Raw genomic sequence first — 57,671 nt, 5'->3', positions numbered from 1 at the left:
CGTCGTCGACACCAGCACGTCGGCGCGGTGCTCGACGAACTCGAGCATCGTCCGCTCGAGCAACTCCTCCGGCATCTGGCCGTGGGCGACCAGCACGCGCGCGTGCGGCACGAGCTCGCGGACCCGGACGGCGTGCTCCTCGATGCCGAGGATCTTCGGCACCACGTAGAACACCTGCCCGCCGCGGGCGAGCTCGCGGGTGATGCCCTCCTCGATCACCGCGTCGCCGATCCGGACGATGGCTGTCCGAACGGCCAGGCGGTCGACCGGCGGGGTGCGGATCATGCTAATCTCGCGCAGGCCGAGCAGCGACATGTGCAGCGTCCGCGGGATCGGCGTGGCCGACATGGTGAGCACGTCGACCTGGGCCTTGAACTTCTTGAACCGCTCCTTCTGGGCCACGCCGAACCGCTGCTCCTCGTCGATGACGAGCAGGCCGAGGTCCTTGAAGCGGACGTCCTTGCCGAGCAGGCGGTGGGTGCCGATGACGACGTCGACCTCGCCGCTGGCGATGCCCTCGATCACGCGCTTCTGCTGGCGGTCGCTGCTGAAGCGGTTCAGCACCTCGACGCGCAGGTCGAACGGCGTCAGGCGCTCGCGGAAGGTGATGCCGTGCTGCTGCACGAGCACCGTCGTCGGCGCCAGCACGGCGACCTGGCGGCCGTTCTGGGCCACGCGGAAGGCCGCCCGCAGCGCGACCTCGGTCTTGCCGAAGCCGACGTCGCCGCAGATCAGGCGGTCCATCGGGCGGGCGCGGCCGAGGTCGCCCTGGACCGCGTCGATCGCCGCCTCCTGGTCGGGCGTCTCCTGGAACGGGAAGCTGTCGGCGAACGACTGGTCGTACTCGTCGGGGCCGGGGTACGCAGTGCCGGGCGTCGCCTCGCGCTGGGCGTAGATCTGCAGCAGCTCCTCGGCCATCTGCCGCACCTCGGTCTTGACCTTGTTGGCCTTGACCAGGAAGGTGCTGCCGCCCATCTTGTCGAGCTTCGGCGGCTTGCCCTCGGCGGCGACGTAGCGCTCGATCTCCGACAGGCGGTAGACCGGCAGGTACAGCTTGTCGCCGCCCGCGTACTCGAGCTGCACGTAGTCGCCCGGCGCCCCGCCGAGCTGCAGCTGCACGAGCCCCGCGTAGCGGCCGACCCCGTGCTGCAGGTGCACCACGTAGTCGCCGACCCCGAGCTGCGACAGGCTCGACAGCCCCGTGCGGCGGCGCGACTGGGCCCGCCGGGTCGACTTGCCGAACAGGTCGAGCTCCGACAGCACCAAAAGGCGCGCCGCCGGGTAGTCGAAGCCCTCGCTGAGCTCGCCGGTGGCCACGTACAGGCGCGTGCTCGTGGTCGGCGCCCGCAGCTCGATCGGCGCGGTCTCGACCGGCAGCGCCTCGGGCGCGAGCCCGTGGCCGCGCAGGGCCCCGATCAGGCGGTCGACCTGGGCCCGCCCGGGCACCACCAGCAGCACCGTCCACGGCAACAGCTCGCCGAGGTCGCCGGCGACGCTCGGCGTCTCGGCCTGCAGCGCCCGGATCTGCTCGACCAGCGGGCGCATCGCCTCGCCGCTGCGGTCGGCCCGCGACGCCTCGAGCGCGGTCCGCAGCGGCTTGTTCGAGCCGACCTGCAGCCACACCGCCGGCCGCTCGTCGCCTGCCTTCTTGGACATGCCCTTCGGAGCATGCCCCTTCGGACCTGCCTCTTCGGACCTGTCCCTCGACTCAGAGGATTCAGCCGACTCGCCCTCGACCAGCAGGCGGGTCAGCACCACCGGGGCGGCGCGCAGGCGGCGGCCGAGGTCGGCCTCGGGGACGAAGAACTGCTCGGGCGGGGCGACCACGCCGCGCTCGGCGAGGGCGCGGCCGTGCTGCTCGGCGGCCTCCTGGGCCTGGTCCTCGGCGACCTGCAGCAGCGCGTCGGGCTCCTCGATCACCCACCGGGTGCCGCGCGGCAGGTAGTCCCAAAGCGGCGCCATCGCGTCGTGGAAGATCGGGGTCAGCGCCTCGACGCCGAAGAACTCGAGGCCCTGCTCGAGGTTGTCGACGATCTGCCGGCTCTTGCTCGACGGCGCCAGGGCGGCGTCGGCGAGCGCCAGCACGCGCGTGCGCAGCGAGGCCGTGGTGGTCGGCACCGTCTCGCGCACCGGGTGGATCGAGACCGACTGGACCTGCCGCAGGCTGCGCTGCGACTCGGGGTCGAACAGGCGCAGGCGCTCGATGATGTCGTCGTCGAACTCGACCCGCGTGGGGAAGCGGGCGCAGCCGACGAACAGGTCGATCACGCCGCCGCGGACCGCGTAGGTGCCGGGGTCTTCGACCACGTCGACGCGGGTGTAGCCGGCCCGCTGCAGCGCCGCGATCGCGTCCTCGCGCGGCAGCTCGTCGCCCTCGCCCCAGCGCGTGCACAGGTCGAGGAACTGCGGCGGCGGGATCACCCGCCGGCGCAGCGAGCCGACGCTGGCGACGATCAGCTTCGGCGGCTCGCTGTGGCGGTCGACCAGGCGGTACAGCGCCGCCAGCCGCAGCGCCATGGCCCGCGGGTCGGCCGCGGCGTCGGCGTACGGCGAGGTGTCGATCTCGGGGACGATCAGCACCGGGCCGTCGCCCGCGTCGCGCAGCGGGGCGCCGAGGAAGAACGCCGCGTCGCCCGCCAGCGCCCGCGCGCTCGCCTCGTCCGGCGCGACCGCGAACACCGGCGCCTCGGCTCGACTGGCGGCCATCGCCAGCGCGTAGCCGCGGAACCCGCCGACCGCGCCGACGAGCCGCACGTCGCTGCCCTCGCGCACCGTCGTGAGCACGCGCTCCAGCGGGTCGCCGGGGACGACGGTGCCCGCGCGCAGCGGGGCGGTGGAGACGGGACGAGCGGGCACGACGGGGCCGCGGGAGGGTAGCGGCGCCGCCCCGCCCCCGCTACCCTGCTCGTCGTGTTGCGTCGCACTGCCCTGCGAACCCGCCGTGAGTCTGCGCCGCCGTCACGCGCGGAGGATGCGAGCCCGTGCCCGCCGCGTGTCGCCGCGGTCGCGACCGACCTCTGCCGCGCCCGCCGGGCGCCCGGCTCGAGGTCCGCGCTCGGGTCCGCCGCGCTCGCGCTGATCGCCGCGCTGGCCTGCGGTCACGGCGCGCCCAGCGGCCCGGCGGTGGCCGCCGGCCCGGACACGACCAGTCCTTCGGGACATGCCCCTCCGGCCAGCTCTCCCGCCCCCGCCGGCGGCGTGTCGCAGCCGCGGGCCGAGGCGATCACCAAGAAGATCATGGAGGCCGTGTCCGCCGCCCGCAATCTGCCGATCACCGGCGGCGTGGCGGTCGAGGTGCTGACCCGCGGCGACGTGCGCAGCTTCGCCGAGAAGTCGATGTACGAGCACCACAGCCGCGACGAGATCCGGCTGTTCACCCGCATCGAGGCCAGCCTCGGGGTCCTGCCGCCCGGGGCCGACGGCGAGCAGATCTTGCTCGACATGCTCGAGCTCGGGGTGATGGGCATCTACGAGCCCAAGAAGAAGGCGATGCTGATCGGCACCCACGTCAGCGAGGCGCAGCTCGACATGGTGGTGGGCCACGAGATCGCCCATGGCCTCCAGGACATGCACTTCGACCTGCTGCGGCTGCAGAAGCCGATCCCGGGCGACAGCGACGCCGAGACCGCCCGCACCTTCCTGGTCGAGGGCGACGCGCAGGCGGCCTACCTCGCCTGGGTGTCCGGCCCGAGCGGCCTGGCCGCGATCCCGCCCGAGGTCCTCGCCACCGTCGGCGACCAGGCGCTGAGCCTGTCGTCGATGCTCGACCACCCGATCCTCAACCGCTCGCTGCAGCTGCCCTACGCCGACGGCGCGGCGACGGTGGCGGCGCTGGTGCGCGAGAAGGGCTGGGCCGCGGTCGACGCGCTCTACCGCGACCTGCCGACCACCAGCGAGCAGATGCTGCACGTCGACAAGCTGCTCGCCCGCGAGCCCGCGATCGCCGTCAAGGCCGAGCCCAAGGCCCTGGCCGCCGCGCTGCCCGAGCACGCGCTGGTCTGGCAGGACACGCTCGGCGAGGCGACGCTCCTGTGCATGCTGGCCGACTCGGTGCCGACCAGCGACGCCCGCGCCGCCGCGGCCGGCTGGGGCGGCGACCGCCTGCTGGTGTTCGACCGCAAGGCCGGCCCCGACGTCACGCCCCTGGTGATCGGCATGGTCGCCTGGGACTCCGAGGCCGACGCCCGCGAATTCGAGGCGGCGTTCACGAAATACCTGATGGAGAAGATGCCGACGACCTCGCTGGTCCGCCGCCGCGCCGACCGCGTGCTGTTCGCCACCGGCGTCCCCCAGGGCCTCGGCGGGGCGCTCGATCCCGCCGCCTGGAACGCCTTCCCGCCGGCGCTGCGCGCGAAGGGACAGGCTTCCTAGGACAGGACCTTCGGGGCATGTCCTTGCGGGCATGCCCGCGAGAACATGTCCTCTGGCGTCAGCCCTCGCCCTCGTCGCCGTAGCGGAGCCGGTGCTCGCGCTCCCAGGCGACGAACCACTCCTTGCCCAGCGTCCGCCGCGGCTTGCCGTAGGGCCTGTCGGTGAGCGCGAGGTCGGCGATCCGGTCGGTGCGGAAGTGGCGGAACGCGGCGCGGAGGCAGCACCACGCGGCGACGATCTGCTTGCCCTCGTAGTAGGCGATCTGCACCGGCCAGATGTCGCGCTCGCTGGTGCGGCCGGCCTCGTCTTCGTAGCGCAGCGCCAGCGCTCGCTCCTGCCGCATCGCCTGGCGCACGAGCCCGAGCACCGGCACCGGCGCGGCTGCCCCGCGCAGCACCACCGGCCACAGCCCGAGGTCGTCGATGCGCCCGCGCAGGTCGTCGGGCGAGGCCGTGGCGATCTTGGCGAGCGCGTTCCGGGCGGCGCCGGCGAGCCCCTCGTCGGCTTGCGCGCCGACCCACCGCGCGCCGAGCACCAGCGCCTCGAGCTCCTCCGCCGTGAACATCAGCGGCGGCAAGAAGAAGCCGGCGCGCAGCACGTAGCCGACCCCGGCCTCGCCGTCGATCGGCGCGCCGAGCCCGATCAGCGTCTGCACGTCGCGGTAGAGCGTCCGCACCGACACCCCCTGCTCCTCCGCCAGCTGCGCCGCCGTGACCGGGTGACGGTGCCGGCGGAGCGCGTCCATCACCGCGAAGAGCCGCTGCGTCCTGTCCATCGCCGGTGCACCATCGCAGGACGGCCGCCGTCCTGTCGAGGCCGCCGCGGCCGCGAGCGCGGGCACTCCGAGCGCCGCCGTCATCCCGGCCAGGTCACCCGCCTCGATGCGCCGGCGTCTTCCGCCCAGGTCTCCCTCGCGGATGCGCCGAGCGCCGGCGCCTTTTTGGGCGAGTCTCGCCTCGCCGACGCGCCCGGGTCTCGAGGGTATGGCACCGGCCCGGCCGGGGCGCACGCGCCGTGAGCCGCGCGATCACCGACGAACTCACCTGCGGCCTTTCGCGGCCGCTTTTCCGCCATGTGAGCAGAAACCCCGCGACGGCGCGTGCCGACCGGCGACATCCGACTATGCACTCTTCAGGAGAGCGACATGGCCACGCACGTCATCTACAAACTCGGCCCGTTCAGCCTGCCAAAGTTCGCCGGCGAGCGTCACGTCCGCGTGTATCTCCCCACGGAGCGGTCGGGCGCGCCGCTGCCGGTGCTCTACATCTTCGACGGGCAGAACATCTTCCACGACGACCCCTCGATGGCCGGAGGCTGGTACCTCCACCACGCCGCCCACGACCTGCACGCCGTCGGCAAGCCAGCCCCCGTCATTGTCGGCATCGATCACGGCGGGGTCGACCGGATCCACGAATTGTCGCCGTTCCCGTGGGAGGACAGCCGCGGCGAGGCCGATCACCTGATCGACTGGGTGACCGACGAGCTGGCCCCGCGGATCCAGCGCGAGTTCACGGTCCGCAGCGACGTCGCCGGGACCGCGATCGGCGGCTCGTCGATGGGCGGGCTCGCCGCCCTCTACGCCCACTTCCGCCGCTCCGACGTGTTCGGCGCCGCCCTGTGTATGTCGCCCTCGCTCTGGGTCGCCGACCGCAAGATCTACGACAAGCTCCACGAGTTCCCGCGCCCCACGATCTCGCGGATCTACGTCGACGCCGGCGCCCACGAGGGCGACATGCTGGCCGACGCCGAGCGCCTGGTCGCCCAGCTCAGGTCCGCCGGCTACGGCGACGACGAGCTGATGTGGCGCCCCGATCCCTACGGCGCCCACTCCGAGCACCACTGGCGCAAGCGCGCCCCCGAAGCCCTCGAGTGGCTGTTCTCCGAGCGCGCCGACTACGCCACGCGCACCGCCGCGTGACCGGCCGCGGCCCGGGACATGCTCCTCAAGACATGCCCTGGAAGACATGTCCAATCGAACATTTTCATTCGGACATGTCTTCCTGGACATGCTCTTTCCCGCGAATGAGCAGGCTGACTCTCCACCTGCGCTCGTGACCCCGCGGACAACGCGCAGGAGACCCGCGTCCTCCTCGAGGCGAGGCGGCCCACGTCTCAGCGCGCGAGCAGGTCCGCCATTTGCCACCTCTCCGCGCTGAAGCGGCTCGTTCCCCGCGCGGGCAGGTTCGTGGTCAGCCTCCCCTCCCGACCGTGGCGACCGTTCACCGCCCCGAGCAGGTCGTGATGCAGCGCCTCTCCCCGCGCGAAGCGGCTCGTGCAGCGCCCGAGCGTGCTCGCGATTCAGCCTCCCCTCCCCGCGCAGCAGCGACCCGTTCAGCGCGCGAGCAGCTCTCGGGGCGCAGCCTCCGCGCGGACGCGGGCCCGTTCAGCGCCCGGGCGGGTTCGCCGTTCAGCATCCTCTCCCCGCGCGGAAGCGACTCGTTCGCCGCGCGAGCGGGTCCGCGGTCCAGCCGCGAGCGGGCCCCGGCTCTCGGCTGCGCCGGCCGACCGGCCCCGCGACCCTCGCCGCGCATCGATCCGGGGCCCGCTCGCGGCGTGCGATCGCCGTCGCGTCCCTCGAGGCGCGAGCGCCGTGCGAGCGCCGCGGAGCCCCTCGGCTCGCCGGCTCATCCCCTCGTCACCCGCGCCCGCAGGGCCCTGGCACGCCCGCAGGTTCGCTGCTGCCACGGGTTGTCAGGAGGGTTGGAGCACCTTCGCGGGCGAGGCGGGAGTCACCCGCCGCAAGGAGCTCACCATGACCTTCACGCCCTTCACCCTCTCCGTCCCCGAGGCTCAGCTCGTCGATCTGCGCGAGCGTCTGGCCACGACGCGCTTCCCGAGCGAACTGCCGGGCGTCGGTTGGGAGCGCGGCCCCTCGCTCGCCGTCGTGCGCGAGCTCTGCCGTCACTGGCAGCACGGTTTCGACTGGCGCGCCGTCGAGGCCGCGCTCAACCGCCATCCGCAGTGGATCGCGGACATCGACGGCCAGCCGATCCACTTCCTCCACGTCCGCTCGCGCCACGCCGAGGCCCGGCCGTTGCTGCTGATCCACGGCTGGCCCGGCACCGTCCTCGAATACATCGACCTGATCGACGCCCTCACCGATCCCGTCGCCCACGGCGGCCGGCCCGAGGACGCCTTCCACGTCGTCTTGCCGTCGGTGCCTGGCTTCGGCTTCTCCGGGCCGACCCGCGACAAGGGCTGGAGCCCCGAGCGGGTCGCGCGGGCCTTCGTGCGGCTCATGGTCGAGCTCGGCTACGAGCGCTTCGGCGTCCACGGCAACGACTTCGGCTCGATCGCCGGCCGCGAGATCGCCCTGTTCGCGCCGGAGCGGCTCATCGGCGCGCACGTCACCCAGTTCTTCGCCTTCCCCTCCGGCGACCCCGAGGAGTTCGCCGCGCTGACGCCCGACGAGCACGCACGGCTGGCCGAGCTCGCGCTGTTCGGCGAGCGCGACGGCTACAATCAGATCATGGGCAAGCGGCCGCAGGCGCTGGCCTACGCGCTCAACGACTCGCCGGCCGGGCTTCTGGCGTGGAACCTCGACCTTTTGCTCACCTTCGGCGATCGCCCCCACCAGCTCACGCCCGACCAGATCCTCGCCGGCGTCACCATCTTCTGGCTGACCCAGACCGCCGGCTCCGCCGCCGCGATCTACTTCGAGGCCGGGCGGTCCGGCGCGTGGGAGAAGCCCGACAAGACCACGGCGCCGATGGGCATCTCGGTGTTTCGCCACGACTTCCGCTCGGTCCGCCGGTTCGCCGAGCGCTACCACGAGCGGATCGTCTTCTGGTCCGAGCACGATCGCGGCGGGCACTTCGCCTCGCTCGAGGTCCCCGAGCTCTTGCTCGCGGACCTGCGCGCCTTCTTCGCCGCGCTGCCGTGAGGCGCGGACCCGTGCCCGCCGCGAGGTCGCATCGCGCCTCGCCGCGCGGCCTGGCGACGGGGGGCCGTCTTCTGGGCCGGACACGATCGCCGGCACTTCGCCTCGCGCGAGGTCCCGAGCTCTTGCCGACCTGCGCGCCTTCGTCGCCGCGCTGCCGTGAAGCGCCCGCTCGCAGAGGGGCGCGGACCGGCGCGCGTCCGGCGGGCCCGCCGCTGCGGCTCTGGCGGCGTTCTCCGCCCGGGCCTCGCCGCGCTCGGGCGCTGCGGCTAGAATCGGCCGCACGTGTCGCCCGCTCGCCGCGCCTCCGGGACCGCCCTGCTTTGCGCGCGCGCGCGCGCGCCTGGCCTCGGACCGCGCCGTTCGGCGGGCTCGTACGCGCCGGCGCCCTCGCGTCGCCGGTCGTCCGCGTCCGGCAGCGCGCCGCTCGTGACCTGTCCCCGGAGCCAGGTTTTCTACGACATGTCCGCCCGGTCATCCTTACGAAGCCCCCGCGCCACCGCGAACCCGGCCCGCTGCGCGCCCGCCGGGGGAGGTGTCCGATGAGCCAGGTCTCGCGCGACATGTCGCAACGCGCAGCCGAGGGCGCGCCGAAGGTCAGCCGCCTGGTGCGGGCCGCGTGCCGGCGCGAGCGCCTCGCCGACGCCGCGGCCCTGCTGACCCGCGTCGCCTTGCCGCTCGGGTGCGCCCTCGCGGCCGTCGGCGTGGTCGCGACCCGCAGGCTCGACGCGCCCGCCTGGCTGCCCTGGCTCGGCCTCGCGCCCGTGGTGGTCGTGCTCGTCTACGCCGCGGCGCGCCCGGCCCGGCCGCGCCGGGTCGCGCGGCGGATCGACGCCCACTACGGCCTCCACGACCTGATCGGCAACGCGCTCGAGTTCGCGGGCAGCGCAGCGGCGGCCGACCCCGAGGCGGCCGACTTGATGGCGCTGCACGTCGCCGACGCCGAGGCGGCCGCCCCGGCGATCGACCCGCGCCCCGTCGTCCCGCTGCGCCCGCCCGGCCTGCGCGTCCTCGACTTCGCCGCCGTCGTGCTGCTCCTGCTGGCGACGCTGGTCCCGCGCCCGCCGCCGCCCGTCCCCGAGGAGAATGTCCTTCCGGACATTTCCGGGGACCCCCCCGAGTCCGCGGCCAAGAAGCCGCCCGCCGATCGGGTCCTGGCCGAGCCGCTGCGCGAGGACCTGCGCGCGCTCAAGGAGGGCCAGGACCGGGCCGCCGCGCTGGCCGAGCAGATGCTGCAGATCCTCGACGCCTACGGCCGCGGCGAGCTCGACCGCGAGGCCGCGTACGCCCGGCTCGAGGAGCTCGAGAAGTCGCTGGCCGAGGCCGAGGCCGAGCTCGAGGCGCGCATGGAGGAGGACCCGGCCGTGCTGGCCGAGGGCGTGCGCCAGCTGGCCGAGGCGCTCAAGCAGGAGGAGATCACGCAGAACGCCGCCGAGGCGCTGGCGCGCGGCGACGGCGACCAGGCCGAGAAGTCGCTGGCCGACGCGGAGGCCGAGGCCGAGGCCGGCGACGAGGCCGAGCGCGCGCTGCAGCGGGCCATGCAGCAGGCCGAGAAGGCGCTCGGCAAGGCCGCCGGCGAGAACACCGACACCGCGTCGCAGCTGGCCGAGGCCGAGCGCCGGCTCAAGCGCCAGCAGGAGCAGCCCGCCGCCGACCCCGAGGAGCAGGAGCGCCGCCTCAAGAAGCAGCAGCAGAAAGTGGAGGAGCTGCGCCGCCAGCACGAGCGCGAGAAGGCCGCCCAGCGCAAGCTCGACGAGCTGCGGCGCCAGGCGAACGACGCCCAGAAGGGCCAGCAGGGCTCCCCGCAGAAGAAGCGCGCGCTCGAGCAGCTCCGCCGCGGGGCCGGCGACGCCGCTCGCAAGGCCTCCCAGTCGCGCCGCCTCGGCCAGGCCCGCGACGACCTCGAGGAGGCCAAGAGCTTCATGCGCCGCGCCGGCCAGGGCGGCGAGCAGGACGACAAGCGCAAGCAGCAGATGCAGAAGTTCGCCAAGGCGGCCAAGGGCAAGCGCGGCGACAAGAAAGACGGCCCGACCCTGCTGGTCGAGGGCGACCTCGGCGACGGCGAGCCGTCGATGATGATGGAGGGCGACTCGGGCGGCGACCCACAGGACAGCGGCGACGGCGGCGACCCGCAGGACGGCGACTCGGGCGGCGACGGCCAGGACAGCCAGGGCCAGGACTCCGCCGGCGACGGCCAGGCCCAGGGCGACGGCATGGGCCAGGGCTCGGCCGACGCCCTCGGCGACCCCACCGGCCTCAAGGTCAAACCCAAGGACGTCCGCGTCGACCCGAGGCAGGGCAAGGGCACCACCAAGGCCGAGATCATCAAGACCGCCAGCCAGGAAGGCTTCGCCTCCGCGCCCTACCGCGACATGTACCGCGACTACAAGTCGTTCGCCCAGAGCACCCTCGACAACGAGGCCCTGCCCGCCGAGCAGCGCCGCCGCGTCAAGCGCTACTTCCAGCTGATCCAGCCGCGCAAGTGAGGCGCGTGGCCTGAGGGGCATGTCCCTCGAGACCTGTCGATTCGGGCATGTTCCTTCCGGCATGTCCCGAAGATCGGCACGGGCACCGCCGCCGGTCGTGTCGCCCGCGCTGTCGAGGCGGCGGTGCCGGTACCCGCGGGCGAAGGAGCGCGGTACCCTCGCCCGCCATGCGTGCCGCCCTCCCCCTCGCGCTCCTGCTCGCCGCCTGCAGCTCGCCCGCCCCCGAAGCGCCGACCAGGCCCGCCGTCGGCGCGACGACCAGGCCCGCCGCCGCAGCGACGCCGCCCCCCGCCACGGCGCCCGAACGGCTCGCCGAAGACGCGCCGCGCACCACCGTCACCGGCAACACCTTCGTCGCGCCTGCCGGCTGGACGCTGTCGGTACGCGGCCCGTCGACGGTGCTCACGGCCCCGGAGGGCGGCAGTCACGTCGCGCTCGTCGACGTCGCCGCCGCCGACGCCGACACGGCCGTCGCCGCCGCGCTGGCCGCCTACGACCCCGCGATCCGCCTGCCGCTCAAGTCCCGCGCCGCCGCCCCCGACCTCGACGGCTGGACCGAGCGCCACGTGTTCGTCTACCAGACCTCGCCGAACGCCCGCCGCGACCTGACCGCGGAGGCGCGCCGCGGCGGCCAGGGCTGGACCGTGATCGTCCAGGATCTCGCGTGGGAGGTGCTCGAGAAGCGCATGTCGGAGCGCGGCCGGATCTTCGGCCGCCTGTCGCCCCGCGGCCACGAGCGCGAGTCGTTCGCCGGCAAGCCCGCGCGCGCGCTCGACCGCGAGGCCGTCGCCGAGCTCACCGGCTTCGTCCGGCGCGCCCAGGAGATCACGGCCGTCCCCGGCGTGGCGTTCGGCCTGGTCGAGCGCGGCCAGGTCGTGTTCGCCGGCGGCCTCGGCGTGCGCGAGCTCGGCAGACCGGCCGCCGTCGACGCCGACACGCGCTTCATGATCGCCTCCAACACCAAGCAGCTGACCACGCTGATGCTGGCCAAGCTGGTCGACGCCGGCAAGATCGGCTGGGATTCGCCCGCGACGTCGCTGCTGCCGTCGTTCGCGCTCGGCGACCCGGATACGACCCGCCAGGTCCAGATCCGGCACCTGATCTGCGCCTGCACCGGGATGCCCCGCCAGGACCTCGAGTGGCTGTTCGAGACGACGACGCCGGAGCGGGCGATGGCGACGCTGGCGACGATGCAGCCGACCAGCGGCTTCGGCGAGCTTTACCAGTACTCGAACCCGATGGCCGCCGCCGCCGGCTTCCTCGGCGGTCACGTCCAGTACCCCGAGCTCGCGCTCGGCCCGGCCTACGACAAGGCGATGCAGACGCTGGTGTTCGACCCGCTCGGCATGCGGGCGACCACCTTCGACGCCGCCGAGGCCCGCCGAGGCCCGCTGGCCCGCGAACACGTGCGCGACCTCGACGGCCGCCAACAGCCCGGGCTCACGCAGCTCAACGCCACCGTGGTCCCGCTGCGGCCGACCGGCGGCGCGTGGAGCACGGTGAACGACCTGCTGAGGCTCGTGCAGATGGAGCTCGCCGAGGGCGAGCTGCCCGGCGGCGAGACGTACATCGGCAAGAGCGCGCTCCTGGCCCGCCGCGCGCCGCAGGTCCGCTTCGACATCGACGAGGCCTACGGCATGGACCTGATGACCGCCGACGACCACGGCGTCCAGCTCCTGCACCACGGCGGCAGCCTGTTCGGCTTCTACAGCGACGTGCTGTGGCTGCCCGAACACCAGGTGGGCGCGGTGATCCTGACCAACGGCGAACCCGGCTGGCTGATCGTGTCCGCGTTCCGCCGCAAGCTGCTCGAGCTGCTGTTCGCCGGCCGCCCCGAGGCAGAGGCCAGGCTCGCGGTGGAGACGCGGCAGTACCTCGAGGAGCTGGCTTCCGAGCGGAAGTCGATCACCTTGCCCGCCGACCCGGCCGCGGCCGCCGCGCTCGCGCCCCGCTACCACAACGCGGCGCTCGGCGGGCTCGCCGTGACCGCCGGCGCGCAGACGAGGTTCGACTTCGGCGAGTTCGCCGGCGAGGTGGGCTCGCGCGAGCACCCCGACGGCACCCAGTCCTTCGTCCTCGCGCTCCCCGGCCTCATCGGCGCCGAATTCGTGGTCAGCCCGGAGCGCACGCTGATCCTGCGCGACGCCCAGCACGAGTACACGTTCACGCCGGTCGAGCGGTGAGAGGCCATTCGGGCAGGCCCGATCGACCATGCTCCCAAGGACATGTCGCCGAACATGTTCCGATCGTGACCGCGCGCTCGTGCGAGCGCGAGGCCGGCCCACCCGATCAGCGCTCCGCCCGGAGACCAGACATCGGCATGTCTCATTCACTCGCCCTGCGGCGGACAACCGACGACGCAATCGGGGCCGTCGAGGTTCTCGCACGCCTCCGAGTAGCTCTTCCCCACCTGCGCGGCGGCGTCCAGCCACGCCTCCGCGGCGGCCTGCGGCAGCGAGGGGTTGCCGCGGATGAACACGTGCTCGGCCTGCAGATCGACGGACAGCCCGGTCAGCGACGTGAGCGAGGCGTTGCCGTGGATCATGACCAGCTCGGCCTGCCCGAGCCCCTCGAGGCCGTGAAGGTCGACGATCCCGCCGATGCCCGAGCCTCCGCACGTCCCGAGCGACAGCCAGCCGGAGACCGACCGCAGCGCCGACAGCCCGGCGAGGCTGCCCAGCGCCGGCAGCCCGTCCAGGCTGATCTCCTGCGCCGAGGTCACCGCCGGCAGCGAGCTCCTGCAGCGCCGCCGCGTCGCGGATCCGCAGCACCTCGAGCGCACCCAACCACTGCAGGTTCGTCAGCGCCGGCAAATCGCGCAGGTCGAGCTCGACCGGCCCCGCGGCCGCGGCGAGCGGAGCCAGGCCCGCGACATCGACCAGCGCCCCCATCTCCGCGACGTTGATCCGCAGCCCGTCCGGCGCCGACACCTCACCCGTCACGACCAGCGCGTCGAGGTCCGTGAGCGTCTCCCGGGAGACGTGGATCTCACCGGGCCCCCCGTTCGTCGGCAAGAGCTCCACCGGGCCCTGCAGGCCGGCGAGGCTCGCCAGCGCGTTGCGCGAGACCGTCAGACCGCCGAGCCGACGCACGCCGGAGAGCCCCGCGATCCCCGTCAGCCGCGGGTTGTCGAACACGCTCACGACCCCGCCCACGCGCTCCAGCGCCTGCAGCCCGTCGAGGCTGACGAGCGCCGCGTTGCGGAAGATCTCGAGGTCCCCGCCGACGACCCGCAACGCCGCCAGCGCGGCCATGTCCGCCCAGCCGGTCGTGTCGCGGACCTGCAGCGCGCCCGTCACCTCGACCACGCACGCGAGGGAGCCCATGTCCGTCGCGTCGTCGATCGTGAGGTCGCCGGCGATCACCTCGGCGCACGCGCTCCCGGTCGCCGCTCCGTCGCTCGCGCTCGTCGATCCAGACGTCGCGCCGGTCGCCTCGCCGTCGGTGCACGGGCCCGGCTTGACGGACTGGCAGCCGGCCGCGAGCGCCAGCGCGAGCGCGCGTCGCCCGCTCCACCGCGCCTGTCTCCTCGGGCCTGTCCGATCGGTCATGCTCTCCAGACCATGTCTTTCGCGACATGTCCTCCAGCTTCATCGGGCCGCGCTGCCCCTGGCCCGGCCCGCCTCACCCCTCCGTCGTCTCTTCGCCCGCCCGCAGCAGCGGCGCCAGCTCGGCCGGCAGCACCGGGCGCGCGGCCGGGCTCCTGCGGCTGAACACCAGCCGCTCGGCCCGCGCGCGCACGTGGCGGTAGCCGAACAGGTGGAACACCTCCTTCACCGCCACGCGGGCGATCGCCGGGTCGGCGATGAAGTGGTCGGCGCGCTCCGGGTCGCGCGACACGCCCGGCAAGTACGGCACCAGCACGTCGAGCCGCAGCGTCCGCAGCGCCGCCGACAGGCGGAGGGCGTTGCGCGTGACCGGGCGGGCGATGAAGAAGCCGTCGTCGCCCTGGCCCTGGTAGCGCGGCAGCATCATGATGCCCGTCTCGGGCGCGCGCACCGGGCCGCGGCGGTCCTCGGCGACGACCTGGCCGCGCTCGACGATCTGGAAGTTGACGAAGCCCGGCGCCATCACGAACGGCTCGTCCTCCGCGCGCACGACGTGGCGGTGGCGGATCTCGCAGACCGCGGGCATGCCGTCGCCGGCGGCCGCGAGGCGGGCGCGGTGGGCCGCGAGGTCGGGCACGTGGCGCGGCTCGAGCGAGCCGGCGGCGACCAGCATCAGCAGCAGCGCCGACTCGTGGAAGTCGATCGTGCGCGGGTCGTCGTGCTGCCCGCCCTCGACCGCCACGCCGACGTGGCCGAGGTCGCACAGGTAGCCGAGCATCGAGCCCTCGATGACCTCCTCGAGCCCGAGCACCACCGGGATCGGCAGCGCCAGCGCCAGCGGCCGGTTGCGCAGCACGTCGGCCATGCACGAAAACGGGGTCGACAGGCTCGACGTGCTGTGGAGGTCGATGAAGCTGACCGGCCCGTGGCGGAGCAGCGGCAGGAACACCGCCAGCAGCTCGCGGGTCTCCTGGTCCTCGGCCGTCTCGACGGCGCCCTGGGCGATCCTGGCGATGTTCTCCGGGGTCCAGCGGCGGTTGAGGTCGCGGTCGACGTAGCGCCGGCCCAGGGCCAGCGCGCGCCGGTTGCCGGTCACGCCGACGAGCCGGCCGCGCAGCGGCACGTCGCGCTCGCGCAGGCGGGCCAGCACGCGCGAGATGGCCGAAAGGCCAGCCGGCTCGTTGCCGTGGATCGCCGCGATGCACACCACCGTGGGGCCGGGGCGCCCGGTGTCGTAGCGCCCGAGCACGCGCGGACGCGCGCCCGGGCCATCGGCGAGCGGAGACGGCGGCGCGCTACTGCTGAGCGTCACGCAAGTAGCTCTCGAGCAATTTGCCCGACACGTCAATCAGGTCGCGCTCGGTGATCACGCCGACCAGCTTGTCGCCCTCGACCACGGGCAGGCACGAGATGCCGCGCTCGCGCATCAGCTTCATCACCTCGAGCGTCGGCATCTCCGGGCCGATCGTCAGCGGGTTCTTGACCATCAGCTGCGCGACGGTGGCGTTCTCCTGGGCGCCGCGGGCGCCGCGGGCGACCAGGCGGATCAACGCGCGGTGCGACAGGAGACCGACCAGCCGGCCCTCCTCGTCCTCGACGAGGATGTGCCGGATCTTCTTCCAGTCCATGATGTTGGCCGCGAGGTCGATGATGTCGCTCGGCTGGACCGTGAAGATGTCGGTCGACATGAACTGGCCGGCCGTCTGGTACGAGTCGCGCCAGGTCTTCGGCTCGCCCTCCAGCCGCGCCGTCTCCCACGTGTGGACCGGCGCGCCGCTCTTCTGGTTGGTCAGCATCGCCGACGACAGCGTGCGGTAGCGGACGTCCGAGGTGCCCTGCTCGCCCATCGCGTGCAGCGAGTTGAGCATCCACTGCGCGCCGGTCGTGCCCTTGCGGACGCGCTCCTCGATCGTGCCGAGGTAGCGGTCGATGTCGCTGCCGTCGACCTTGACGTGCTGCAGGCCCCAGCGGGCCGTCGGCAGCAGCTCGTTCAGGATCAGCTCCTGCGCCGACGTCGTGCGGCCCTTCCACGTCTGCTGGGCCTTGAGGCCGTCGCGCGCGGCGTTGAAGAAGTTGCTCTTGGCGTCCTCGAAGGACATGTCCTTGAAGACAGGCCGCTCGTCCTCGGCGAGCGCGGCCATCATGCCGAAGAAGAACGCCGCGTTGGCGACCTCGTCGAGCACCGTCGGGCCCGACGGCAGCACGCGGTTCTCGATGCGCAGGTGGGCCTTGTCGCCGCTGAGGCCGTAGCAGGCGCGGTTCCAGCGGTACACCGTGCCGTTGTGCAGGCGCAGCGCGCCGAACTGCGGGATCCCGCCGCGCTCGATCACCTGCATCGGGTCCTCGTCGATCGCGTTGGCGATGAGGATCCGGAAGCGGGCGATGTCCTCGCGGAAGATCTCGAGCACGCTCTGCTGGATCCACCCGTCGCCGAAGTGGACGCGCGGGCGCGCGGCGCGGTCGACCCGCATCTGCGAGCGCGTGTCGACCGAGCGCTCGAACAGGGCGATGCGCGTCTCGTGCCACAGGCGGTGCTTGAGCAGCACCGGCGAGTTGACGGCCGCGGCCAGGAGCGGCCCGGTGACGGCCTGGGCGAGGTTGTAGAACTTGGCGAACTCGCGCGGGCTGACCTGGAAGTGGACCTGGAAGCTGGTGTTGCACGACTCGAGCATCACGTTGTCGTGCGTCGTCTCGAGCTCCTCGATGCCGCGGATCAGCACGTGGAAGTCGTCGCCGCGGAGCCGCCGCAGGGTGCGGTTGAGCTCGAGGTAGCGCGGCTTGGGCGTCATGTTGTCGAGCCCGAGGTCGGCCTTGCGCAGCGTCGGCAGGATGCCGGTCAGCAGGATGTCGGCGCCGCAGTGGCGGGCGGCGTCGCGGGCGACCCCGACGACCTCGTTGAGCTCGTCCTCCATGCGGCGCAGGCAGGCGGCGTTGAACACCTGCGGCGACAGGTTGGCCTCGAGGTTGAAGCGCGCGAGCTCGGTGGTGAGGCGCGGGTCCTGGGCCCGCTCGAGCACCTCCATCACGACGGAGGCGGGGCGCAGGCTGCGGTCGACGAGGAACATCTCTTGCTCGGCGCCGACCCGGCGCACGCCGGTCTCGAAGCGATCGGTCTCGAGCAGCCGCTCGAGCGCGACCACGTCGTCGAGGAGCTTCTTCATGAAATTGCGCAGCTGATCGTCGTCGGACGTGGAGATGTTTTGTTCACCCATGGGCGTATCCGGCCGCAGGGTATCGCGGGTCGGATCGGCGGCCAAATTCGGATCGCGGGGTCTCCCGGCCGAAGCGCGGAGCGCGCGCAGAACGCTGTCACGCAGCCGTCAGGCCGCCGTCACGAACGGACCGACGATCGCTGCCACCGCAGCAGGCTCGTCGAGGTGGACGTGATGACCTCCCGGCACCTCGGCGAGCGCGGCGCCGGCGAGCAGCGCCAGCCGCTCCCGCATCAGCGCCTCGTCGAAGGCCATGCCCGGGACGGCGCGCACGACCAGGGTCGGGCACGCGACGGCAGTGAAGAACGCCCGCACCTGCGCCTCCGTCAGGCGCTGACGCGAAGGCAGGCGCAGGCGGGGATCGGCCCGCCAGCGGACTCGGCCCTCGTGGGCCTCGAGCCCGCGGCGCAGCAAGATCCGCGCCGAGTCGACGCGCATGCCGGTCGCGCTCGCCAGCCGCTGCGCGACCTGTTCTTCGTCCCGATAACCGCCGTGCTCGTCGCGGGCGCGCGCGGCCTGCTCCGCCTGCAGGGCCTCGCGCAGCTGCTTCGGCGCGGCCTCGTCGGGGTTGGTCAGCGGCCCGAGGCCCTCGAGCAGGACCAGCTTGGCGACCTGTTCGGGACATGTCCCAGCGAGCAAGGCCGCGACGCCGGCCCCGAGCGAGTGGCCGACGACGACGCAGCGCGACCAGCCGAGCGCGGAGATCGCCAGCGACGCGTCGGCGACGTAGTCGAGGAACACGTAAACACCGTCGGCGCGCCGCTCGGACAGCCCGTGCCCGGCGAGATCGAGGGCGACCAGGTTGACGCCGGAAAGGTGCTCGGCGAGCCGCTCGAAGCTCGCCGCGTTGTCGAGCCAGCCGTGCATCGCCAGCACCGGAACACCGTCCTCGGGGCCGAAGCACAGCGCGGAGAGCCGCGCGCCGCCGACGTCGATGATCCGCTCGCCGCGTGGTGAAAGCATGCGCGGAACGATGTCCGAATTGACAGCTGAACGCAACTAAGCGCGCACATGGCGAACTTCGGGGCGCGAGTGACCTGTCCCTGGGGACATCCGATCGGCGGCTGCGAACGAAGCTACGCAGGTTGACTCCGGCGCCAGGGTCCTTCACCGTGAAGACGCACCCTGGACGATGGTAGACGCCCCGCCGAAGCGACGCGCGCGGGCCGACGCGGACAAGCAATCGCGGCGGCGTGCCTTGCTCTGCGCCGCCGCCGAGGCGTTCGACGAGATGCCGTACAACGCGGTCACGGTGGCCGACATCGCCCGCCGGGCCAGCCTGGCCAAAGGGACAGTCTACCTCTACTTCGCCACGAAGGAGGAGCTGTTCCTGCAGCTCGCGCTCGAGCAGCTCGGCGAGTGGCTCGGCGAGGTCGAGGCCGCGCTGGCCCCCGGCGCCGCGCCGGTCGACGCCGAGGCGCTGGCCGAGCTGCTGGCCCGCTCGCTGGCCGGGCGGGTCCGGCTGGCCCGGCTGCTCGCGCTGCAGCACGCCGTGCTCGAGCACAACGTCGCGCCCGCGGTGGTGCTCGCGTGGCGCCGCGGCATGCTGCAGCAGATGCTGCAGACCGCCGCGCTGCTCGAGCGCCGCTGCCCCGCCCTGCGCGCCGGCGAGGGCCTGCGGTTCTTCCTCCACCTCCACGCCGCCGCCGTCGGCCTGCACCAGATGACGCACCCCGCCCCCGAGCTGGCGGCGACGCTGGCCTGCCCGACGATCCGCCCGCTGCGCCTCGACTTCGCGGCTGCCCTGCAAGCCCACGCGGCCGCCCTGCTGCGCGGGCTCGCGCCGGAAGGCGCCGCGCGCAGCGATTGAGTCGGCTGCGTGCCTGTCCTTCGGGACCGCAGGGCCGGAGCGGGATCCGACGGGCGCGCTCGCCTCGCCGCGCACCCTTACCTGGGCGAGCGAACCTGTCCCGAGAGACAGCTCAGCAGAGCGCCTCCGGGCGGACGCACGCGCTCGCCTGGCCGCACCGCGGCGGCGGCTTGCACATGTCCTACGGGACAGCACCGCGAGCGCCTCCCGACTCGCCTCGCCGCGCCGGGGGGCCGCGGGCCCCTGTCCCTCGGGACAGCTCAGCGGAGCGCCTCTGATGGACGAATTCGCCTCGCGCCGCCTCACGGCGCGCCCGGGGGCCCTGACCCGCGGGAAGCTCGCCGGAGCGCCACGCTTCGTAGCACTCGCCGCGCCCCATCACCTCGGACCGATGGCCCTGTCCTGCGGGACATCGGCGCCGCCCGGCGGGCGCGCGCCGGTCGGATGCACTAGAGTCCCCCGGCTTGCCCGGTCCCTCCGCGTCCGCCCCTCGCCCCGCCCGCGCGAGCGCGCGCGTGCTCGCGGGGCTCTCGCTCGTCCTGGTCGTCGGGACATGTCTCTTCAGCCTCGCGGGTCACCTCGGCGCGCTCGACTGGCGGCTCGACCTCGCCAGCCACTTCCGCCCGTGGTACGCCGTCGCCGCCGCGCTCGCGCTGGTCCTCGCCGCCGCGCTCCGCCGGCGCCGCCTCGCCGTCGCGGCCGCGCTCCTCCTGCTGGCCGAGCTGTGGCAGGTGGCGCCGCTCTGGCTGGCGCGCCCGCTCGCGGCCGGGGAGCCGGCGCTGCGCCTGGTCCACTTCAACGGCCTGTCGAGCAACCCGCGCAAGGCCGAGGCGGTCGCCTGGCTGGCGGGCACCGCCGCCGACGTCGTGGTCGTGCAGGAGGTCGACGCCGACTGGGCGGCCGCGCTGGCGGCCATGCCCGACCACGTCGCGCTCGAGTCGGTCCTGCGGGCCGACAACTTCGGCATGACCTTGCTCGTCCGCCATGGCTTCGAGGACATGGTTGTTCGTACATGGCGCGAAGATTTGGTCCCCGGGATCCCGACGCTGGCCGCCGAGCTCGCGGTCGCGGGGCGCCGGATCGCCCTGCTCGCGGTCCACACGTTGCCGCCGGTCAGCCGCGACTACGCCGAGCGGCGCGACGCCCAGCTCGCGCGCGCGGCGGCCTGGGCCCGCGAGCAGCGGGGCGCCGGCCGGCTCCCGGTGATCGTCGGCGACCTCAACACCTCGCCGTTCAGCGCCCCGCTGCGCCGCCTTCTAACCGACGGCGGGCTGGTCGACTCGCAGCGCGGCTTCGGCCTGCAGGCGAGCTGGCCCGTGGGCCCGGTGTTCCCGCGGATCGCCATCGACCACTGCCTCCACGACCCCGCGCTGGTGACCGCCGCTCGCGCGCTCGGGCCGGCGCTCGGCTCGGACCACCTGGCGGTGCGGGTCGACCTCGCCTGGCCTCCGGGACAGGCGCCTTGAAACATGCCCTGAAGGACAGCCCTCGCTAGCCGCCGCTCATGATCGACGGGCACTCGGCGCGGGCGATGCTGCAGTCGGGGCCGACCTCGACGTCCTGGCTCGGCGGCGTCTCCGCGTACTCGGCCATCTTCGCGCACGAGAACGAGCGCATGCGGGCGGCGAAGCTGGCCCCGAACTCCTCGTAGCAGGCCTCGAGCTCGGCGATCGTCGCCTTGCAGTTGGCCCAGTCGATGCCGAGGTCGCAGGCGCCCTCCGGCTCGGTCTCCGGCTTGTTGGCGAGGCAGTTCTGGCGCAGGGTGTCGCAGGTGTCGACGCTGCCGTCGGCGATCAGCGCCTCGCCGATCGCCCGATACGTACACATCGCGGCGGCGAACTCCTCGTCCGACAGCACCTGCTCGCCGTAGGCGTCGGCGGCCTCGCAGAACTGGTCCTTCTCGGCGTCGGTGAGCTCGTCGCCCTGCTTGGCGCCGTCGATGCCGGAGTCGAGGGCGGCGTCGTCCTCCTTGCACCCGCCGAGCGAGAGGCCCAGCACCGGGAGCACGCCGAGGAAGGTGGAGAAGAGCCTTGTCGCGGTCGTCACTGCCGCCCGTCTACCTCGAGCGCGAGAGGCCGACAAGCGACCTGCGCCGGCGGCCGGCGCACGTTGTGGGGTCCAGCCCTCAGCGCACCGTCACGCGGGCGCCCGCGGAGCGGCCCCAGACCTCCGGCATGTACATCGCCTCGGCGTGGGCCGGCGGCAGCGAGAAGTCGCCGCGGCTGGTCGCCCGCAGGAAGACCGTGTGGTGATGTGTCCCCGGGGGCAGGTCGTCGGCGAACACGACCACGCGATCGCGGCGCAGCTCCTCGTACGACGCCCACCACCCGCGCGAGCCGGACAGCGTGGCGGCCGCCTGGCCCTTGCCGAGGTCGCGCTGGACCGCCTCGAGCCCGGCCGGCAGCGGGACCTCCAGCGCGACGTAGCGGATCCGCGTGCGCGCGCTCAGCGTCAAGTCGATCGCCACCGCGTCGCCGATCGCGATCGGCCGCCCGTTCAGCGCCCCGTCGGCGAGGCGCAGCTCGCGGCGGATCTCGAGCCCGTGCTCGCGCGCCGGCGGGTTCGGCTCGGCCGGGGCCCACTCGACGCCGAGCCGGTAGTACATGCGGCCCTGGCCCTGGCGCTGCAGGACCACGGTGAGCGGCCCCGCTGCGGGCGCGGGCCGGCCCGCGCCCGTCGGCTTCAGGATGTCGGGCATCTTCGCCGTCGCCTCCTGGCCCTTGAGGTCGCGACCGAGGAAGCTGGCCTCGAAGACAGGTTTACTCCCGACCCACGCGCGGCCGACGAAGTCGGGCGGCTCGGCCTCGCGGACGCGGGCGTAGTCGGTGATGGCGATCAGCGCGTAGGCGTTCTCCTGGGTGTTGCGCCAAGCCCCGCCGATCCGCCGCTCGAGCAGGCCGCGGGCCAGCTTCTCGATCACCGCGTGCTCGGGCCGGACGCGCAGCAGCGCCGACAGGATGATCGCGTCGCTGCGGCCGTCGGAGTGGAAGAACTGCCCGCCGGACCCGTCCTCGCGCTCGATCACGTGCGCCGTGGCCGGCAGCTCCTCGAGGTCGGCCAGCAGCTCCTGCGTCAGCGTCGTCACCTCCGGCCGCTGCGGGTCGGCGCGGTGCATCGCCATCAGCAGGAACGCGCGCCCGTAGGCCGGCAGGTCGGCGCGGCGGGCGAACAGCGCGTCGACGTGCTCGCGCTTGAAGCGTTCGGCCTCGGCCAGCACGTGCAGCGCCAGCGCGTGGCGCTCGAGCTCGCCGCTCCATCGCTGCCGCGCGTCGGCGGGCGGCAGGCGCCGCTCGAGGTCCGCCAGCGCCTGCTCGAGCGCGTCCTTCGGCACCGGGTAGCCGGCGCGCGCCGCCAGCCCGAGCACCCACGTCGCGTAGCCGCTGGCGTACGGGTGGACCTCGTCGCTCCCGGGCCAGTAGGCGAACCCGCCCGAGCTGGTCTGCATCGTCAAGATCCGGTCGACCCCGGCCTTGACGAACACCTGCGGGTCCTCGCGCAGCCCGAGCGGATAGGTCGCGTGCAGCGCCAGCAGCGACACCACCGGCAGCAAGCGGCTCGAGGTCTGCTCGACGCAGCCATAAGGATAGGTGAGCAGCGCGTCGGCGGCGTCCTCGAGCCCGCCGAGCAGGCTCGAGCTGGCCGACACCGACACGCCGCCGACGTCCGGCCGCACCGCCCCCGGCAGCTTGACCGGGATGGCGATCGCGCGGTCGTCGGCGAGGCTGCCGTACATCGCCACCTTCTCGGTCAGCGTGCGCTCCGGCTCGACCGGCAGCGCCAGCTTGACGGCGTCGCCGCCCGCCTGGCGCCCGCCCGCCCGCAGCACCGCCCGCAGCTCGAGCTTGGCCTCGCCGGCCGCGTCGGCGCGGATCGTGAACGGCACCCGCACCTGCCCGCCGGCCGGGACGTCGACCTCTACTGTCTTTGGCGACATGGCCACGAGGTCATGTCCCTTCGTACCTGAATCATCGTGCAGCACCAGCTCGACCGCGGCCCGGCCGGCGACGTCGGTGAAGTTCTGCACGATCGCCGCGACCTCGGCGGCGTCGCCCGGGCGGAGCTGGCGCGGCGTGGCGGCGCGGACGATGAACGGCGAGGTCACGGTGGTGCGCGCGTCGCCGACGCCGAAGCGGCCCGGCGACGTCTTGTCCTCGAGCCGCGCCGAGGCCAGCGCGAAGATCCGGAACGTCGTCAGGTTCTCGGGCAGCACCGCCCTGGTGCGCGCCACCCCGGCGGCGTCGGCCGCGAGGTCGGCGAGGAACACCGGCGTGGTCTCGAACCGCTCGCGCGCCGCGGGCACCGCCCCGGCCGAGCCCCCGAGCACGCCCCCGTGCACGCCGCCGCCGCTGCCGTAGCCCGACCCGGAGCCGCGCCCGTAGCCCCACGAGCCCGACAGCCACGGGTCGTCGGCGACCGGCGTGTACGGCCACAGCACCGCGCGGTAGTCGTCGTACGACGTCGTGCCCGCGTCGCCCCCGGGCAAGAAGCTCGGCAGCAGGTCGGGGACCTCGTAGTCGGTCAGGGCCAGCACCGCCTCGTCGACCGCCCACAGCGCCACTCGGCCGGCCACCGGCGCGCCGGCGGCGTCGCGCACGAACGCGGCCAGCTCGATCGTCTCGCCCGGCCCGGCCTTGTTCGGGGCCTCGACGCGCACCTGCAGCCGCCGGTGCTCGCTGCCCTGCGCCACCGTCGCCTTCGCGCTCAGCACCTCGGGCCGCTGCGGCCGCCGCTGCGGGTCGATCGGCGCGACCACGAACGCGCGCACGTGGACCTGCGGGCTCCAGCTGTCGTCGGAGGTGAAGCGGAAGCTCGCGGTGCCCGCGTCGGCGAAGCGGAACGGCTGGAACTCGCGCAGGCCCTTGCGATCGAGCACCAGCACGCCGCGACCGCCTCGCCACGGGGCGTGGACGGCGACGTCGACCGCCTCGCCCGGGGTCACCTTCTGCGCGCTGGTCTCGAGCGACAGCCTCTGCTCCTGCGGCCGCGGCACCCACTTGCGGCGGCTGCCCTCCGCGACCCAGAAGCTGCCCACGGTCGCGACCGTCCGCTTGTCCGCCGTCGTCACCTCGGCGCGCAGCTGGTAGCTGCCCTCTTCGAGCGGCGGCAGCTCGCAGCGGGCGTCGGCGCCCTCGGCCGCGGTCGTCAGCTCGCACGTCTTGATCTTCTCGGTCTTGTCGACGTAGCCGGCGAACACCATGCGCCCGCCCTCGGCGCGCTCCTGCACCTCGGACCATGTCCGTTCGACCATGACCTTGACGCCATTTTTGGCCACGCGCGCGCCGGCGAGATCGACCGCGCGCACCGGCACGTCGACGCGGTCGCCGGCGCGGCGATGACCCGCGGGCATCGCCATCGCCAGGTAGAAGTCGGCCGGATGGACCTGGAGCTGCGCCTCGGCGCCGACCGCCTGGTTGCTGGCGTCGCGGACCTCGGCGCTGATCGTGCAGCGGTGCGGGTGGCCGGCCGCCCCGAGCGTCAGCGGGATCGCCACCTCCATGAACCCGGGCTTGGCCGCCGGGTCGGGCCGCGTGCGCTCGCGCGGGCCGGGCTGCGTGCCGACGCGGTACGGCAGCGGTCGGCCGACCACCCAGCTCGAGTCGAGCCCCGGCGGGCGCCAGCGTCGCGGGGTGCAGGTCGCCTGGTGCATCAGGAGGACGATCGGCACCGCCCCGCCGAAGTAGTAGCTGGCGTTGACGCGCAGCTCGGCCCTGTCGCCGGCGAGCACATCGGGCCGGGCCACGCTGGCCGCGACCTGGAACTCGGGCACGCGGTAGTCCTCGACCATGATCGTCTCGCGCGCCTCGGCGCCGCCGACCCGCGCCGCGACCGTGTACCGGCCCAGCGCGGCCTCGGCCGGCAGCTCGAGCTCGGCCCAGAACTTGCCCTCCGCGGTGGTCTTGACCGTGCGGCTCGCCACCTCGACGCCGCGCGGGTCGGTGAGGCTGAACGTCGCCTCTGTCTTTTGGGCCATGTGCCTCAGGCCGCTCTTGCGGTGCGGCGTCTCGATCGCGGCCCAGCCGACCACCTTGACCTTCTCGCCGGGGCGGTACGCCCCGCGGTCGGCGACGACGCGGGCGATCGCCCGCTCGTGCGGGCGGAGGTCGGCGGCCAGGCTCTCGGCCGCCGGCACCTCGCCCGCGGCGATCGCCGTGCGGTCGCCGGAGGCCGGGTCGACGATCACGAGCTGCTGCGCCTGCGACGCCTCGCCGGCCTTGACGATCCCCTTGGACATGTACTCCGAGACAGGCGGCAGCGCGAGCAGGCCGTCGCCGTCGGTCGCGCCGAGCGGGCGCGTCGTCAGCTCCTCGTCGACCTGCACCAGCCGCGCCACCGTGGCCCCGGCCACCGGCGTGCTGTCGGACAGGCGCAGCACCTGGACCACCGCCTGCGTCGGCGAGTCGATCACCACCGGCCCGAGGTCGGTCAGGCGATAGAGGCCGCGCACCGCGGTCGGCCGCTCGCCGTCGGCGCTCGCCGTCAGCTCGCCCGGCGACACCTCGACCAGCACCGCCCCGCGCTCGCCGCCGACCAGGTCGGCGACGTCGAGCGCGATCGAGGCCCACCCGCCTGCCCCCTTCGGCGCGAGCGCGACCGTCCGCTCGCTCGCGCCCGCGGGCATCGGCAGGGCCTGCCACGGCTGCCGCGCCAGCTCGAGCTCGCCTATCACCGCCGCGCGCACCCGCAGCGACTTGAGGAAGCGCGCCTCGATCCCGACGGTCTGCTTGCGCCCGGGCAGCAGGGTGCCGCTCTCGCTCGACAGCGCCAGCTCGGGCCGGCGCTCGACCACCACCGTGCGCTTGAAGCCCCCGGGAAAGCTCTGGCCGTAGATGTCCTTCAGGCCAGGCGCGATCGAGACCGTGTAGGTGGTGCCGGGGACGAACTGCCCGAGGATCTCGATGTCGGTCCCGCCGGACTCGTCGTAGGCGTCGGCGACCTCGATGTGCAGCGACTTCGGCCGCGGGCTCACCGAGACGTGCCGGGCCTGGCCCTCGCGCACCGGGTTGCGCAGGCCGATGTGGATCGGCTCGAGCCCGCAGCGGGTCTCTTCGCCGCACGGCAGCGACACCACCGCCTGCGGGCCGTATGTCTCGAAGGACACCTCCCACGGGGTCTCGAGCGGCAGCGGGCCGCGCCGGCCGACGAGCCCCGGCGTGACCGCCAGCACCACCTCGCTGTCGCCCGGCCACAGCCCCTGCGGGCGGACCGTGAAGTGGCGCCCGCGATCGTCGCGGGGCTCGTCGCCGTGGTACCCGGCCTGGTCGCGCTCCGCGGCGGTGGATTCGCGGATCTGCAGCTGCACCGGCGCCGGCTTCGCATCCTCGCGAGCGAGCGGCCGTGCGCTCGCCACGAGGTGGGCGCGGACCTCGGCGAGCGTGGTCGGGTGGTCGAAGGTGACGACGAACGGCGTGTCGCGCCGCGTGGCCGGCAGCTCCACATCGTTGCGGTGGAGCGTGTCGGCCCCGAGCACCTGCGGCCGCGGCGTCTCGAACGTCCACTCGACGCCCTGCGCCAGCCGCTGACCGTCGAGTCCGACCAGGCCCGGGGCGAAGCGCACCGTGTACGTGGTCGCGTCCCGCAGCGCCTCGCCCGGGTGGAACACCAGCAGGTCGGGGGTCTGGAACGCCGCCTCGCCCTTGAGCGGCGGATCGAAGGCGATAAACCGCGCGAGATCGGGGATCTGCTCGACGCCGAGCGCGACCACCGGTTGGTTGAAGCGGATCTTGATCGCGGCGCCGCCCGCGGTCCTCCCCTGCGGCGCGTAGTCGAGGACGGCGAGCGGAGCGCCCGTGGGAACCCTCGGCGGCGCACCCGGACGATCGACGAGGGCCGCGGGGTCGAACGCCGCGAGCACGTCCGCCTCGGGGAGCGCGGGCTCGGGGTCCGCCGGGCCGGAGTTCTTGCACGCGAGCAGCGCGGCGACGAGGGCAGCGGACGACGAGAGGCGTGGGGTCATACGAGGCGGCCCTGAGACGGTCCGGACCGGGGAAAGTTCCGGTCCGCGCGAACCCGTCACCGGCTCGTTCGGACATGTCATAAAAGACATGTGATTCCGCCGCCCGGGAGCCGGCGAACCTGCCGCCGGGCGGCCGCGCCGCTGCACTTGCGGCTGGGTCAACATCGCACACGCTGCGAGTCGACCCGCGAGGGGACGAGACCATCGGCCTGTCCGGCCGCGACCCCTCGCATGCGCAGGAGTAACAGCGATGTCGAGCAATCGAGGTAAGGGCCGCGGCGACGCCCGCGGATTCGCAGGCATGGACCCGGACAGGCAGCGCGTGATCGCCAGCCGCGGCGGCGAGACCGTCAGCCAGGACCGACAGCACATGGCGAACATCGGCCGGCGAGGCGGGGCTGCGGTCAGTCAGAACCGCGAGTACATGGCGATGATCGGCCGCCGCGGCGGCGAGGCCGTCAGTCAGAACCGCGAGCACATGGCGATGATCGGCCGCCGCGGCGGCGAGACCGTCAGCCAGGACCGCGAGCACATGGCCGAGATCGGCCGCGAGGGCGGGCACCACTCGCACGGCAGCCCGACCCACAGCGTGCGCGAGCGCGAAGACGAGCCGCACGAGCCCGAGACGCAGGACAGCGGATCTGGCCTTTAGGCCATGTCCGGCGCGAGGGGTCGTCACCGCGACCACGCCCGCGAACGCGTGCGTTAAGCGAGCGCTTGACACACGCCCTTCGCTTCGGGTGTGATCCGCGTCGCCGCATGCGTCCCCTCGCCTCGCTCCGGTACACCGCCGCGCTGGTCGTGTTCGTCGCCGGGGGCCGGGCGTGGGCCAACCCGCCGGCGCCGGTGCTGCCCAAGCCGAGCGGGCCGCCGCCGCCGCCGCCGGCCTGGATGCCCGCGGGCGAGGCCCAGCGGCAGGCCGAGACGCCGGTCGGCAAGGCGACGTGGCGGCCGGGCAAGGGCATCGAGCTGGCCACGCCGGACCGCCGCTTCACCCTCAACTTCAACATGTGGGCGCAGCTGCTGGCCACGGTCCGGCGCGAGGCGATCCCCGCCGCCGGGATGGAGCCGTGGTCGAGCAGCCTCGAGTTCAGGCGTGCGCGCCTGATCCTGTCCGGCAACATCTTCACGCCGTACGTCGGCTACTACGTCCACCTGATGTTCGCGCCGAAGGACCTCGGGTTCAAGGACGGCACGCCGCGGCGGCCGCCGATCTTCCAGTGGTACACGACCTGGACCCGCTTCCGCCACGCCAACGTCCAGGCCGGCTTCTTCTTCGTCCCGTACGCGCGCCAGCGCATGGCGCCGCTGGCCAAGCTGCAGATGGTCGACAACTCGTCGGCCAGCTACGAGTTCACGCTCGACCAGGACATCGGCGTGCAGGTGAGCTCGCCCGACGTCGCCGGCCTCGGCAAGCTGCGCTACTTCGCCGGCGTGTTCCTGGGCGAGGGCTACGACTATTACAAGGCCAGTGACTTCGGCCTGACGTACATGGCCCGGGTCGACTACCTGCCGTTCGGCATGTTCGACGATTACAGCGAGGCGGACTTCGAGCGCAAGGCGACGCCGCGCCTCGCCGTCGGCGCCGCCTACGCCTTCAGCGACCGCGACCACCGCACCCGCGCCATCAGCGGCACCGCCTTCGCCGACGGCGGCACCATGCGCAGCAACAACTTGACGGTCGACGCCATGTTCAAGGTCGCCGGCATGTCGCTGCTGCTCGACTTCTACTGGCGTCAGGGCTGGCGCCTGCCGGGTGACGCAAAGGACATGTTCGGAGAGCCAGTCGCCGTCGAGGCCGCCCGCAACGGCGTCGGCTGGACGGCGCAGATGGGCCTCTTCATCCCGCGCACCCGCCTCGAGGTCACCGCCCGCTCGTCCGGCGTCCGCCCGTCGCGGCGCGTCGAGACCAGCCTCGGTCGCCTCGACGAGTACGGCGCCGGCCTCAACTATTACTTTTATCGTCACTCGCTCAAGCTGCAGCTCGACTACTTCCGCCAGTACGGCCCGGGCCTGCCCGCCGGCGTCGCCGACCAGCTGCGGCTGCAGCTGCAGGCCGGCTTCTAGCTCGCCCTCCCGACCCGCCGACATCGGCCGCTGCTGCCGGCCGGCAGTCGCGACGCGCGGCCGTCCGCTCGTCCTCCGCCGCGGCGCGCGTCGCCGACATCGACGCAGTCCGGCCGCGCGCTGTCCTCTCCTCGTGCTCCACGCGCCCTGCCGCCGCGCCGAGCCGCGGCCGGACGCGCGTCCGGACGGCCGCGGGCCGCACGCGGGTCGTGGTATCGTGGCGCGGCCATGAGGTCCGTCCCGCTCGCGCTGCTCGTCTCGTTCCTCGTCGGCTGCGGCGCTGAAGCGCCGCCTCCTCCGCCCGCGCCTGCCCCCGCCCCCGCCCCCCGCCCCGGCGCCCGAGCCCGAGACCCCGTCCCCGCCGACCGGCCGCGCGCTGCTGGTCGCCAGCGAATTCGGCCTCTCGCCGCTCGCCTGCTTCCTCGACGCCGGCAAGCGATTCGCCGCCGGCGCCGACTGCCTCGCCATCGCCCCCGTCGGCACCGAGGTGTGGCTGATGAGCGGCGCGGCCGCGAAGGTCGTGGGCCGCGCAGTCGCTGCCTGTCCCGGGGTCACTTCGCCGGAGCCCACGCTCGTGATCGACGCCCCAGCCGAGGCCCTGCGCGGCGACGCGGTCGTGCCGACGAGCCTCAAGGACGGCCTCGTCTACGTCACGCCGACCCCGCCGGCCGAGGTCGACCGCGACGCGCCCAGGGAGCTGCGGGCCCGGATCGCCGAGGCCATCGCCGCCGCCGCGCCTGGCCTCAAGGCCATCAAGCCGCGCATCGACCAGCGCACCCGCCTCGATCTCGACGGCGACGGCAGCCCCGACGAGGTCGTCGCCGCCGTCGTCCCCGACCCCAGGGACGAGGAGGCCGACCTCCGCTTCAGCGGCCTGTTCCTCGTCCCGCCCGCCGGCGCGCCGGTGCTGCTGCGCTCGCGCACCGGCACGCGCGAGCGCTACGCCCTGCTCGGCGCCCTCGACCTCGACGGCGACGGCCCGCGCGAGCTCTACCTCAACACCTACGGCGACGACGGCTTCTCGCTGTCGCTCGAGTCCCGCGGCCCCGACGGCCTCAAGACCCTCGGCCGCTGGGCCTGCGGCTGATCTCCGCGCCTGTATCCGAGGACATGTCCACCCTGCAATGTCGCCGAGGACATGTTTCTTCAACCATCCCAGGCCCGCCCGCGCCGATGAGCCGTGCCCCCTGAGCTCGTGGTCCCCGACGCGCCGAGGAGCCCCGACCGACCCCCGCCCTTCGCCCACCCGCCCCGAGGAGCCATGACCGACCCCAAGCACCTGTCGCTCGAGCTGGCGCCCGCCGAGGTCGTCGTCACCTACCGCGCGAGCGGCGTGATCGAGCTGCGCTCGCCGCAGCCGCTGCAGCCCTACCCGGCCACGCTGGCGGCCGCGCTGCGCCGCTGGGCCGAGGAGGCGCCCGAGCGGGTGCTGCTGGGCGAGCGCCGCGACGGCCCGCTGTACGAGCTGACCTACGGCGAGGCGTGGGCCAAGATCCGCCGGCTCGGCGCGGCCCTGCTGGCCCGCGGGCTGTCGGCCGCGCGCCCGCTGATGCTGCTGTCCGACAACAGCGTCGACAACGCCCTGCTGCAGCTCGCGGCCATGTACGTCGGCGTGCCGGCGGTCCCGGTCTCGCCGGCCTACAGCCTGGTCTCGCAGGACCTCGAGAACCTGCGTCACATCGCCGTCCAGGTCGAGCCCGGCCTGGTGTTCGCCGCCGACGGGGTCCGCTTCGCCCGCGCGCTCGCGGCCGTCGGCGCCCCCGCGGTGGTCGGCCGCGATCCCGGTCCCGGCCAGGCTGTCCTCTCCGACATGCTCTCCGAGACATGTTCCTTGGAGCACGCCGACGCCGCCCACGCCGCCACCGGCCCCGACACGGTGGCGAAGATCCTGTTCACCTCCGGCTCGACCAGCCGGCCCAAGGGCGTGATCAACACCCAGCGCATGCTGTGCTCGAACCAGCAGGCGATCGCCCAGTGCTGGCCGTTCCTGCGCGCCCGCCCGCCGGTGTTGGTCGACTGGCTGCCCTGGCACCACACCTTCGGCGGCAACCACAACTTCAACATGGCCGTCTACCACGGCGGCGCGCTCTACGTCGACGAGGGCAAGCCGGCGCCCGGGCTCATCGAGCGCACCGTCGCCAACCTGCGCGCCGTCCCGCCGACCCTCTACTTCAACGTCCCGCGCGGCTTCGAGGTGCTGCTGCCCTACCTCGAGCGCGACGCCGACCTGCGCGCGCGCTTCTTCTCCCGCCTCGACGTCATCTTCTACGCCGGCGCCGCCCTGCCGCCCAACCTGTGGGCCCGCCTGGCCGCGGTCGCCGAGCAGGCCGGCGCGGCCGGGCGCGTGCTGATGACCTCGGCGTGGGGCTCGACCGAGACGTCGCCGCTCGTCACCAGCGTCCACTTCCCGATCGACCACGCCGGCATCATCGGCCTGCCCGCGCCCGGCTGCGAGCTCAAGCTGGTCCCGCGCGAGGGCAAGCTCGAGCTGCGGGTGCGCGGGCCCAACGTCACCCCCGGCTACCACCGCGAGCCCGAGCTCACCGCCGCCGCCTTCGACGACGAGGGCTACTACTGCATCGGCGACGCCGGCCGCCTCGCCGACCCGACCGACCCGCGCAAGGGCGTGGTGTTCGACGGCCGCGTCGCCGAGGACTTCAAGCTCACCAGCGGCACGTGGGTCAGCGCCGGCGCGCTGCGGGTCGCCTTCATCGCCGCCGCCGCGCCGGTCGTGCAGGACGTCGTGATCGCCGGCGAGGGCCGCTCCGCCGCCGCCGCGCTGGTATTCTTGAACCCGGACGGCTGCCGCGCGATCGCCCCGGATGTCCCCGCGGACAGGTACGCCGAGGACCCGCGGATCCGCGCCCACCTGGCCGCAGCGCTCGCGGCCCACAACGCCGCCAACCCCGGCAGCAGCAGCCGCAAGCTCGCCGCCGCCGTCGTGCTCGCCGAGCCGCCGGCGATCGACGCCGGCGAGATCACCGACAAGGGTTACATCAACCAGCGCGCGGTCCTCCGCCGCCGCGCCGCCGACGTCGCCGGCCTCTACGCCGGCTCGCCCGACCCGGCCCGCATCGAGCCGGCCTGAGCGGCTGGCTCCCGCGACATGTCCTCGGGGACATGCGCGTCTCGTCCGGCGCGACGCTCGCGCTGCCCCGTGGCACCTGCCACGCCCCTCCCCCTCGATCGCCTCGCCGGCGACGCGCCCACCTGTCCCGAAGCACCTGTGCCTCGCCGCCCGCCGGCCGCGGCCCTCGGCGCTCGGCCTGTCCCCGATCACCTGCACGGCCCGGCTCGCCCGCGCGCGACGCCTCTCCTGCACCCGGCGCGCCCTCGCCGCGCGCTCACCTGTCCCGAAGGACCTGTCCCGAGGCCGCTCTAGCCGGCCTGCGCGGCCGCGTGCTACCTTGCGGGCCGGAGTCACCGTCTTCGCAGTGAGCAACTCCCGCGAGAAACCGCTCGAGCCGACCGCCGCCGTCCCGCACTTCTCCCGCAGCTACCAGCGGCTCGGGCGGGTCAACCTGCGCGTCCTCGACGGCCCCGATCGCGGCAAGGAGTTCCACGTCGACCTGTCCGACCGGCGGCTCATCACCGCCGGGCGCGACGCGGTCAACGACATCGTCCTCACCGACACCCACGTCAGCGGCAACCACTTCCAGATCGCCGTCACCCCGCGCGGCCTCTTGCTGCGCGACCTCGACAGCACCAACGGCGTCCACGTCGGCGACGTGCGCGTGCGCGAGGTCTGGCTCACCGCGCAGACGGTCTTCCGCGCCGGGCAGTCGACCTTCCGCCTGCTCGGCACCGACGACGTCCAGGTCGCGCTGCCGGCGATCGACCGCTTCGACGAGCTGTACGGCCGCAGCGCCGCCATGCGCGAGCTGTTCTCCACGCTCGAGCGCCTCGCCACCCGCGGCGACCGCCTGCGCGTGCTGATCGGCGGCGAGACCGGCACCGGCAAGGAGCTGGTCGCGCGGGCGCTGCACAACCGCTCGTCGCGGCAGGCCGGCCCGTTCGTCGTCCAGGACTGCACCTCGATCCCGCGCGAGCTGGCCGAGGGCCTGTTGTTCGGCCACTGCAAGGGCGCCTTCACCGGGGCCGTCGGCGACCGCCCCGGCAGCTTCGAGGAGGCCGACGGCGGCACCATCTTCCTCGACGAGATCGGCGAGCTCCCGCTCGACCTGCAGGCCAAGCTGCTGCGCGTGATTCAGGAGGGCGAGGTCGTGCGGGTCGGCGAACGCAACCCGCGCAAGGTCGACGTGCGGGTCCTGTGCGCCACCCACCGCGACCTGCGGGCGATGGTCGCCGAGGGCCGCTTCCGCCAGGATCTGTTCTTCCGGATCGCCGACGTGCGGGTCGAGGTCCCGGGCCTGCGCGAGCGCGAGGACGACGCGGTCCTGCTCGCCGAGCTGTTCCTCCGCCGCTGCGCCGGCGCCGGCGAGCCGCGCCGGCTGTCGCCGTCGGCCCGCGCCGCGCTGCAGGCCCACGCCTGGCCCGGCAACGTGCGCGAGCTGAAGAGCGTCATCGAGCGGGCCCACGTCATGGCCGACGGCCCCGAGATCACCGCCGACGATCTGTCGCTCGCGCCCGAGGTCAGCGCGCGGCGGGCCGTCGCCCATGACGGCCTGCTGCTCTTGCCGCACGACCGCGCGGTCGACGAGTTCGAGCGGCTCTACTTCACCAGCCTCCTGGCCCAGCACCCGACCAAGGCCAAAGCCGCCCGGGCCGCCGAGATGTCGGGCGAGGGCCTGCGGCAGGCGCTCAAGCGGCTGCAGATCCGCGGCTGACGTCGGCGCGATCTCGCCGCGCCCGGCGCCGGGGCGGTGTGAGGGCGATCTTCCGCCGCGACGGCCTCGGCGACGCAGCGGCCACGCGCGCGGCGATCCGCGCGCGATTGCTTGACAGGCGCAGGCGGTCCGCACCACGCTCCGCGCGATGCATCCTTGGCACGACATCTATGTCGACGAAGGCCAGCTCCCTCACGTCCCGGCGGTGATCGAGGTCCCGCAGGGCAGCAAGAACAAGTACGAGGTCGACAAGGAGACCGGCTTCCTCCGCCTCGACCGCGTGCTGTTCAGCGCGGTCCACTACCCCGCCAACTACGGCTTCATCCCGCGCACCTACTGCGACGACGGCGACGCCCTCGACATCCTGGTCCTGCAGCAGAGCCCGGTCCACCCGCTGTGCATCGTCACCGCCCGCCCGATCGGCGTCATGCGCATGCGCGACGACAAGGGCATCGACGACAAGATCGTCGCCGTCAGCACCCACGACCCGTGGTTCAACGAGTACACCGACCAGTCGCAGCTGCCCCACCACGTCATGCGCGAGGTCCGGCGCTTCTTCGAGGACTACAAGATCCTCGAGAACAAGACCGTCGTCATCGACGACATCCTCGGCACCGCCGAGGCCCTGGTCGTCATCCGCGAGGCCTTCGAGCTGTACAAGCGCCTGCGCCGCGGCGAGCTGCACAAGTAGCGGTGTCGAACAAACATGTCCCTCGGGACATGTGCTTCGCGACGGGAGCGCTCAGGACCCCGACGTCCCCGCGAGGACGGGCCTCGGTCTGCTCCCGTGAACCGTCCGTCGTATGCGCGCACGGCCGGGCCGCCGGCCTCGGCGTCGAATGTCGACACCACGCCCGACGCACCTCACGGCACTTTCGTACTCCGACGATTGACCGCCCGCGCCCGGCGACCTCCCCCGACGGCGACCACCGGGCATCACTCGCTCGATTCGCCGCGAGCGCGCAATGCGGGCAAATGTCCGCCACGAGCACCGCGCTCACCGATGCGACGGTCTGCTCGCCGGCGCATGCGCGAGCGACTCGTCGGCTCCCCACGCAGCGCCCGGAAGCGTGGACGCGACGCGCGCCGCTCTCTCGCAGGCCCACGCGCTCGGGACTCGCGGGCCTCCCGCCGCCTGCAGGCCGTCGCGTAGGCCTCGCGCCGACATCGACCGGGACCTTTGCCTCCGCTACCGTCACGCGACTTGCAATCATCCGGTCAGGACACCGCGCGGGCCGTCGCCGCGCTGCTCGGCGTGCAGCTGCTGTTCGGCACCCACTACAGCGCGGCGCGCGAGCTCACGACCCACCTCGACCCGATCGCCTGGACCACGATCCGCCAGTTCGGCGGCGCCGTCCTGCTCGTCGGCGCCGCGCTGGTCCTGCGCAAGGCCTGGCCGCGCCGCGGCTGGGGCCTCCTCGCCGTGCTCGGCCTGCTCGGCGTGGTCCTCAACCAGCTCCTCTTCAACGCCGGCATCCAGCGCTCGACCGCCGTCCACGGCGCCCTGGTCATGGCCACCGTGCCGGCGCAGACGCTCGCGCTCGGCGTGCTGCTCGGCCAGGAGCGGCTGACCCGGCGCAAGCTCGTCAGCGTCGCGCTCGGGGCCGTCGGCATCGCCGCCCTGTTCGGCGTCGACCAGCTGGCCGTCGGGACAGGCGCCTGGCTGCGCACCCGCGACGGCGCGGTCGCCGAGCGCTTCAGCGACACCGTCCTGTGCGGCGACCTGCTGATCTGCGGCAACGCCGGCGCCTACTCGCTGTTCCTCGCCCTGTCGAAGCGCGTCTCGGAGACCACCGACCCGCTGACCCTCTCGGCCGCGATCTACGCCTGCTCGCTGCCGATGATCGCCGTCGTCGGCCTGCCCGCGGTCGTCGCCACCGACCTCGCCGCCGTGCCCGGGTACGTGTGGCTGGTCGCTGCGCTCGTCATCGTCGGCCCGACCGCTCTCGCCTACATCCTCAACCTCTACGCCCTGCGCCGCCTGCCGACCTCGCTGGTCGGGCTGTTCATCAACGTCCAGTTCATCATCGCCGCCACCACCGCCGCGCTGTGGCACGGCGAGCGCCTCGACGACCGCACCGTGATCGCCGCGGCGGCGGTGCTGCTCGGCCTGTCGCTGCGCTTCGTGCCGGAGCGGGGCGCGTCGGCGGGCTGAACTTCGGGGCATGCTCCGACGTGCATGCCCCGACATGCATGTCACCAGGGGCAGGTCCGATCGGTCAGCTCGGGGCCGCGCCTCGGGCCGCGAAATTGGACGGGGGCGGCCCGAGCACCATTGCCCGGGCCGCCCTTGGTGCGCCTCGTCCAAAAACTGTCGGCTCGCTCAGGGCGTGGCGTCGGTCACCAGCTCGGCGAGCACCCGCGACGGACGCGGGCGAGCCGGGACGCGGTCGCGCACGCACAGACGGGCGGCATTGCGACGAGCTGTCCACGGGGTCAGGTCGGGGGTGCTCGCGCCGACTTCGCGCGGCGGCGTGGCGGGGCGGGTCACCGCGGGGCTGTACTCGAGCCCCGGAGACTCCTGGCCGGGACGACCGCGCCAGGGCCTGCGCTTGCCTTTTCGGCCGTTCGCGCTAGCGGGCTCGGCCTTGGCGGCGGCCTCGCTGCGGCGGGCGAGGTACTTGGCGACGGCGATCGAGCGATGGCACTCGCCGAGGGGCGCTGCGTGCCGTTGCCTGGGGAAATTACGCACCCCGGGTCTACCGGAGGGAGGAGCGGCTCCGAGCGTGTTGCTCGGGCCAGCGATCGAGCGGAGCGGCTGAGGGGCCCGCGCAGTGTTGCCCAGAATCTTGGGGGGGCAGCGGCGGCTTCTCGTTCGCATCGGCTGTTTCATGGAGCAGCTTCCATGGTGACGCCGCGGTCGATTCCGCGAGCGGCTGTACGGCCGGACTATATGCACACTGGTTCGCTTTCGGTACTCGGAAAGCGCAGGGCGCCGCCGACCCCGCCGAGACCGACCGCCGGGCCCGGCGACGGCCCCGTCCTCCGGGGGACTTCCATCCCGTCCGATGCGCGCTAGCGTGCCCTGAAGGCACGAATTCGCCACAATTGGATCTGTGGATAAATCTGCCAGCAGAGATCGGTTTCGTCCCTCGGACAACTGTCACATTGAAGTTTTTGTAAGGGGCAACACAATCGAGGCAGCAGCAGACGGCGCGCCTGCGCTCGTCTGCGCGAGGCGTGCAGCGCCTCACGGCGGATCACTCCCTCCTCCGGATCACCGACGGGGTGTGGCGGGCTGCGGGGCCTCCGCCAACGCGAGCGAGAACTCGAGCTCGGCCCGCGACACCGCGGCCGTGACGACGCGGGCCCGGTAGTCGACGCCGAGGATCTCGAACTCGATCGCGTCGGCGATCGACTCGCTGACCGCGAAGGTCTGACGGCCGAGTCCGGAGAACCACACCGCGGCGCGCACGCGCAGCGAGCCCGTCACCTCCTCGAGCGTGCCGTCGGCGACGTCGACCGCCAGCTCGCCCCCGCGGGCCGCGACCTTCGGTGTGCCGCCGAAGCTGAGGCGGGCGCAGGTGCCCTCGGTGCTCCACGCGTGGACTTTGAGCGGCCGCTCGCCGGCCCGCCAGTCGACGCCGGCGAGCAGCTCGCCGCGCGGGTCGGGGGCGCCGTCGCGGTTGTAGCGCGCGGGGATCTGGCCGCTCGCCATGGCCCGGTTGGCCAGCGCCGCCGCCACCCCGCCGGACATCCGCAGGCCGACCAGGCGCGCGTCGCTGCCCGCGGGCCGAGCTGTCCCAGAGGACAGGGCCGCCGCCGGCAGCGCCGCGTGGGCCCACACCTCGAGGTCGGCCGCCCCGCTCTTCAGCTCGATCTTCGTCAGCGGGACGTCGCCGAGGTCGATCTCGACGTCGACCAGGTCGTCTGTCCCTTGGAGCATGCCGTCGCGGATCTGCGGCCAGCGCCCGCCGACCAGCTCGCGCAGGAAGGCCTCGGCCAGCGCCTCGACCTGCTCGCGGCCGACCAGCGCACGCGCGGCCCCGGGCACCAGCGACAGCAGGAACTCGGCGAACCGCTTGCGCTCGGCCGGCGGCAGGCTCGGCCTGACCTCGCGCAGGTCGGCCGCGCCGAGCCGCAGGTGCACGCTGCCCGCCTGCGGGTCGAGGCGCGGCGCGACCACGGCGTCGAGCTCGAGCGCGGTGACCGGCTTGCCCTGATGGAGGAGGGCCACGGTCACGCGCGCGCCGACGCTGCCCGCCGGGGCCGGGCGGAACGCGACGCTGCGGATCGCCACCGCCAGCGATCCGAGATCGACCGGACCGAGGTCGGGCAGCGGCAGCCGCACTTGCGGCAGGTCGGCCAGCGAGCGCTGCACGCTCTGGCTCAGCGTCGCGTACGGCACCGCCAGCGCCAGGTGAGGACCGGGCGCGGGGGCGCGGCGGGTGAAGGCCTCGCGATCGGCCCGCACCTTGCTGCACACCGCGCTCGCGCAGCCGACGGGCGCGAGCAGCAGCGGGATCAGCGGGGCGAGGACGAGGGGGACGCCGGGGGCGGGACGAGCGCGCATGCGGCCCCAGTCTAGCGGGCTCGACGGGTATAGTGGCGCGGTGTCGATCGGCAGCGTCCTCGTCCTCCTCGTCGCGCTCGGAGTCGTGGCCCTCGATGTCGCCGTCGCCTCGTCCTGGACCGGCCTCATCATCGTGTTCGCCATGGCCGGCGTGACCCTCGCGGTCGCCGAGGAGGTGCGGCAGATGATCTTCGCCCGCCGCAAGGCCGCCGGCATGGGCGGGGTGCTGTGGTTCGAGGTCAGCCTGCTGCTGGCCCTGCTCGGCTTCCTGCTCGCGCGCACCCTCGCGCTCACCGGTCAGTTCGGCGGCACGATCGAGGCCAGCGGGATCGCGGCGCTCAAGACCTACGACCTCGTGTTCGCCACCCTCGCCGCGGTCGCCGGCGGCCTGGTGATCGCCCCCGAGCGCACGGGGCATGTCCTTTTAAACATGTCCCAGCGGCCAGCCATGATGCTGATCGGCAGCTTCGCCGCGATGATCATGGTCGGCAGCCTGCTCCTCACCCTGCCGGTGTCGCTGACCGAGGCCGCGCACACCTCGTACGTCGACTCGCTGTTCACCATGGCCAGCGCCGTGTGCGTCACCGGCCTGACCGTCAACGACGTGCCGACCGTCTACACCCCGTTCGGCCAGGGCGTCATCCTCGCCGGCATCCAGCTCGGCGGCGTCGGCATCATGACCGTGGCCGCGCTCGCGCTCGCGTTCAGCAACAACAGCTCGCTGCAGAGCCAGCTCCGCTACGCCGCCATGCTCGACGCCCGCACCGTCGCCGACCTGCGCAAGATCGTCGTCGGCATCCTCGCCGGCACCTTCGTCGTCGAGGCCATCGGCGCGCTGCTGCTGTGGTTCCTGCTGGTCGGCGACCCGCGGCTCGGCGAGCACTCGGCGGCCTGGATGGCCGTGTTCCACGCGATCTCCGCCTTCTGCAACGCCGGCTTCTCGCTGTTCCCCGGCAGCATCACCCAGTTCGCCGGCGAGTTCGGGGTCCAGACCGTGATCATGGGCCTTATCGTCCTCGGCGGCCTCGGCTTCCCGGTCATGGTCGAGCTGGTGCGTCACGGCTGGCGCCGCCTGGTCCGCCTCGTCAAGCGCTCCGCGCCCGCGCCCGCGCGGCTGTCGCTGACCACCCGCGTGGTCCTGTCGATGAGCCTCGCGCTGATCGTCGCCGGCACCGTCGCCATCTACGCGCTCGAGTTCTCGAACGCTTTGGCGCCCGCCTCCGAGCAGGGCTTCGGCCGCCGCTTCATGGCCGCCCTGTTCGCCTCGGTCAACACCCGCACGGCCGGCTTCAACTCCTACGACATGGCCGTCCTGCGCGACGCGACGATCCTCGTCACCTGCGCGCTGATGTTCATCGGCGGCTCGCCCGCCTCGACCGCCGGCGGCATCAAGACCACCACCCTCGCCACCGTCGTCGCCGCCCTGCGCGCCGAGCTGCGCGGGCGCGAGCCCGAGCTCGGCGGCCGCGCCATCGCCCCCGAGGTGCTGCGCAAGGCCACCGCCGTGCTGGTGATGATGAGCGGCATCGCCTTGACGATCATCTTGCTGCTGACCCTCACCGAGGACCAGCCCTTCCTCAAGCTCTCGCTCGAGGCCATCTCGGCGCTCGCCACCGTGGGTCTGTCGACCGGCATCACCGGCTCGCTGACCGTCGCCGGCAAGCTGATCATCTCGGGCGCGATGTTCCTCGGCCGCGTCGGCCCCTTCACGATCGCCCTCGCCGTCGGCGAGAGCGCCGCGACGCAACCGCGCTACCGCCTCGCCCGCGAAGACCTTCCGGTCGGCTGAGCGCCGCGGCGGCCCCGAGCGATCGCCAGTCGGCCGAACTGTGCCGCCGTCGCGTCGACGGCCGCGAGTCGCGACCTCGCGTGAGCTCGTCGGCTCGCCGCGACGGCGCCGAACTCTCTGGGCGGCGCTTGCGACCTCCCGGCCGGCGCCTCGACCGAGGCCGCGCGACTTCGCCAGCTCGCCGCGATGGCTCTGAACTCTCGGGCGGGTATTCGCGACCTCGCACGCGAGCCTCGTCGCCGTCGAGTCGAGAGCCTCGCTTCAGCCGCCGCGAGCCCGGCCGCCATCCTACCTCATCCGCGAATTGCGCCTCGATCTTTCTCGTCACGAGCGCGGCTCAGGGACCGCTCGCGCCGATATAGTGAAGGCGTGTCGATCGGCAGTCTGATCGTCCTCGTCGTCGCCGTCGCCGTGGTCGCGCTCGACGTCGCCGTCGCCTCGCCGTGGACGGGCCTCCTCGTCGTGCTCGGCATGGGCATCGTCACCCTCGCCGTCGCCGAGCAGGTGCGGCAGATGATCACGGCCCGGCGCAAGCAAGCCGACCTCGGCGGCGTCCTGTGGTTCGAGCTCGCCCTCTTCCTCGCGCTGCTCGGCTTCCTGCTCGCCCGCGCCTTCATCCTCGGCGACGCCTTCGACGGCCCGCTCAGCGCCCGTCGGCTGGCCGCCGCCGAGACCTACGACCTGGTGTTCACCACCCTGGCCGCGCTCGCCGGCGCGCTGGTGATCGCCCCCGAGCGCACCGGACGTGTCCTCTTGAACATGTCCCAGCGGCCAGCCATGATGCTGATCGGCAGCTTCGCCGCGCTGATCTCGCTCGGCAGCCTGCTCTTGACCTTGCCGGTGTCGCTGACCGACGCCGCCCACACCTCGTTCGTCGACTCGCTGTTCACCATGGCCAGCGCCGTGTGCGTCACCGGCCTCGCGGTCAACGACCTCGGCGCGACCTACAGCCTGTTCGGTCAGGGCGTCATCCTCACCGGCGTCCAGCTCGGCGGGATCGGCATCATGACCGTGGCCGCGCTCGCGCTCGCGTTCAGCAACAACAGCTCGCTGCAGAGCCAGCTCCGCTACGCCGCCATGCTCGACGCCCGCACCGTCGCCGACCTGCGCAAGATCGTCGTCGGCATCCTCGCCGGCACCTTCGTCGTCGAGGCCATCGGCGCCGCCCTCTTGTGGCTCATGCTCGCCGGCGATCCGCGGATCGGCGACGCCTCCCCGCTATGGACGGCCGTGTTCCACGCCGTGTCGTCGTTCTGCAACGCCGGCTTCGCCCTGTTCCCGGGCGGCATGGGCGCGTTCGTCGGCGACATCGGCGTCCAGGCCGTGCTCATGACGTTGATGATCGTCGGCGGCCTCGGCTTCCCGATCCTCGTCGAGCTGGCCCGCCACGGCTGGCGTCGCCTGCTCCGCCTCGTCAAGCCGAGCACGCCCGCGCCGCCGCGGCTGTCGCTGGCCACCCGCGTGGTGCTGTCGACGACCCTCGCGCTGATCGTCGCCGGCACCGTCGCCGTGCTCGCGCTCGAGTTCACGGCGGGGCTACAGCCCGCGGGCGAGCACGGGATCTTCCACCGCCTGTGGTCGGCCCTGTTCATCGCCGCCAACACCCGCAGCGGCGGGCTCGACACCGTCGGCGTCGGCGGCATGCGCGACGCCACGCTGCTGGTGCTGTGCGTGCTGATGTTCATCGGCGGCGCCCCGGCGTCGACGGCCGGCGGGATCAAGACCACCACCTTCGCCACCGTCGTCGCCACCCTGCGCGCGGAGCTGCGCGGCCGCGAGCCGGAGCTCGGCGGTCGCGCCCTCGCCCCCGAGGTCGTGCGCAAGGCCACCGCCGTCCTGGTGATGATGACCGGCCTGCTGATGGCCTTCGTCCTCCTGCTCAGCCTCACCGAGGACCTGCCGTTCCTCCCGGTCGCCTTCGAGGCCGTGTCGGCGCTCGCCACGGTCGGACTGTCGACCGGGATCACCGGCTCCTTCTCGGTCGCCGGCAAGCTGCTCCTCACCGCCGCGATGTTCCTCGGCCGCGTCGGTCCTTTTACGATCGCCCTCGCCGTCGCCGACCGGTCCGCCGTGCGCTCGCGCCACCGCCTCGCCCGCGAGGACCTCCCGGTCGGGTAAGCTGTCGCCATGGCACAGAGCCGTTACCTCATCATCGGCCTCGGTCGCTTCGGCGCCGCCCTGGCCGAGTCGCTCGCCGAGCAGGGCGCCGAAGTCATCGCCGTCGACCGCGACATGGCCATGGTCGACGCCGTCAAACAGAAGGTCGCCTACGCGATCGAGCTCGACGCCACCGACCCGCAGGCGCTCCTGTCCATCGACCCGCTGAAGTGCCGCGCCGCCATCGTCGCCATCGGCGAGAACTTCGAGGCGACCGTGCTGACCCTCGCCGCCCTCAAGGAGGTCGGCGTGCGCGACATCGTCGCCCGCTCCCGCTCCGCCCGCGAGTCACGGATCCTCCAGGCCGTCGGCGCCACCCAGGTCATCGAGCTCGAGTACGAGATGGGCCGCACCTTCGGCAAGCGCCTGATCGGCGGCGCCGAGGCCCAACCTGCGCTCGGCCAGGCCCTCAAGGCCTGAACGTCGCACGTGCCCGCAGGACATGTCCTACCGGTCATTTCCCTCCGGGCATGCTCTAAAGGACATGCTCGCTCGCGCAGGTGTCCTGCCGGGGCCGACGACGCCGCCTGCGACCGAGGAGCCCGAGCGCGCCCGCGCGCCTCACGACGCTCCCGGCCTGGCCGTGATCGGCGACCGCCCGTCGCTCAGGCTCCGCGCAGCGCGCGTGTCCCGGGGCCGACCCGCGGTCGCCGGTCGATCGCCCTGCCCGGCGCGGCGCGAGCCTCCGCGGCGATGACCGCGGCCGTCACTCGCGCGCTTAAACGACCAGCGGCCCGACGCCGGAGCGACGGGCCGCGCGAGGGGCGTTGAGGATCCGCCCCCGGTCTTCGAGGCTTCACGCGGTCATCGCGGCGACGCCGGCGACGCTCGCGGACTGACGCGGCGAGGTGTCACCGAAGCCGGGGCGCGCGCCCGCGTCGCGGACCCAGCGGATGTTGTGCTTGATGATACGCCGCTTGAGCGCGTGCCGGGTGATACCGAGCAGCTTGGCTGCTTCGACGATGCTGCCCGCGGTGTGCAGGGCGGTCTCGCAGAGGAGGCGTTCGGCGGCGGTGAGGTTGAAGTTGTCGAGGACGATCTGCATGACGACAACCTAGAACACCCGGTTGATCCAGCGGAGAGCAAGCGCGCGGCGCCGGGACAGCGACCGGCTTGTGTTTCGTGCGTCGCGCGGCATGTGACCGCGTACTCGCGGGCACCGGCGGAGACACGCGCGCGGGCGAGCGCACCGCCGCGCGAAGGACCGCGTCTGCGAGGCCGCAGCGCCTCGCCTTCGCCGCGCCGCCCTCGCTCACCCGCGTCGAAGTCGCGACCGCGTCGTCGCAGCGATCGGCGAATGACGACGTGATCCGATCCGGATCAACCCCGTCGATCGATCGCTGCGACGCACCCGCACGACCGCGGCGCGGCCCGCTCCCCGCCGCCACCCGATCACACCGTCGACGACCCGGCGGTCGGCTCCTCGCACGCCTGTCGCCTGCTCTGGCCGCGGCGGATGAGCACCGCCAGCGCGACCCCGCCGACGACCTCGCCGTACCACAGCGTGCAGGCGCGGATGAGGATCGTCGACGCCAGCGCGACCGGGTGCGTCACCCCGTGGGCCAGGCGCGCCACCAGCACCGCCAGCGAGCCCTCCGTCGCGCCGAGCCCGCCCGGCAAGAAGCTCAGCGCGCCGATCAGCGTCGTCGTCGCCCACAGGAATGTACAAAGGGACAGGCTCGCCTCGACCCCGAGGAAGCCGTGCAAGATCAGCCAGTAGCCGACGCACTCGAGGCCCCAGCCGGCCACGCTGATCACGCTCAGCACCACCAGCGCCCGCAGGCGCAGCACCGCCGCGCTGCTGTCGACCAGCCCCTCGGCGCGGGCGACCAGGCCGCGCAGCCGCGGCAGCCGGGCGAGCAGCGCCAGCAGCCCGCGACACAGCCGCGGGCTGCCGAGCACCACCACTCCCGCGAACACCAGGGCGAGCGTGACGAGGGCGACCGGCAGGTACTCGCGGTGCTCGGCGATGCCGACCAGGCTGAGCACCACCAGCGCGACCAGGTCGGTCAGGCGATCGGCGACCACCACCGGCGCGGTGCGGGTGAACGGCACGCCGTCGGTCTCGCGCAGGAGGTAGCTGCGCAGCACCTCGCCGATCTTGCCCGGCGTCACCGACATGCTCAGGCCGGCGAGGTAGACGAGCAGCGAGCGACCGTAGGTCAGCCCCGGCGCCGCGCCCGGCCCGGCGCCGCGGACCCCGAGCCAGCCCAGGCACAGCTCCCACTTCAGGAATCGCAGCAAATAGTTGACGCTCGACAGCGCCAGCGCCACCAGCACCATCGACCATGTATAATTGGACATGGCCTCTTGGACACGTCCGGCGTCGACCCACAGCACCGCCGCCGCGTAGACCAGCACGCCGAGCGCGACGCCGACGAGGGCGCGGCGGACGAAGCGGCTCACGCGAGCTCCCGCGGGCGTTTCGGCATGGGCGGCGAGGATAGCGGCCCCGGCGCGCGAGACAAGATCGGCGCGGGCCGCGGGCGCCGACTTGCGCGCGGGCGGCGAGGCGGGCAGCATCGCGGCGATGACCAGCGGAGGCAACGACGAGGTGCTGTGGCTCGGGCGCGCCCGGGCGTCCGGAGCGGCGGGTGCGCGGGCGATGCGAGTGCGGACGCGCGGCGCTGCGCCCGGCCCGGACGACATCGCCGAGGAGATCGACGATCCGTTCGCCGACGACGACGGCGACCCGTGGCAGCGAGCGGCGGCGGCACCCGCGGGCGCGCGCTCCCCGGTCGCCGCGCTGGAGCTGCTCGCGCCGGCGCGCCCGAGCAAGGTGATCTGCGTCGGCCGCAACTTCCGCGCCCACGCGGCCGAGCTCGGCAACGAGGTCCCCACCGAGCCGCTGCTGTTCTTCAAGCCGCCGAGCTGCCTCGTGCCGTCGGGCCGGCCCGTGGCGCTGCCCCGCGGCTACGAGCGCATCGACATGGAGAGCGAGCTGGTCGTGGTCGTCGGCCGCAAGGCCAGCCGGGTCGCCGCCGAGCGGGCCTTCGAGCACGTCGCCGGCTACGCCGTCGGCAACGACGTCTCGAACCGCGACCTGCAGAAGCGCGACAAGCAGTGGACCCGCGCCAAGGGCTTCGACGGCTTCGGCCCGCTCGCCTCGTGGATCCGCCTGACCCCGCCGGGGTTCGTGCCCCCGGCCGAGGCCAAGATCCGCGGCTGGCTCAACGGACAGGCGAAACAATCCGCCCCGCTCGCCGACATGGTGTTCGACATCCCGTATCTGTTCGCCTACATCAGCGCCTGCATGACGCTGATGCCCGGCGACCTGATCTTCACCGGCACGCCCGAGGGCGTCGCCGCGCTCCAGCCGGGCGATTCGGCGCAGGTCGGCTTCGACGGCTTCGAGCTGGCCCCCCTGGTCACGCCGTTCACCTGAGCCCTCAGCGCTTGCCGGGGCCCGACAGCGTCGCGATCTGCTCGCAAGTCAGCTTGCAGGTCTCGCGGTCGGTCTTGCGCAGGCTGGTGTCGGTGTAGCAGTCCTCGAGGCAGGCCGACAGCTGCTCGAGCGTCGCCGGGGCCGGCGCGTTGACGACGCGTTCGATCCGCTTCGCGCACGACTGCAGGCAGGCGTCGCGGCCGGTGCCGCGGTTGTGGCAAGCCGCCATGCAGCGCGACGCCTTGACCACGCCGCCGTCGTACTCTCGCTCGCGTTCACGCTTCGAGACCGACGGCGCCGTGGTCGGCGCCCGCGCGGCATCTTCGGCCGCATCGGCGCTCGACGCGGCGACGAACGGGGCGAGCAGCAATGCCAGGAGCGTTGCGGTAATCGATGCAGTTCGCATATCTCGGGGGTAGCGCGGGTGCTGTGTGCCGCAATGCGACTCACAGCACGGAGCGCCGAAATCACCGCGGACGAGCGTCCGAGAGCCCTCATACGGCCGCGCTCGATTGTGCACACGCCGCGCGCGCCGGCGAATCGCCCCTGGAGAAGGGCCGCGAGCGCGGCAGCAGCAATTATCGAGCCGCCGCGACTGTGATCATTGCACGATCGCGGCCTGACGACCCCAACGCGCGGCCGCCGGCCCGAATCGCGCGCGGCGCTCGCGGGGAAGTCCCGTCAATCGCCGCGCGCTCGCTTTCGTCGACTGCGATCAATCGGCGGCGGCGTCGAGCGCAACCAATTGCGCGCGTCCGTGTTCCAGCGCCCCGGCGTGGCCGGCCCGCAGCGCCCACTCGGCCGCCAGCACCGCGAACGCCGCCCAGCGCTCGCCCGTGTGCTCGACGAGGCCCGGCCAGGAGGTCCCGCCGGCCGCCACGAAGCGCTCGACCAGCCGCTCCAGCGCGTCGCGGCCGAAGCAGCCGAGGAACAGCGCCAGATCGATCGCCGGGTCGTCGACGCGCGCCTCGGTCCAGTCGAGCACCCCGATCACGCGCGCGTCGTCGGCGAGCAGCATGTGCCCCGGGTGGAGGTCGCCGTGGACCAGCGCCGTATGCGTCGGCCACAGCGCGTCGTTCTCCAGCCACCGGTGCCAGCGCGCCCACATCCGCGGCGACGGCTGCAGCGCCTCCCGCGTGGCCGCCATCGCCGCCGCGAGCTTGGCCCGCGTCGCCGCGATCGTCGACGTCGGCACGCCCTGCGCCGCCGCCGACTCGGGCGCGATCGCCTGCAGGGCCGCCAGCGCGCGCGCCATCGACTCGATGAACGCCGGCGACGGCGCCGCCGGATCGACGATGTTCCACTGCGGCCCGGCGGCCGTGACCGTGACCGCCGGGACGCCGCCGATCCGCGGATAGGCGATGACGTCGGGCGCGTGGATCCGCCAGTCCGGCACCGCCACCGGCAGGCGCTGGCCGACCAGCGCCAGCACGCGCGCCTCCACGCGCGCCGCCGCGACCACGTCGGGCCGCCGCGGCGCCCGCACGATCCACGGCGCGCCGGCGGCGTCGGTCGCGTGCGCGACCACGAAGTCGAGGCCCATGGTCTCGAGCTCCTCGCTCGCGGCCTCGAGCGCGTGTCCGTGGCGGTTGGCGCGCGCCAGCAGCTCGGCGACGGTGGTGGGTGCGGGGTGGAACGATTCGGCGGAGGAGGCGAGCGTGGAATTCACATAGGACTTTTCAGACATGTTCGAACATTCCTGTGCCCTCGGACAGGACGTCCGACGAGCGCGAGGAGGCCGCGCGTTTGCGTGAGCCGGCCGCGATGCGACCGAGGTGCGCGCGGTCCTCCGGGTGGACGGGAGGGTGAAGCGCGACCACGCCGCGACGCCGACGCACGCGCCCGGGACCGGCGCGAACGCGGGCGGCGGCGGGGCTCAGCGGAAGCGGATGGACGCGACCATGCGGAGAGCTTCGCACCGCCGCGGCGCCCGGCGCAAGCCCCCGGAGCCGGCGGCTCGCAGGCGTCCCGCCGCGCGTGGCCCCGTCGCGGGCGGCGGTCCATGCCGCACCGGAGGGCTGACCGGGGCGCCCTGCCATCGGCCGGGCTCATGCGGCGAACCGCGCGGCGAAGGCGGCGCTGGGGGCGTGGGAGCCGCGTGCCGTGGCCCGCGCGATTGGAGTAGTCTCGCGCGGCTGTGACCGCCCCTGCCCGCACCCCCGCCTCCTCCGCGCTGTTCGCCGTCGCGATCGGGCTCGGCGCGTTCCTGCTGTTCCTCGTGCAGTTCATCCTCGGCAAGCAGCTGCTCCCGTGGTTCGGCGGCGCGCCGGCGGTGTGGACCACCTGCATGCTGTTTTTCCAGGTGCTGCTGCTCGGCGGCTACGGCTACGCCCACTTGCTGGCCGACCGCTTCACCCCGGCGCGCCAGCGCGACATCCACCTCGCCGCGCTCGCGCTCGCGGCGGTGCTGCTGCTGGTGCGGGCGTTCGTATGGCCGGCGCCGATCAGCCCCTCGGACGCCTGGAAACCTGACCCCGAGGCCAGCCCGATCCTCGCCATCCTCGGCCTGCTCGCCTTCACCGTCGGCCTGCCCTTCCTCGTCCTCGCCGCCACCGGCCCGCTGCTGCAGAGCTGGTTCTCGCGCGTACGCCCGGGCGTGTCGCCGTACCGGCTGTACGCGCTGTCGAACCTCGGCTCGCTGCTGGGCATGTTCTCGTACCCGTTCGCGCTCGAGCCCGCGCTGCCGATCGCCGGCCAGGGCTGGGTGTGGTCGATTGGCTTCTTCGTGTTCGCCGTCGCGTGTGCCGGCTGCGCCGTGCTCGCCGGCGCCGCGCCCGCCCTCGCCAAGCCTTCGGGACATGTCGGAACGGTCAGCAAGCCGACGTCCGGCCGGCGCCTGCTGTGGTTCGCGCTGGCGACCATCCCCTCGACCATGCTGCTGGCGACCACCAGCCAGATCAGCCAGGAGGTCGCCGTCATCCCGTTCTTGTGGATGCTGCCGCTCGCGCTCTACCTGCTGAGCTTCATCCTCTGCTTCGAGTACGAGCGCAGCTACGTCCGCGCGCTGTGGCTGCCGCTCTTGGTCCTCGGCGCCGGCGGGGCCACCTACGCCCTGTTCGCCGGCGTCTACGCCGGCATGGTCCTGCAGCTCGTCATCTACCTGGTGACCTTGCTGGCCTATTGCATGGTCTGCCACGGCGAGCTGGTGCGGCAGAAACCTGACCCGAAGTACCTGACGCAGTTCTACCTGATCGTCTCGGCCGGCGGGGCCGCCGGCGGCATCTTCACGGGCGTCGTCGCGCCGCTCCTGTTCCCCGAGTTCTGGGAGCTGCCGATCGCGCTGTTCGTCGGCTTCGCCCTGGCGATGTACGTGCTGTACCGCGGCGCCTGGCCGCAGCGGCTGTGGCTGTCGGCGCTGTCGGCCTTCGGCGTGCTCGTCGGCTCGCTGGCCCTCGCGGGCGCGCTCGTCTATCACATGCGCGAGCAGCTCGACGACAACATGTTCGTCACGCGGAACTTCTTCGGCGTGCTCCGCGTCGACCGCGCCAGCGGCGGCAACCTGGCGTACACGCGCCTGCGCCACGGCCGGATCACCCACGGCATCCAGTTCGAGAGCGAGCCGCTGAGCTCCGCGCCCACGAGCTACTACGGCCAGACCAGCGGCGTCGGCCTCGCGGTCGAGAAGCACCCGCGGCGGCTCGCCGGGGAGAAGCTGCACATCGGCGTCGTCGGCCTCGGCGCCGGCACGATGGCGAGCTACGGGCGAGCGGGCGACCGCGTGCGCTTCTACGAGATCAACCCGGCCGTGGTCGCGCTCTCGACCGGCGACGAACCCTACTTCACCTACTTGCAGCAGTGCGAGGGCGAGGTCTCCGTCGTCATCGGCGACGCCCGCGTCGCGCTCGAGCGCGAGCAGCCGCAAGGCTTCGACGTGCTCGCGATCGACGCCTTCAGCAGCGACTCGATCCCCGCGCATCTGCTCACGGTCGAGGCCGTCGAGCTCTACTTCCGCCACCTGCGCGAGGGCGGCATCCTCGCGGTCCACATCTCGAACCGCTACCTCGACCTCGACCCCGTCGTGCGCGGCATCGGCGAGAAGCTCGGCCTCCACGTCGAGTACGTCGAGGACCTCGAGAACGACGAGGTCGTGTGGCAGAGCGACTGGATGCTGCTCGCCCGGCGCGAGCGCGACATGGACAGCCCCGACCTGATCAACGCGCTCGCGCCCAAGGTCGACCCCGAGGCGCCTTATCCGCTGTGGACCGACGCGTACAGCAACCTGCTGCAGGTGCTGAAGCGCTGATCCTCGCTATCATTCGGTGAACACGCGGGCCGCCTGACAATCCGGCGGGCCTGCGATACGCACCGCGCCGATTCGCGCGTACGCACGACATCGCGCATTCGAATGATCCGCACGGGATAAGCCACAAATGACATAAGGCGCGTTCACACGGGCGCCCGTCCGCGCGTGAATAGGGCCTGGGGGCCGGCGTCGCAGCGGCCCCCCGAACAACGTCTATCCGCGGTCGGGCTCGCTCCTGCGCATTCGCGGGGCCGCCGCGGTTGACGAGAGGAAGAAAGCCATGCAAAAGCTCCACCCCATGAAATGGCTTACGCGTCATGTGCCGTCGCTGATCGCGGCGGTCACGGTCGTCGCCGGCGCCGCGCTCGTCGCTCGCGCCGAGGAGCCCGCCGCCGTCGCCGGCGTCGAGGCCGACGCTGCGAAGATCCGCCAGCTCGTGTTCGACATGGAGAAGGCGTTCGAGCAGGTCCACGACTACACCACCACCATGTACAAGCAAGAGCGCGTCAAGGGCCGCCTCATGCCGCGCGAAGAGATCCAGGTCAAGTTCCGCAAGCCGCTCGGCCTCTACCTCAAGTGGACCGGCGAGGTGAACCAGACCCGCGAGGTCATCTACGTCAAGGGCTGGAACGACGACAAGATCCGGGCCCACAAGGGCTCGTTCCCGGACATGACCGTCAACCTGAAGCCCGACTCGAGCATGGCCATGCAGGGCAACCGCCACATGGTCACCGAGGCCCACTTCGGCCACGCGATCGGCGTCATCGCCCGCGACGCCCGGCTCAGCGAGTCGCGCCCGCAGGACGGCGTCCGATACCTCGACCTCGGCGAGAAGGTCGTCTACGGCGCCCGCAGCCGCTGCATCGAGGCCCGCACCCCGGCGGGCGGCGTGTTCAGCGTCTACTACGCCGCGCGCGCCAAGGTCTGCTTCGACGTGAAGTCGAAGATGCCGACGCGGATCCAGGTGTGGGACGCCGACGGCGACCTGCTCGAGGACTACGGCTTCCAGGACACCAAGCTCAACGTCGGCCTGTCCGACCTCGACTTCGACCCGGAAAACGCCGAGTACAACTTCTGATCCGACGATTCAGCCGGAGGCGCCTGGGCCTCCGGCTGTCTTATGTGCCATGTGCTGACAATCAGGGCCGAACGAACAGCGCGCCGCTGTAGATCCACGGCGCCTCGATGTCGGCGTATTGGAGCGCGTCGCCGAGGTACGGCAGCAGGTGCTTCGGCGTGATCCAGACCTCGACGCGGTACACGCCGGGGCCCGGCGCCTCGACCTCGATCTGTCCGCTCGACCAGGTCATGAGCTCCTGCCGCTCGTCGGCGGTGGCCCGGTAGAGCACCCCGCGGACCCCCGGCGCCTCTGCGCCCTGCGGGCTGCGCGAGTCGAGCGTCGGCAACGTGGCCCGCAGCGTGAGCGGGCCGCCGGCCAGCGACGTCTCGCTGCCCATCTCGACCACCGCCGCGGCCTCGCCGTGGAAATCGAACCCGACCGGCGTGCCGAGCGACTCGAACACGATGTGGTTGTTGCCCGCGCGCAGCGCCGCCTTGACCGCCTGCGGCGTCAACTCGGGCGTACGGATCCGGTTATTGAACCACCGGATCATGCGCCGGTACGAGTCGCCGCGCTCGCCGTCGGTGGCGATGCTGTCGAACACGTTCTGGTGCGCGTCGGTGCCGCCCGAGATCGTCAGCCGCTGCGTCTGCCCGAGCCTCTCGAGCGCCACGATCGACGGCTCGTTGGGCAGCAGGAACGCCAACGTCGCCAGGTCGGGCTGCCGGCCGGGCTGCAGGAAGAACGGGATGATCGCGGCGAAGTAGTCGTCGTCCTCGAGCCCCAGGTCTTCCATGCGGATGTCGGGGTCGAGGTTCGCGTGCAGCTGGTACAGCTCGATGCCGTCGAGCCCGAGCGTCGCCAGCTCGGCGACGTCGCGGCCCTCCGTGTGCGCCACCCAGGCCAGCGCCCCGGCCTCCTTGATCGCCGCGAACGCGGCCGGCGAGCTCGTGCCGTACACGTCGGTCACGTGCTTCTCGAGCCCGAACGGCATCATCTCCCCGCTCTCGATCCCCGGCATCACCATCACCTTGTGGCCGTCCGGGCACTTCAGCCACGCGGCGATCGGCGTCCCGCCGTCGCCCAGGATCGGCTCGTCCATCTCGCGCATCAGCAGCAGCTCCTCGTAAGCCGCCTCGCTCGCGTGCGCCGGGTGGTCGCTCAACATCGCCACGTCGATTCGCGGCACGCACAGCCCCACGCGCAGGTCCGCCAGACAGTCCTCGTCGGGCACCCCGTTCGGCTGCGGCTCGCCGTCGCAGGCGTCGTGCGAGTGGTGCGAGTGCAGGTGCATGATCGCCCGCACCTCACGCAGCCCGCGGATCGTCGCGCAGCCGGAGATGTCCGGCTGCCCCTTGTCCCACGCGATCGGCGTGTCCGGCGGCGAGGTCTCCCCGCATCCGCCCTCGACCCCCGTCGTGCCGCTCGTGGTGTCGTCCGTCGTCGTCGTCGGCGCTGTCGTCGTCGGCTCCGTCGTGCCCGTGGTCGTCGAGCTCGACGTGGGACTCCCCGTCGACGGCCCCGTCGACGTCTCGCTCGCCGCGCCCGTCTCGTGCCCCGAGCCGGTGCACGCCCCGATCAGCAGCGCTCCGCTCACGATGCTCGTCCACTTGCGCATGGTCGCCTCCAAGATCTCCCGGCCACCGTATCACGATCCCGGAGTAGGCCGCCGTCCCGCTCGCGCGCCCGGCCCGTGCGCCGACTCCTGTCCCGCGCGGCCCCACCTCGCGCTCCCGTATGAACCCCCCGAACCGAAAGCAGGTGAGACCAGCATCGCCTCGCCGGATCGCCGCCGTGGGATGAACTTAACTTTCGAACATGCTCTCGAAGACATCCGAGCGACCCGACCCGCGTCCCGGGAAATTCTTGTCTCGCCCACCCCGGCTCTTGAACACGCTGAGGCCATCTCGACCTGCCGAGTACCCCCTTCGCCCCGAAATTCTGCGTACCTCGCCGGGCCTCGTCTCGTGGCCGCGCCCCGGTCAGCACGGACCGCCGAGAACCGAACCGCGACGTCGGATGCAGCCTCGGCACCGAGAGCCGGCGAGCCAGCCGCACGCGCAGTCCAAGGGCACCCCGCTGCGGACCACGAACCGCCGAGCCGTCGCGCAGCAACTCCGTAACCCTCGCACCGGCACGGCCTCTCATCCCCCTCGACGCGGCATGGTTCGCAGCCGCCTTCCCGAGCCCGTACGCCCCCGCGGTTGCCCACCTCGACCCTGCGGCTCGCGCGTCACGCCTGTCGCTCGCGGCTCGCCGAGCACGACCTCGAGGCCTGTGTACGACGCAGCCGTTGACCACCTCGACCCTGCCACCCGCACGCAAGGCTCGTTGCTCGAAGCTCGCCGGCCACGATTTTCACTTCGTCCCGAGCAATACATCGCCCCAGCCGGCGCGATTTCACCGGGCATGGCCGCGCAAGCACTGGCGCCCGCCTCGCGACCAGGTCCGAACGGACAGGCCGTCGTCAGCAACCCACGCGCCTCGGGGTCCACCGGCGCCGCCGCGCCGTGCTCGGCAACCAGACGCGCCAGCAGCACCGACGGCGCGCTCCCCGGCCCCTCGGCGAGTGACGCCGCCCCGTTTGGCGGTGTAGTCTCGGATGCCATGCCTGCCCTCGTCCACCGCACCGCTCTCGCCCTCGCCATCCTCCTCGCCGCGTGCGGCGGCGACACCAAGACGGCCTCCAAGACCGACGAGAAGAAGGTCGAGGCCAAGGCCGAAGCCAAGGAGGAGCCCGCCGCCGACGCGGCCAAGAAGCCGCGCCCGCGCGCTCCGGCCAGCGAGAAGTCGCGCGTCGCCGAGCCCAAGGGCCGCGTGGTCGTCCTCGGCTCGCTCAACGGCGACCTCGCCGCCACCAAGGCCGCGCTCAAGACGGCCGGCGCGATCGACGACGCTGGAAAGTGGACCGGCGGCGACCTCGTCGTCGTCCAGCTCGGCAATCAGTTCGGCAACAACAAGGACGAGAAAACCACGCTCGCCCTCCTCGACGACCTCGCCGCTCAGGCCCAGGCTGCCGGCGGCGCCCTCTATCGTCTGACCGGCGAGAACGAGATCCTCAACGTCGCCCTCAACTTCAAGGACATCGTCCACGCCCAGGGCTTCAAGGACTACGCCAAGGAGAAGAGCGACGATCCGCGCGTCGAGAGCCTGCCGGCCAACCAGCGCGGGCGCGCCGCCGTGTTCGCCTCCGGCGGTCCCGCGGCCAAGAAGCTGTCGGAGCAGAAGCTGATCCTCGTGGCCGGCGACAGCGTCTTCGCCCACGCCGGGCTGCTCGGCGAGCACGTCCAGAAAGGCATCGACAACATCAACGACGAGAGCACCAAGTGGATGCTCGGCGAGATCGCCATGATGCCGGACATGCTCGCCGCCCCCGGCCCGGCGCGGACCCCTCGCCTCCGCGGCAACGAGCCCGCCTGCGAGGTCGTCGAACAGGCCGTCACCGACCTCGCCGTGAAACGCCTCGTCATCGCCCGGCCCGTCGCCGAGAAGATCGACGCCGTCATGTGCGACGGCAAGCTCGTCCGCGTGGGAGCCGTGGCCGGCGACGCCAGCGGCCCGGCGGAGATCCTTGAGATCTCCGGCGGCGCCGTGAAGTTCGTCCCCGTCGCAAAGTGAGCGCGAACCCCGAGTCACGGGATGCTCAACCGCAGTCCCCCTGATCGATGGGGCGCGACGCGCTAGCCCTCGTCGCGTTCGGGACGCCCGTTCATGACGCCCCGCGCGCCCCTGGCGACCCTGGCGAGCAAGCGATAGGGCCTGAGCAGTGCGCCCGGCTGCGGCCGGCCGGGCCACGCCACCCGGAGCTGCACGCTGCGACCCAAATAAAAAAGCCCCCTTCTTTCGAAGGGGGCATAGCGCTGGCGGCGTCCTACTCTCCCACAGGGTCTCCCCTGCAGTACCATCGGCGCTGGAAGTCTTAACGACCGAGTTCGGGATGGGATCGGGTGTGGCCCTTCCGCCATAGCCACCAGCAAAACTTGTCGACGAGCGGCGAGGAGAACCGCGGTGGAGCCGCGGATTCGTCCTCGCAAGAGATCGTGCTGTGATGGGGCTCCGTCTCGGAGCGGGCCGCTTTGGCGGCCGTCGTGCAGGTGTCGCTCGGAACCTCGGACTTCAAGCACCACACGGGAGCGGTGCCCAAGGTCAAGCCGAACGGTCGATTAGTACCGGTTAGCTCCGCGCGTCGCCGCGCTTCCACACCCGGCCTATTAACGTCGTCGTCTACGACGGACCTTCAGGGAATCCTCATCTTGTGGTTGGCTTCCCGCTTAGATGCTTTCAGCGGTTATCCGTTCCAGACATGGCTACCCGGCGATGCTCTTGGCAAAACAACCGGAACACCAGGGGTCTGTCCATCCCGGTCCTCTCGTACTAGGGACAGCTCCACTTCAAGATTCCTGCGCCCACGGCAGATAGGGACCAAACTGTCTCACGACGTTTTGAACCCAGCTCGCGTACCGCTTTAATTGGCGAACAGCCAAACCCTTGGGACCTACTACAGCCCCAGGATGCGATGAGCCGACATCGAGGTGCCAAACCACGCCGTCGATGTGAACTCTTGGGCGTGATAAGCCTGTTATCCCCGGAGTACCTTTTATCCGTTGAGCGATGGCCCTTCCATTCAGAACCACCGGATCACTAAGGCCCACTTTCGTGCCTGCTCCTCTTGTATGAGTCGCAGTCAAGCTCCCTTATGCCTTTACACTCTTCGGCTGGTTTCCAATCAGCCTGAGGGAACCTTTGCGCGCCTCCGTTACTCTTTCGGAGGTGACCGCCCCAGTCAAACTACCCACCAGGCAGTGTCCCGGACCAGGCTCACTGGTCACGGTTAGGCTTTCAGACTTCTCAGGGTGGTATTTCAACGTTGGCTCCGTGGAACCTAGCGGCCCCACATCATAGCCTCCCACCTATCCTACACAGACAAGTCCGAAAACCAGTGCCAAGCTGCAGTAAAGGTTCACGGGGTCTTTCCGTCTTGCCGCGGGTACGGGGCATCTTCACCCCGATTTCAATTTCGCTGAGTCCCGGGTCGAGACAGTGGGGAAGTCGTTACGCCATTCGTGCAGGACGGAACTTACCCGCCAAGGAATTTCGCTACCTTAGGACCGTTATAGTTACGGCCGCCGTTTACCGGGGCTTCGATTCGATGCTTCGCTTGCGCTGACATCTCCTGTTAACCTTCCGGCACCGGGCAGGCGTCAGACCCTATACGTCGTCTTGCGACTTCGCAGAGTCCTGTGTTTTTGGTAAACAGTCGCTACCCCCGATTCTCTGCAACCCCCAAAGGCTCATGGCGCGAGGCCCGTCACCCTCAAGGGCACACCTTCTCCCGAAGTTACGGTGTCAATTTGCCGAGTTCCTTAACCCGAGTTCTCTCAAGCGCCTTGGGATGTTCTCCCCACCCACCTGTGTCGGTTTACGGTACGGTCAGCACAGCGGTACACTTGTACGATGCTTTTCTTGGAAGCTTGGACTCACCGAGTTGTCCGCCTTGCGGCGACCCTCATCACCTCTCGGCGTTGCTCGCGCGTTTGTGGCCAGATGCCTCCTACGCGAACCGCCTACCGGCTTGAACGACCATCCAACAGGTCGCTCGGCTATCCTCCTCCGTCCCACCTTACAAAACCATCCGTGCTGGTGCAGGAATGTTCGCCTGCTTCCCATCGACTACGCATTTCTGCCTCGCCTTAGGGACCGACTAACCCTGAGAAGATGATCTTTACCCAGGAACCCTCGGGTTTACGGCGACCGGGTTTTTCACCCGGTTTATCGCTACTCATGCCAACATCAGCTCTTGTCTGCACTCCAACGCTCGTTTCCGTACGCATTCACCGCGCAGACAATACTCGCCTACCGCCTGCCTTTCGGCAGACCCGGAGCTTCGGTTCATCACTTAGACCCGTTGAATTTTCGGCGCAGGTTCACTCGACCAGTGAGCTGTTACGCTTTCTTTAAAGGATGGCTGCTTCTAAGCCAACCTCCTGGCTGTCTGAGTGCTCCCACATCCTTTACCACTTAGTGATGAATTGGGGACCTTAGCTGCCGGTCTGGGTTCTTTCCCTCTCGGCAATGAAACTTAGCTCTCACTGCCTGAGTGCCAGCCTGTTGTCATCGGTATTCGGAGTTTGGTTGGGTTCGGTAAGATTGTGGTCCCCCTAGCCCATCCAGTGCTCTACCCCCGATGCAAATCGACTGACCCCATACCTCAATATGTTTCGGCGAGAACCAGCTATCTCCCAGTTTGATTAGCCTTTCACTCCTATCCACAAGTCATCCCCCACATTTTCAACTGTGGTGAGTTCGGCCCTCCACGCAGTCTTACCCGCGCTTCAGCCTGCTCATGGATAGATCACAAAGGTTTCGGGTCTGTAACCAGCGACTTAGACGCCCTTCTCAGACTTGCTTT

Annotated in this window: 36 protein-coding genes and 2 rRNA genes (2 of these 38 only partly in view); 21 read left to right on the top strand and 17 right to left on the bottom strand. The window is 72.3% G+C overall.

Translation table 11 applies throughout. The features are described 5' to 3' along the window. Window positions 1-2,856: the 5' portion of a transcription-repair coupling factor gene (gene mfd, locus NAEX_RS37100; RefSeq protein ID WP_096332197.1), read on the bottom strand. Its footprint begins 858 nt before the window's first position; 2,856 of the gene's 3,714 nt are visible here — the first part of the coding sequence; it begins with the start codon at window positions 2,854-2,856; the stop codon falls past the left edge of the window. A 54-nt stretch (window positions 2,857-2,910) separates the two neighbouring features. On the opposite strand from mfd, the gene NAEX_RS37095 reads away from it, so the two are divergent. Then, window positions 2,911-4,371 carry a hypothetical protein gene (locus NAEX_RS37095; RefSeq protein WP_143141122.1) on the top strand — a complete coding sequence of 487 codons (1,461 nt, stop codon included), beginning with the start codon at window positions 2,911-2,913 and terminating at the stop codon, window positions 4,369-4,371. A gap of 58 nt (window positions 4,372-4,429) precedes the next feature. On the opposite strand, the gene NAEX_RS37090 is transcribed toward NAEX_RS37095, so the two are convergent. Beyond that, complete coding sequence (locus NAEX_RS37090) at window positions 4,430-5,146, bottom strand: helix-turn-helix transcriptional regulator (RefSeq protein WP_096332195.1); 717 nt, start codon at window positions 5,144-5,146, stop codon at window positions 4,430-4,432. Window positions 5,147-5,515: 369 nt separating this feature from the next. Between NAEX_RS37090 and NAEX_RS37085 the strand changes: the two genes are divergently transcribed. The 4 genes from NAEX_RS37085 (at window position 5,516) to NAEX_RS37070 (ending at window position 12,920) form a co-directional block, all read left to right on the top strand. Further along, on the top strand, window positions 5,516-6,289 hold the full coding sequence (locus NAEX_RS37085) for an alpha/beta hydrolase (RefSeq protein ID WP_096332194.1): 774 nt from the start codon (window positions 5,516-5,518) through the stop codon (window positions 6,287-6,289). Window positions 6,290-7,123: 834 nt separating this feature from the next. Further along, a complete protein-coding gene (locus NAEX_RS37080) occupies window positions 7,124-8,254 on the top strand; it encodes an epoxide hydrolase family protein (RefSeq protein WP_096332193.1) in 1,131 nt (376 codons plus the stop codon). A 560-nt stretch (window positions 8,255-8,814) separates the two neighbouring features. Further along, window positions 8,815-10,737, top strand: a complete 1,923-nt coding sequence (locus NAEX_RS37075; protein ID WP_143141121.1) for a hypothetical protein — start codon at window positions 8,815-8,817, stop codon at window positions 10,735-10,737. A gap of 167 nt (window positions 10,738-10,904) precedes the next feature. After that, window positions 10,905-12,920, top strand: a complete 2,016-nt coding sequence (locus tag NAEX_RS37070; RefSeq protein ID WP_096332191.1) for a serine hydrolase domain-containing protein — start codon at window positions 10,905-10,907, stop codon at window positions 12,918-12,920. Between the two features lie 146 nt (window positions 12,921-13,066). Here the strand turns inward: NAEX_RS37070 and NAEX_RS37065 are convergent, their stop codons facing one another. From NAEX_RS37065 to NAEX_RS37050, 4 genes are all read right to left on the bottom strand, one after another. Beyond that, a complete protein-coding gene (locus NAEX_RS37065) occupies window positions 13,067-13,459 on the bottom strand; it encodes a hypothetical protein (RefSeq protein ID WP_096332190.1) in 393 nt (130 codons plus the stop codon). Between the two features lie 902 nt (window positions 13,460-14,361). Then, window positions 14,362-15,597, bottom strand: coding sequence for a succinylglutamate desuccinylase/aspartoacylase family protein (locus NAEX_RS37060; protein WP_170136326.1), 1,236 nt, complete (start codon window positions 15,595-15,597; stop codon window positions 14,362-14,364). Further along, window positions 15,581-17,497, bottom strand: a complete 1,917-nt coding sequence (locus tag NAEX_RS37055; RefSeq protein WP_096332188.1) for a CBS domain-containing protein — start codon at window positions 17,495-17,497, stop codon at window positions 15,581-15,583. The genes NAEX_RS37060 and NAEX_RS37055 overlap by 17 nt, the downstream gene beginning before the upstream one ends. 108 nt (window positions 17,498-17,605) lie before the next feature. Continuing rightward, window positions 17,606-18,460, bottom strand: a complete 855-nt coding sequence (locus NAEX_RS37050; protein WP_096332187.1) for an alpha/beta fold hydrolase — start codon at window positions 18,458-18,460, stop codon at window positions 17,606-17,608. 169 nt (window positions 18,461-18,629) lie between these two features. Between NAEX_RS37050 and NAEX_RS37045 the strand changes: the two genes are divergently transcribed. Next, complete coding sequence (locus NAEX_RS37045) at window positions 18,630-19,307, top strand: TetR/AcrR family transcriptional regulator (protein WP_096332186.1); 678 nt, start codon at window positions 18,630-18,632, stop codon at window positions 19,305-19,307. A gap of 464 nt (window positions 19,308-19,771) precedes the next feature. Beyond that, the gene (locus NAEX_RS37040) at window positions 19,772-20,773 is read left to right on the top strand and encodes an endonuclease/exonuclease/phosphatase family protein (RefSeq protein WP_211302538.1); all 1,002 of its coding nucleotides are present in this window, start codon (window positions 19,772-19,774) and stop codon (window positions 20,771-20,773) included. A 25-nt stretch (window positions 20,774-20,798) separates the two neighbouring features. Here the strand turns inward: NAEX_RS37040 and NAEX_RS37035 are convergent, their stop codons facing one another. Together NAEX_RS37035 and NAEX_RS37030 are read right to left on the bottom strand one after the other, a co-directional pair. Beyond that, complete coding sequence (locus NAEX_RS37035) at window positions 20,799-21,353, bottom strand: hypothetical protein (RefSeq protein WP_096332184.1); 555 nt, start codon at window positions 21,351-21,353, stop codon at window positions 20,799-20,801. Window positions 21,354-21,432: 79 nt separating this feature from the next. Then, complete coding sequence (locus NAEX_RS37030) at window positions 21,433-27,261, bottom strand: alpha-2-macroglobulin family protein (RefSeq protein WP_096332183.1); 5,829 nt, start codon at window positions 27,259-27,261, stop codon at window positions 21,433-21,435. Between the two features lie 301 nt (window positions 27,262-27,562). Here NAEX_RS37030 and NAEX_RS37025 point away from each other — a divergent pair, with 301 nt between their 5' ends. From NAEX_RS37025 to NAEX_RS36995, 7 genes are all read left to right on the top strand, one after another. Next, window positions 27,563-27,913, top strand: coding sequence for a con-10 family general stress protein (locus NAEX_RS37025; RefSeq protein ID WP_177326015.1), 351 nt, complete (start codon window positions 27,563-27,565; stop codon window positions 27,911-27,913). A gap of 107 nt (window positions 27,914-28,020) precedes the next feature. Continuing rightward, window positions 28,021-29,328, top strand: coding sequence for a porin family protein (locus NAEX_RS52460; RefSeq protein ID WP_096332182.1), 1,308 nt, complete (start codon window positions 28,021-28,023; stop codon window positions 29,326-29,328). Between the two features lie 574 nt (window positions 29,329-29,902). After that, window positions 29,903-30,415, top strand: coding sequence for a hypothetical protein (locus NAEX_RS37015; RefSeq protein WP_143141120.1), 513 nt, complete (start codon window positions 29,903-29,905; stop codon window positions 30,413-30,415). A gap of 174 nt (window positions 30,416-30,589) precedes the next feature. Continuing rightward, a complete protein-coding gene (locus NAEX_RS37010) occupies window positions 30,590-32,416 on the top strand; it encodes a feruloyl-CoA synthase (RefSeq protein ID WP_096332180.1) in 1,827 nt (608 codons plus the stop codon). 346 nt (window positions 32,417-32,762) lie between these two features. After that, window positions 32,763-34,115 carry a sigma 54-interacting transcriptional regulator gene (locus NAEX_RS37005; protein ID WP_170136324.1) on the top strand — a complete coding sequence of 451 codons (1,353 nt, stop codon included), beginning with the start codon at window positions 32,763-32,765 and terminating at the stop codon, window positions 34,113-34,115. A gap of 148 nt (window positions 34,116-34,263) precedes the next feature. Beyond that, the gene (locus NAEX_RS37000) at window positions 34,264-34,806 is read left to right on the top strand and encodes an inorganic diphosphatase (protein ID WP_096332178.1); all 543 of its coding nucleotides are present in this window, start codon (window positions 34,264-34,266) and stop codon (window positions 34,804-34,806) included. A gap of 513 nt (window positions 34,807-35,319) precedes the next feature. Next, window positions 35,320-36,270, top strand: coding sequence for a DMT family transporter (locus NAEX_RS36995; RefSeq protein WP_170136323.1), 951 nt, complete (start codon window positions 35,320-35,322; stop codon window positions 36,268-36,270). 168 nt (window positions 36,271-36,438) lie between these two features. Here NAEX_RS36995 and NAEX_RS51320 read toward each other — a convergent pair whose 3' ends face one another. Then, window positions 36,439-36,606 (bottom strand): hypothetical protein, encoded by a 168-nt coding sequence (locus NAEX_RS51320; protein WP_170136322.1) that lies wholly within the window; start codon window positions 36,604-36,606, stop codon window positions 36,439-36,441. A gap of 726 nt (window positions 36,607-37,332) precedes the next feature. After that, a complete protein-coding gene (locus tag NAEX_RS36990) occupies window positions 37,333-38,628 on the bottom strand; it encodes a hypothetical protein (protein ID WP_096332176.1) in 1,296 nt (431 codons plus the stop codon). 40 nt (window positions 38,629-38,668) lie between these two features. Here NAEX_RS36990 and NAEX_RS36985 point away from each other — a divergent pair, with 40 nt between their 5' ends. From NAEX_RS36985 to NAEX_RS36975, 3 genes are all read left to right on the top strand, one after another. After that, on the top strand, window positions 38,669-40,417 hold the full coding sequence (locus NAEX_RS36985) for a TrkH family potassium uptake protein (protein WP_170136321.1): 1,749 nt from the start codon (window positions 38,669-38,671) through the stop codon (window positions 40,415-40,417). A gap of 369 nt (window positions 40,418-40,786) precedes the next feature. Further along, window positions 40,787-42,535 carry a TrkH family potassium uptake protein gene (locus NAEX_RS36980; RefSeq protein WP_170136320.1) on the top strand — a complete coding sequence of 583 codons (1,749 nt, stop codon included), beginning with the start codon at window positions 40,787-40,789 and terminating at the stop codon, window positions 42,533-42,535. Window positions 42,536-42,544: 9 nt separating this feature from the next. Beyond that, entirely contained in the window at window positions 42,545-42,994 is a 450-nt protein-coding gene (locus NAEX_RS36975; protein ID WP_096332173.1) for a potassium channel family protein, read from the top strand. 376 nt (window positions 42,995-43,370) lie between these two features. On the opposite strand, the gene NAEX_RS36970 is transcribed toward NAEX_RS36975, so the two are convergent. Together NAEX_RS36970 and NAEX_RS36965 are read right to left on the bottom strand one after the other, a co-directional pair. Then, window positions 43,371-43,619 carry a helix-turn-helix domain-containing protein gene (locus NAEX_RS36970; RefSeq protein ID WP_096332172.1) on the bottom strand — a complete coding sequence of 83 codons (249 nt, stop codon included), beginning with the start codon at window positions 43,617-43,619 and terminating at the stop codon, window positions 43,371-43,373. 347 nt (window positions 43,620-43,966) lie between these two features. After that, window positions 43,967-44,980, bottom strand: a complete 1,014-nt coding sequence (locus NAEX_RS36965) for a lysylphosphatidylglycerol synthase transmembrane domain-containing protein (protein WP_170136319.1) — start codon at window positions 44,978-44,980, stop codon at window positions 43,967-43,969. Between the two features lie 124 nt (window positions 44,981-45,104). Here NAEX_RS36965 and NAEX_RS36960 point away from each other — a divergent pair, with 124 nt between their 5' ends. Further along, window positions 45,105-45,959, top strand: coding sequence for a fumarylacetoacetate hydrolase family protein (locus tag NAEX_RS36960; protein WP_096333851.1), 855 nt, complete (start codon window positions 45,105-45,107; stop codon window positions 45,957-45,959). Window positions 45,960-45,963: 4 nt separating this feature from the next. Here the strand turns inward: NAEX_RS36960 and NAEX_RS36955 are convergent, their stop codons facing one another. Further along, entirely contained in the window at window positions 45,964-46,365 is a 402-nt protein-coding gene (locus NAEX_RS36955) for a hypothetical protein (RefSeq protein ID WP_143141118.1), read from the bottom strand. 309 nt (window positions 46,366-46,674) lie between these two features. Beyond that, a complete protein-coding gene (locus NAEX_RS36950; protein WP_096332169.1) occupies window positions 46,675-47,646 on the bottom strand; it encodes a macrolide 2'-phosphotransferase in 972 nt (323 codons plus the stop codon). Between the two features lie 450 nt (window positions 47,647-48,096). Here NAEX_RS36950 and NAEX_RS36945 point away from each other — a divergent pair, with 450 nt between their 5' ends. Together NAEX_RS36945 and NAEX_RS36940 are read left to right on the top strand one after the other, a co-directional pair. Next, entirely contained in the window at window positions 48,097-50,202 is a 2,106-nt protein-coding gene (locus NAEX_RS36945) for a fused MFS/spermidine synthase (protein ID WP_096332168.1), read from the top strand. A 298-nt stretch (window positions 50,203-50,500) separates the two neighbouring features. Further along, entirely contained in the window at window positions 50,501-51,280 is a 780-nt protein-coding gene (locus tag NAEX_RS36940) for a DUF1571 domain-containing protein (protein WP_170136318.1), read from the top strand. 61 nt (window positions 51,281-51,341) lie between these two features. On the opposite strand, the gene NAEX_RS36935 is transcribed toward NAEX_RS36940, so the two are convergent. After that, entirely contained in the window at window positions 51,342-52,880 is a 1,539-nt protein-coding gene (locus NAEX_RS36935) for a CehA/McbA family metallohydrolase domain-containing protein (protein ID WP_143141117.1), read from the bottom strand. 989 nt (window positions 52,881-53,869) lie between these two features. Here NAEX_RS36935 and NAEX_RS36930 point away from each other — a divergent pair. Next, entirely contained in the window at window positions 53,870-54,880 is a 1,011-nt protein-coding gene (locus NAEX_RS36930) for a hypothetical protein (protein WP_096332165.1), read from the top strand. 240 nt (window positions 54,881-55,120) lie between these two features. Here NAEX_RS36930 and rrf read toward each other — a convergent pair. Both rrf and NAEX_RS36920 read right to left on the bottom strand, forming a co-directional pair. Further along, a 5S ribosomal RNA gene (gene rrf / locus NAEX_RS36925) occupies window positions 55,121-55,237 on the bottom strand. A gap of 167 nt (window positions 55,238-55,404) precedes the next feature. Further along, a 23S ribosomal RNA gene (locus tag NAEX_RS36920) occupies window positions 55,405-57,671 on the bottom strand; it runs 676 nt beyond the window's last position.

The sequence above is a fragment of the Nannocystis exedens genome (genome assembly GCF_002343915.1).
GTDB classification, from domain to species: Bacteria; Myxococcota_A; Polyangia; order Nannocystales; family Nannocystaceae; genus Nannocystis; species Nannocystis exedens.
Note: the sequence above shows the minus strand (reverse complement) of the source record. Positions and strands in the feature narration are given on the sequence as shown.

What these genes read in the sequence shown, in the direction of transcription:
- NAEX_RS37090 (WP_096332195.1), bottom strand. Translation starts at nt 5,146, where the DNA reads ATGGACAGGACGCAGCGGCTCTTCGCGGTGATGGACGCGCTCCGCCGG.
- NAEX_RS37085 (WP_096332194.1), top strand. Translation starts at nt 5,516, where the DNA reads ATGGCCACGCACGTCATCTACAAACTCGGCCCGTTCAGCCTGCCAAAG.
- NAEX_RS37080 (WP_096332193.1), top strand. Translation starts at nt 7,124, where the DNA reads ATGACCTTCACGCCCTTCACCCTCTCCGTCCCCGAGGCTCAGCTCGTC.
- NAEX_RS37075 (WP_143141121.1), top strand. Translation starts at nt 8,815, where the DNA reads ATGTCGCAACGCGCAGCCGAGGGCGCGCCGAAGGTCAGCCGCCTGGTG.
- NAEX_RS37070 (WP_096332191.1), top strand. Translation starts at nt 10,905, where the DNA reads ATGCGTGCCGCCCTCCCCCTCGCGCTCCTGCTCGCCGCCTGCAGCTCG.
- NAEX_RS37055 (WP_096332188.1), bottom strand. Translation starts at nt 17,497, where the DNA reads ATGGGTGAACAAAACATCTCCACGTCCGACGACGATCAGCTGCGCAAT.
- NAEX_RS37050 (WP_096332187.1), bottom strand. Translation starts at nt 18,460, where the DNA reads ATGCTTTCACCACGCGGCGAGCGGATCATCGACGTCGGCGGCGCGCGG.
- NAEX_RS37045 (WP_096332186.1), top strand. Translation starts at nt 18,630, where the DNA reads ATGGTAGACGCCCCGCCGAAGCGACGCGCGCGGGCCGACGCGGACAAG.
- NAEX_RS37030 (WP_096332183.1), bottom strand. Translation starts at nt 27,261, where the DNA reads ATGACCCCACGCCTCTCGTCGTCCGCTGCCCTCGTCGCCGCGCTGCTC.
- NAEX_RS37025 (WP_177326015.1), top strand. Translation starts at nt 27,563, where the DNA reads ATGGACCCGGACAGGCAGCGCGTGATCGCCAGCCGCGGCGGCGAGACC.
- NAEX_RS52460 (WP_096332182.1), top strand. Translation starts at nt 28,021, where the DNA reads ATGCGTCCCCTCGCCTCGCTCCGGTACACCGCCGCGCTGGTCGTGTTC.
- NAEX_RS37010 (WP_096332180.1), top strand. Translation starts at nt 30,590, where the DNA reads ATGACCGACCCCAAGCACCTGTCGCTCGAGCTGGCGCCCGCCGAGGTC.
- NAEX_RS37000 (WP_096332178.1), top strand. Translation starts at nt 34,264, where the DNA reads ATGCATCCTTGGCACGACATCTATGTCGACGAAGGCCAGCTCCCTCAC.
- NAEX_RS36990 (WP_096332176.1), bottom strand. Translation starts at nt 38,628, where the DNA reads ATGCGCGCTCGTCCCGCCCCCGGCGTCCCCCTCGTCCTCGCCCCGCTG.
- NAEX_RS36975 (WP_096332173.1), top strand. Translation starts at nt 42,545, where the DNA reads ATGGCACAGAGCCGTTACCTCATCATCGGCCTCGGTCGCTTCGGCGCC.
- NAEX_RS36970 (WP_096332172.1), bottom strand. Translation starts at nt 43,619, where the DNA reads ATGCAGATCGTCCTCGACAACTTCAACCTCACCGCCGCCGAACGCCTC.
- NAEX_RS36960 (WP_096333851.1), top strand. Translation starts at nt 45,105, where the DNA reads ATGACCAGCGGAGGCAACGACGAGGTGCTGTGGCTCGGGCGCGCCCGG.
- NAEX_RS36955 (WP_143141118.1), bottom strand. Translation starts at nt 46,365, where the DNA reads ATGCGAACTGCATCGATTACCGCAACGCTCCTGGCATTGCTGCTCGCC.
- NAEX_RS36950 (WP_096332169.1), bottom strand. Translation starts at nt 47,646, where the DNA reads ATGTCTGAAAAGTCCTATGTGAATTCCACGCTCGCCTCCTCCGCCGAA.
- NAEX_RS36940 (WP_170136318.1), top strand. Translation starts at nt 50,501, where the DNA reads ATGAAATGGCTTACGCGTCATGTGCCGTCGCTGATCGCGGCGGTCACG.
- NAEX_RS36935 (WP_143141117.1), bottom strand. Translation starts at nt 52,880, where the DNA reads ATGCGCAAGTGGACGAGCATCGTGAGCGGAGCGCTGCTGATCGGGGCG.
- NAEX_RS36930 (WP_096332165.1), top strand. Translation starts at nt 53,870, where the DNA reads ATGCCTGCCCTCGTCCACCGCACCGCTCTCGCCCTCGCCATCCTCCTC.